At 62.6% G+C, this 57,671-nt stretch carries 51 protein-coding genes (2 of these 51 cut by a window edge); 31 read left to right on the top strand and 20 right to left on the bottom strand.

The features are described 5' to 3' along the window. Together ABZ728_RS16915 and ABZ728_RS16910 are read left to right on the top strand one after the other, a co-directional pair. Nucleotides 1-1,494, top strand: partial view of a glutamate-cysteine ligase family protein gene (locus tag ABZ728_RS16915; protein WP_366657413.1) — the 3' portion only. The gene continues 75 nt to the left of window position 1, outside the view; the window shows 1,494 of its 1,569 coding nt (coding positions 76-1,569); its start codon lies beyond the left edge, outside the window; it ends in the stop codon at nt 1,492-1,494. Then, nucleotides 1,491-2,261, top strand: coding sequence for a hypothetical protein (locus tag ABZ728_RS16910; protein ID WP_366657412.1), 771 nt, complete (start codon nt 1,491-1,493; stop codon nt 2,259-2,261). Before ABZ728_RS16915 ends, ABZ728_RS16910 begins: the two co-directional genes overlap by 4 nt. A 77-nt stretch (nt 2,262-2,338) precedes the next feature. On the opposite strand, the gene ABZ728_RS16905 is transcribed toward ABZ728_RS16910, so the two are convergent. The 5 genes from ABZ728_RS16905 to ABZ728_RS16885 all read right to left on the bottom strand — a co-directional run bounded on the left by ABZ728_RS16905 (nt 2,339) and on the right by ABZ728_RS16885 (nt 7,103). Beyond that, complete coding sequence (locus ABZ728_RS16905; RefSeq protein WP_366657411.1) at nt 2,339-3,538, bottom strand: ABC transporter substrate binding protein; 1,200 nt, start codon at nt 3,536-3,538, stop codon at nt 2,339-2,341. 35 nt (nt 3,539-3,573) lie between these two features. Beyond that, complete coding sequence (locus ABZ728_RS16900; protein ID WP_366657410.1) at nt 3,574-5,628, bottom strand: SpoIIE family protein phosphatase; 2,055 nt, start codon at nt 5,626-5,628, stop codon at nt 3,574-3,576. Between the two features lie 85 nt (nt 5,629-5,713). Then, the gene (locus tag ABZ728_RS16895; RefSeq protein ID WP_366657409.1) at nt 5,714-6,091 is read right to left on the bottom strand and encodes an STAS domain-containing protein; all 378 of its coding nucleotides are present in this window, start codon (nt 6,089-6,091) and stop codon (nt 5,714-5,716) included. Nucleotides 6,092-6,166: 75 nt separating this feature from the next. Beyond that, nucleotides 6,167-6,607, bottom strand: a complete 441-nt coding sequence (locus tag ABZ728_RS16890; RefSeq protein ID WP_366657408.1) for an ATP-binding protein — start codon at nt 6,605-6,607, stop codon at nt 6,167-6,169. Nucleotides 6,608-6,713: 106 nt separating this feature from the next. Beyond that, on the bottom strand, nt 6,714-7,103 hold the full coding sequence (locus tag ABZ728_RS16885) for a hypothetical protein (protein WP_366657407.1): 390 nt from the start codon (nt 7,101-7,103) through the stop codon (nt 6,714-6,716). A 258-nt stretch (nt 7,104-7,361) separates the two neighbouring features. On the opposite strand from ABZ728_RS16885, the gene ABZ728_RS16880 reads away from it, so the two are divergent. The 4 genes from ABZ728_RS16880 to ABZ728_RS16865 all read left to right on the top strand — a co-directional run bounded on the left by ABZ728_RS16880 (nt 7,362) and on the right by ABZ728_RS16865 (nt 14,500). Then, nucleotides 7,362-8,882 (top strand): MFS transporter, encoded by a 1,521-nt coding sequence (locus tag ABZ728_RS16880; RefSeq protein ID WP_366657406.1) that lies wholly within the window; start codon nt 7,362-7,364, stop codon nt 8,880-8,882. A 49-nt stretch (nt 8,883-8,931) separates the two neighbouring features. Then, on the top strand, nt 8,932-10,134 hold the full coding sequence (locus ABZ728_RS16875) for an MFS transporter (RefSeq protein WP_366657405.1): 1,203 nt from the start codon (nt 8,932-8,934) through the stop codon (nt 10,132-10,134). 131 nt (nt 10,135-10,265) lie between these two features. Continuing rightward, entirely contained in the window at nt 10,266-10,724 is a 459-nt protein-coding gene (locus ABZ728_RS16870; protein ID WP_366657404.1) for a response regulator, read from the top strand. After that, nucleotides 10,721-14,500, top strand: a complete 3,780-nt coding sequence (locus ABZ728_RS16865; protein ID WP_366657403.1) for a PAS domain S-box protein — start codon at nt 10,721-10,723, stop codon at nt 14,498-14,500. Before ABZ728_RS16870 ends, ABZ728_RS16865 begins: the two co-directional genes overlap by 4 nt. Before the next feature lie 22 nt (nt 14,501-14,522). Here the strand turns inward: ABZ728_RS16865 and ABZ728_RS16860 are convergent, their stop codons facing one another. Next, on the bottom strand, nt 14,523-15,413 hold the full coding sequence (locus ABZ728_RS16860) for an NAD(P)-dependent oxidoreductase (protein WP_366657402.1): 891 nt from the start codon (nt 15,411-15,413) through the stop codon (nt 14,523-14,525). A 186-nt stretch (nt 15,414-15,599) separates the two neighbouring features. Here ABZ728_RS16860 and ABZ728_RS16855 point away from each other — a divergent pair, with 186 nt between their 5' ends. The 5 genes from ABZ728_RS16855 (at nt 15,600) to ABZ728_RS16835 (ending at nt 19,950) form a co-directional block, all read left to right on the top strand. Continuing rightward, a complete protein-coding gene (locus tag ABZ728_RS16855; protein ID WP_366657401.1) occupies nt 15,600-16,631 on the top strand; it encodes an ABC transporter substrate-binding protein in 1,032 nt (343 codons plus the stop codon). Further along, nucleotides 16,628-17,437, top strand: a complete 810-nt coding sequence (locus ABZ728_RS16850) for an ABC transporter ATP-binding protein (protein WP_366657400.1) — start codon at nt 16,628-16,630, stop codon at nt 17,435-17,437. The genes ABZ728_RS16855 and ABZ728_RS16850 overlap by 4 nt, the downstream gene beginning before the upstream one ends. After that, on the top strand, nt 17,434-18,312 hold the full coding sequence (locus ABZ728_RS16845; protein WP_366657399.1) for an ABC transporter permease: 879 nt from the start codon (nt 17,434-17,436) through the stop codon (nt 18,310-18,312). Before ABZ728_RS16850 ends, ABZ728_RS16845 begins: the two co-directional genes overlap by 4 nt. 68 nt (nt 18,313-18,380) lie before the next feature. Further along, on the top strand, nt 18,381-19,049 hold the full coding sequence (locus ABZ728_RS16840) for a GntR family transcriptional regulator (RefSeq protein ID WP_366657398.1): 669 nt from the start codon (nt 18,381-18,383) through the stop codon (nt 19,047-19,049). Nucleotides 19,050-19,113: 64 nt separating this feature from the next. Beyond that, nucleotides 19,114-19,950, top strand: coding sequence for a fumarylacetoacetate hydrolase family protein (locus tag ABZ728_RS16835; RefSeq protein WP_366657397.1), 837 nt, complete (start codon nt 19,114-19,116; stop codon nt 19,948-19,950). 13 nt (nt 19,951-19,963) lie between these two features. Here ABZ728_RS16835 and treY read toward each other — a convergent pair whose 3' ends face one another. Genes treY through glgX form a run of 3 tightly spaced genes read right to left on the bottom strand, consistent with a single transcriptional unit; the run spans nt 19,964 to nt 26,758 of the window. After that, nucleotides 19,964-22,792, bottom strand: coding sequence for a malto-oligosyltrehalose synthase (treY, locus tag ABZ728_RS16830; protein WP_366657396.1), 2,829 nt, complete (start codon nt 22,790-22,792; stop codon nt 19,964-19,966). A 4-nt stretch (nt 22,793-22,796) separates the two neighbouring features. Beyond that, complete coding sequence (gene treZ, locus ABZ728_RS16825; protein WP_366657395.1) at nt 22,797-24,632, bottom strand: malto-oligosyltrehalose trehalohydrolase; 1,836 nt, start codon at nt 24,630-24,632, stop codon at nt 22,797-22,799. After that, complete coding sequence (glgX, locus tag ABZ728_RS16820; protein ID WP_366657394.1) at nt 24,629-26,758, bottom strand: glycogen debranching protein GlgX; 2,130 nt, start codon at nt 26,756-26,758, stop codon at nt 24,629-24,631. Before glgX ends, treZ begins: the two co-directional genes overlap by 4 nt. 335 nt (nt 26,759-27,093) lie before the next feature. Here glgX and ABZ728_RS16815 point away from each other — a divergent pair, with 335 nt between their 5' ends. The 4 genes from ABZ728_RS16815 to ABZ728_RS16800 all read left to right on the top strand — a co-directional run bounded on the left by ABZ728_RS16815 (nt 27,094) and on the right by ABZ728_RS16800 (nt 31,541). Then, nucleotides 27,094-27,597 carry an SgcJ/EcaC family oxidoreductase gene (locus ABZ728_RS16815; RefSeq protein WP_366657393.1) on the top strand — a complete coding sequence of 168 codons (504 nt, stop codon included), beginning with the start codon at nt 27,094-27,096 and terminating at the stop codon, nt 27,595-27,597. A 237-nt stretch (nt 27,598-27,834) separates the two neighbouring features. Further along, complete coding sequence (locus tag ABZ728_RS16810; protein WP_366657392.1) at nt 27,835-29,448, top strand: BCCT family transporter; 1,614 nt, start codon at nt 27,835-27,837, stop codon at nt 29,446-29,448. 189 nt (nt 29,449-29,637) lie between these two features. Further along, nucleotides 29,638-30,519, top strand: a complete 882-nt coding sequence (locus tag ABZ728_RS16805; RefSeq protein WP_366657391.1) for an alpha/beta hydrolase — start codon at nt 29,638-29,640, stop codon at nt 30,517-30,519. 137 nt (nt 30,520-30,656) lie between these two features. Further along, nucleotides 30,657-31,541 carry a transglutaminase family protein gene (locus ABZ728_RS16800; RefSeq protein WP_366657390.1) on the top strand — a complete coding sequence of 295 codons (885 nt, stop codon included), beginning with the start codon at nt 30,657-30,659 and terminating at the stop codon, nt 31,539-31,541. 27 nt (nt 31,542-31,568) lie between these two features. On the opposite strand, the gene ABZ728_RS16795 is transcribed toward ABZ728_RS16800, so the two are convergent. From ABZ728_RS16795 to ABZ728_RS16765, 7 genes are all read right to left on the bottom strand, one after another. Then, nucleotides 31,569-32,054: a hypothetical protein gene (locus tag ABZ728_RS16795; protein ID WP_366657389.1), complete on the bottom strand. Its 486-nt coding sequence runs from the start codon at nt 32,052-32,054 to the stop codon at nt 31,569-31,571. A gap of 232 nt (nt 32,055-32,286) precedes the next feature. Next, nucleotides 32,287-33,213 carry an ABC transporter permease gene (locus tag ABZ728_RS16790; protein ID WP_366657388.1) on the bottom strand — a complete coding sequence of 309 codons (927 nt, stop codon included), beginning with the start codon at nt 33,211-33,213 and terminating at the stop codon, nt 32,287-32,289. Further along, on the bottom strand, nt 33,210-34,856 hold the full coding sequence (locus tag ABZ728_RS16785; RefSeq protein ID WP_366657387.1) for a sugar ABC transporter ATP-binding protein: 1,647 nt from the start codon (nt 34,854-34,856) through the stop codon (nt 33,210-33,212). Before ABZ728_RS16785 ends, ABZ728_RS16790 begins: the two co-directional genes overlap by 4 nt. Nucleotides 34,857-34,874: 18 nt before the next feature. Beyond that, nucleotides 34,875-35,846, bottom strand: coding sequence for a substrate-binding domain-containing protein (locus tag ABZ728_RS16780; RefSeq protein ID WP_366657386.1), 972 nt, complete (start codon nt 35,844-35,846; stop codon nt 34,875-34,877). Between the two features lie 151 nt (nt 35,847-35,997). Further along, on the bottom strand, nt 35,998-37,473 hold the full coding sequence (locus ABZ728_RS16775; protein ID WP_366657385.1) for an FGGY family carbohydrate kinase: 1,476 nt from the start codon (nt 37,471-37,473) through the stop codon (nt 35,998-36,000). A 180-nt stretch (nt 37,474-37,653) separates the two neighbouring features. Then, nucleotides 37,654-38,142: a MucR family transcriptional regulator gene (locus ABZ728_RS16770; protein ID WP_366657384.1), complete on the bottom strand. Its 489-nt coding sequence runs from the start codon at nt 38,140-38,142 to the stop codon at nt 37,654-37,656. Nucleotides 38,143-38,746: 604 nt separating this feature from the next. Next, nucleotides 38,747-39,337, bottom strand: coding sequence for a hypothetical protein (locus tag ABZ728_RS16765; protein ID WP_366657383.1), 591 nt, complete (start codon nt 39,335-39,337; stop codon nt 38,747-38,749). A 134-nt stretch (nt 39,338-39,471) separates the two neighbouring features. Here ABZ728_RS16765 and hemH point away from each other — a divergent pair, with 134 nt between their 5' ends. The 4 genes from hemH to ABZ728_RS16745 all read left to right on the top strand — a co-directional run bounded on the left by hemH (nt 39,472) and on the right by ABZ728_RS16745 (nt 44,102). Next, nucleotides 39,472-40,608: a ferrochelatase gene (gene hemH / locus ABZ728_RS16760; protein ID WP_366657382.1), complete on the top strand. Its 1,137-nt coding sequence runs from the start codon at nt 39,472-39,474 to the stop codon at nt 40,606-40,608. 164 nt (nt 40,609-40,772) lie between these two features. Further along, nucleotides 40,773-41,873, top strand: a complete 1,101-nt coding sequence (locus ABZ728_RS16755) for a TRAP transporter substrate-binding protein (protein ID WP_366657381.1) — start codon at nt 40,773-40,775, stop codon at nt 41,871-41,873. Between the two features lie 113 nt (nt 41,874-41,986). Next, complete coding sequence (locus tag ABZ728_RS16750) at nt 41,987-42,517, top strand: TRAP transporter small permease subunit (RefSeq protein WP_366657380.1); 531 nt, start codon at nt 41,987-41,989, stop codon at nt 42,515-42,517. Nucleotides 42,518-42,527: 10 nt separating this feature from the next. Continuing rightward, nucleotides 42,528-44,102, top strand: coding sequence for a TRAP transporter large permease subunit (locus tag ABZ728_RS16745; protein WP_366657379.1), 1,575 nt, complete (start codon nt 42,528-42,530; stop codon nt 44,100-44,102). A 24-nt stretch (nt 44,103-44,126) separates the two neighbouring features. Here the strand turns inward: ABZ728_RS16745 and ABZ728_RS16740 are convergent, their stop codons facing one another. Continuing rightward, entirely contained in the window at nt 44,127-44,840 is a 714-nt protein-coding gene (locus ABZ728_RS16740; protein WP_366657378.1) for an isochorismatase family cysteine hydrolase, read from the bottom strand. Between the two features lie 143 nt (nt 44,841-44,983). Between ABZ728_RS16740 and ABZ728_RS16735 the strand changes: the two genes are divergently transcribed. From ABZ728_RS16735 to ABZ728_RS16695, 9 genes are all read left to right on the top strand, one after another. After that, nucleotides 44,984-45,874: a MurR/RpiR family transcriptional regulator gene (locus ABZ728_RS16735; RefSeq protein WP_366657377.1), complete on the top strand. Its 891-nt coding sequence runs from the start codon at nt 44,984-44,986 to the stop codon at nt 45,872-45,874. A gap of 131 nt (nt 45,875-46,005) precedes the next feature. After that, nucleotides 46,006-46,821 (top strand): ABC transporter ATP-binding protein, encoded by an 816-nt coding sequence (locus ABZ728_RS16730; protein ID WP_366657376.1) that lies wholly within the window; start codon nt 46,006-46,008, stop codon nt 46,819-46,821. Then, nucleotides 46,808-47,584, top strand: coding sequence for an ABC transporter ATP-binding protein (locus tag ABZ728_RS16725; RefSeq protein WP_366657375.1), 777 nt, complete (start codon nt 46,808-46,810; stop codon nt 47,582-47,584). Before ABZ728_RS16730 ends, ABZ728_RS16725 begins: the two co-directional genes overlap by 14 nt. Beyond that, nucleotides 47,581-48,477, top strand: a complete 897-nt coding sequence (locus tag ABZ728_RS16720; RefSeq protein WP_366657374.1) for a branched-chain amino acid ABC transporter permease — start codon at nt 47,581-47,583, stop codon at nt 48,475-48,477. The genes ABZ728_RS16725 and ABZ728_RS16720 overlap by 4 nt, the downstream gene beginning before the upstream one ends. After that, nucleotides 48,474-49,532, top strand: coding sequence for a branched-chain amino acid ABC transporter permease (locus tag ABZ728_RS16715; RefSeq protein WP_366657373.1), 1,059 nt, complete (start codon nt 48,474-48,476; stop codon nt 49,530-49,532). The genes ABZ728_RS16720 and ABZ728_RS16715 overlap by 4 nt, the downstream gene beginning before the upstream one ends. Nucleotides 49,533-49,552: 20 nt before the next feature. Beyond that, the gene (locus ABZ728_RS16710) at nt 49,553-50,716 is read left to right on the top strand and encodes an ABC transporter substrate-binding protein (protein ID WP_366657372.1); all 1,164 of its coding nucleotides are present in this window, start codon (nt 49,553-49,555) and stop codon (nt 50,714-50,716) included. A gap of 88 nt (nt 50,717-50,804) precedes the next feature. Further along, nucleotides 50,805-52,124: a glutamine synthetase family protein gene (locus tag ABZ728_RS16705; RefSeq protein ID WP_366657371.1), complete on the top strand. Its 1,320-nt coding sequence runs from the start codon at nt 50,805-50,807 to the stop codon at nt 52,122-52,124. Nucleotides 52,125-52,136: 12 nt separating this feature from the next. After that, nucleotides 52,137-52,970, top strand: coding sequence for an N-formylglutamate amidohydrolase (locus ABZ728_RS16700; protein WP_366657370.1), 834 nt, complete (start codon nt 52,137-52,139; stop codon nt 52,968-52,970). 1 nt (nt 52,971) lies between these two features. After that, entirely contained in the window at nt 52,972-53,589 is a 618-nt protein-coding gene (locus ABZ728_RS16695) for an isochorismatase family cysteine hydrolase (RefSeq protein WP_366657369.1), read from the top strand. Nucleotides 53,590-53,593: 4 nt separating this feature from the next. On the opposite strand, the gene pcm is transcribed toward ABZ728_RS16695, so the two are convergent. Continuing rightward, complete coding sequence (pcm, locus tag ABZ728_RS16690) at nt 53,594-54,382, bottom strand: protein-L-isoaspartate O-methyltransferase (RefSeq protein ID WP_366657368.1); 789 nt, start codon at nt 54,380-54,382, stop codon at nt 53,594-53,596. Between the two features lie 565 nt (nt 54,383-54,947). On the opposite strand from pcm, the gene ABZ728_RS16685 reads away from it, so the two are divergent. From ABZ728_RS16685 to ABZ728_RS16675, 3 genes are all read left to right on the top strand, one after another. Next, nucleotides 54,948-55,196: a hypothetical protein gene (locus ABZ728_RS16685; protein WP_366657367.1), complete on the top strand. Its 249-nt coding sequence runs from the start codon at nt 54,948-54,950 to the stop codon at nt 55,194-55,196. 183 nt (nt 55,197-55,379) lie between these two features. Further along, nucleotides 55,380-55,643 carry a hypothetical protein gene (locus ABZ728_RS16680; RefSeq protein ID WP_366657366.1) on the top strand — a complete coding sequence of 88 codons (264 nt, stop codon included), beginning with the start codon at nt 55,380-55,382 and terminating at the stop codon, nt 55,641-55,643. A gap of 70 nt (nt 55,644-55,713) precedes the next feature. Next, entirely contained in the window at nt 55,714-56,415 is a 702-nt protein-coding gene (locus ABZ728_RS16675; protein WP_366657365.1) for a DUF1045 domain-containing protein, read from the top strand. A 43-nt stretch (nt 56,416-56,458) separates the two neighbouring features. Here the strand turns inward: ABZ728_RS16675 and ABZ728_RS16670 are convergent, their stop codons facing one another. Together ABZ728_RS16670 and ABZ728_RS16665 are read right to left on the bottom strand one after the other, a co-directional pair. After that, nucleotides 56,459-57,091, bottom strand: coding sequence for a 2OG-Fe(II) oxygenase (locus ABZ728_RS16670; RefSeq protein WP_366657364.1), 633 nt, complete (start codon nt 57,089-57,091; stop codon nt 56,459-56,461). Between the two features lie 119 nt (nt 57,092-57,210). Beyond that, a protein-coding gene (locus tag ABZ728_RS16665) for a DMT family transporter (protein WP_366657363.1) crosses the window boundary here: on the bottom strand, nt 57,211-57,671 show its final stretch. 487 nt of this gene lie beyond the right edge of the window; the window shows 461 of its 948 coding nt (coding positions 488-948); its start codon lies off the right edge, out of view; it ends in the stop codon at nt 57,211-57,213.

Here is a 57,671-nt window from a genome sequence, read left to right as displayed (position 1 = left end):
GCGGTCATCGACCGTGCGGGCCGCTCGGCCTGTGTCGACGGCCATTACTTCGACGAATTGGCCGCTCTCAAGCGGATGGTCGGGCCGGTTTCCACGCAATATGGCGATGGCCGCGCGGTTGGCGTCACCACCGCTGACGGCGTCAATGGCATCGACAACGCTTTCAATCTCCTGGAATCCGCCCTTGCGCCGGAAACCGCCGGCCCGGAAACCCTTAGAAATCTATCAGACAGGATGAACCGCGATCTGGCCTCGGTGTTGAAGGCCTTGCAAGAGTCCGGCGACCTGACGGTGACGTCACTGGCTCAGCACCCGACAGTCGGGATTGGTGAAGAGTGGTATCGAAAGGCGCGCGCGCCGAAATCGATTTATCGCTATCTGGTCGAGCAACGTGGCTGGACCCATGCCATCGGCGTGGACGCAAAGGCCCAGAACGGGCCGACAACCGGGCTTACGGCCGATACGGCGGTGGATGCGTTGAACATGCTGCTTGCGGCCTCGCCGGCCTTTATCGCCCTTTTCGCCAACAGCCCGTTCGAAAGTGGACGGCGAGCCGCGACCAAGGAAACCCGCATGACCTTGTGGCCAAGGATGGTGGCGACCAGCCGCGTCGCGGCCGACCGCGACCGCGTCGGCCTGCCGCCGCGTCCCTTCAATTCGATCGGCGACTATGTCCAGTGGATGTTCGCCGAGGGAACGGTGATGCAGGCCATTCCGGCCCACAATGGCGGATACAAGGACAATGGAGCATTGTACGTGGCAGGGAGCGATCGGCTTACCGTCGGCCGGTTCTTCGGAGGCGGCCCCTGGCCGGCAAGCCCCGTCGGCGGCGGTGCCGAAATAATGATCACGCCGCGGCCCGGCCATTTCACATTTCTGCAATGGTCCAACTTTCTTGACTTCAGACTTCGGTTCAATTTTGAACCAGATCGGCCAACGACAGAAAGTTTGCGCCGAGCTTTCCAGACGCCTGATGCCTTTAACGAAATCTTCGCTTCGTGGGCTAATAATCTGTATGTCGAGAACCGTTGCGCGGGGGCGACTTTCGTGGATGACGATCTGTCTGAGCAGGCTCCGGGAGATGTCGCGGCGTCGGCTATGGTTTCCGTTGCCGCGTTGCAGGCGGGTCTTGTCGCTGCCGCGCCAGCGTCCTGTCGGTTGTTCCTTGAAAAGTGGCCGTGGCAGACAATTCGCGAGCTAAGGGAGGTTGCCATTCGGGACGCACTGAGCGGCGATCAGGCCGCGATCCTTCGACGTTTCGTTGCTGATGTTCTCAGGATTGCCGGCGATCATGTGCCGACACGCGATCAGTGGGCCCTGGCCTATCCGAACTGGGTCCTGGACACCGGCTTGACGGGCGCCGACAGGGCGATTGCCCAGGCCGACCGACTGAGGTTGGAGGGACCCGACGGGCTGGAGCGTCTGGCATCGCTACGCGTAGCCCGTGTGCCCCCCGATCCGCCAACGTCAACTCGCCGCCTGGACCGCCAATGACCGACGGTATACCGCTTGAATCGTTGCTGGACGGGTTTCGCGATCGATACCGAACGCTGACCGTTGCGCCGGAACCGCTCGATCTCACCGATTGCTATTGGTCGGCCGAGGCCGGGCGTCACGTCGCCCCGCGCAGCTATGGCCCGCTGCCGGAATCGCGCGTCCTGGGATATCTGGCGTTTGGCGGCGCCTTTGTCAGGAAATTCGCCAAGGATGCCGACGGGCGCGTCCTGCGGCGAGACGGGCTACCGGTAATTGGCGGGTTCTCGCTGGAGCAGCGGGTTATGGCCTGCCTGTGCCTCTATGACATCCGCAACACGTCATTGTACGAAATCAGCGATGCCATGGACGGTACCCATCGGGTTCAGGGGTATCGTCGGTGGCATCTGCGGCGCCTGATCGATGGCATCCGCGCTGTGCATCCGGATTTCTCGCCGGACGGCGATAGCTGTTTTCTTTTTGCCGGGCCGCGGGCTGAGGCAGAGCCGCGCATTGCGCTCAACGCATTGTGGCTGCGGGCAATCATCCGCGACGGGCGCGACTGCCTGAAGGCAATGTCCGGCGACGAAGCGGACCTGATGGCGGCGGTTTTTCCCGGTTCGGTCCTGGCGGGCGATACCGACGAAATCCGCCGCCGAAGCTATATGTGGGGCCGTGAGATCTGGCAGCCGCAGAGTGCGGACTTCCTGGCCCGCAAGATCGCCACCTGGCGCGACTTTACCGGCCTTTCGCGCTCCGGGTGGGCGGCGGTGTCGGCGCGTTCCTGAAGCGCGTTGCGGCATCGGGCGTGTCCTCTGCGCGATGCCGCAACTGACGACCACCGGTCGGGCGTCGGCAGACCCACTTAGTCGGAACCGGGGCCGATGATCGTCTCGTAGATCTCGTCGCTGGCAAGAAGAAGGTCCACAGGCGGATCGAAGCCAATGCGCTCGGCTGCCGCAAGGTTCAGCGCGATCTTGGGCGGCGCGCTCCAGCGCTGATCGAGCGCCCGGGGTGAGGCACCGTTCAATATGCGCGCGATCGTCTGTGCATGGAACTCACCGACATACGTGAAATCGGCCTGAGCAATGCTCATGAGGACGCCGCGCTGAACCTCGCCCGATCCCAACATGGAGAAGGTTGGCACAAGGTTCTCGGTGATCACATCCATGATCTGCGGGAGCGATGTCTCCGTCACCCCGCGATGCACGGTGATATAGATCGCGTCGACGTCGTCGGCGATTTCGGAGTAGCAGTCGATGACGCCGGCCTCGATTTCCTGCTGCGGCAGTCCGGTATAGGGGGCGTTACACGAAACGATCTCAAAGCCTCGTTCAGTCGCGACCTGCTCGACCGCATTGACACCGCCAAAGGTACGGCCTTCGGCGCTGTCGTCATAGACGATGCCGAGACGCTGGAAGCCGATGATGTCGTGGAACAGGCCCACCTGAAGCTGGTAGCGGTCCGGCTCGACCTTGGCGTGAATATGGTCCATGCCACTGTCGGTGGCGCTGTCAGTGATTCCGGCCCCGATCGGATCGCTGGTCGAGCCGACGACGACCGGCACCCCCAATCCCTCGACGCGCAGATCCTGTCCCGCCCAGGTTCCCATTGCGATCATCAGATCGATGTCGCCGGTTTCGGTGAGGCGCGAAACGACCTCGTCGCGGACTTCCTGGCGCTGATCGGAATTGAAATCGCCCGGCGCGTAATAGGCGTCCTCGACAAACTCGATATACTCGCTTTCGAGATTTTCGCCCATCCAGTACCAGAACTCACCCGGCGTTTCGCTGAGCCCGTCGGGCAGAGGCTCCGGCTCAATCCAGCCCAGATCCATAAGCGATCTTACCGTCGCTTCCGTAATGATCTCGTAGTCCTGGTACTGCCCGCCCTCAAGATAGCCCAAACGCCAGGGTTCGCCGTCTTCGCGGGTCGTAGGCGCCGTCGGATACTGACTGTCGTCGGCCCGGGCATCGGCCGGCGTCGCCACCGCCAGTATCGCGGCACTGAAGCCTGCGAGCAGCGCCGCCGCCGTGACGGTTCTGCATACCTGGAGTTCACGCATTCTAAAGTCCTCCCGTTTCCGCGCGACGGTGCGGATCAAGCCACGGCCGCCGATGCTTCGGACTGTGCCTCTTCCCACCTCAGACACAAAATGGTTATATCGTCGGATTGCATGGCATCGCCAGTATGCGTGCTGACATCGCCTACGACGGTGCTCACGATTTCTGCCGCCGACCGGTCGCCGACCGAAACACAGAGGTCGAAGAGCCGATCCGATCCGTATTCGTTGTTGGCAATATCCATCGCCTCGGTAATTCCGTCGGTATAGAGGATCAGCATGTCTCCGGGCTGCAGCTGCATCGTCTTTTTCGGATAGGTCATTTCTTCCATCGCGCCGGCAGCGGGGCCACAGATTCCGTTCTCGAAATAGGCGTTGCCGGTACGGGTCGACACGACAATCGGCGGATTATGACCCGCATTGGCGTATTCCACGACGCCGGTGCGAATATCCAGTACGGCGATCAGCAGGGTAACGAACATGGCGTTGGGGTTGTCGACGCTGAGATCGTTGTTGACCCGCTCCATCATGGCGCCCGGATCGGAGTCCTGGCTGCTGGCGGATTTTACCAGGGTCTTGGTGATGGCCATGAACAGGGCGGAGGGCACACCCTTGTCGGCAACATCCCCGACGGTGAAGCACAGATGGTGCTCGTCGATGAAGTAGAAATCGAACAGATCGCCGCCGACATGGCGTGCCGGATGCAGCGTGGCATGAAGGTCGATCTGCGGGCATTCCGGGAAGGGCGGGAATATCTTCGGCAGCAATCCACGCTGGATTTCCTGGGCGATGTTCAGTTCGCTCTCGATCCGTTCCTTTGCCTTGGTGGTGTCCAGAAGCGCGCGGATGTTTTCCCTGAGCGAGCCTTCCATGAACATGAAAGCCCGTGCCAGTCCGCCAACATCGGATTTTGACCGGCGTGCAAGCTGTTGCAAGGCAGAATCCGTTTTTCCGGCCTTGGTGAAGTCATGGTCGGGCAGTTCTCTGGCGTAGGCGGTCAGGCGTTGCAGCGGACTGGTAAGTTTGTAGGCGAACATCCAGGCGAGCATCAGCGCGACCGCCAGCACGATGCCGAATATGATCACCTGCCGCTGGACCAGCATCATCGCCGGTCGCGCGATCTCCGCCATCGGCACGGTACTGACGATATACCAGCCCAGCGGGCGGAAATAGCTGACATAGGCTTCCATTTCCCGAGACTGTCCGTCAATTTCCAGCGTATAGCGCACGGCCTGTCCGTCGTCGGCGCCCCCCGCTGCCCGCAGCCGGTCCAGCAATGGCCGTCCGTCCGCCGCCGTTTCGGCTGTCATGATCGCATCGGCCCGACCCGGCGGTGCGACGACCGATTCGAGGTCGCCGTCGAAGATGAAAACGAAGCCGGTGTCGACGACCTGCACGCGTCCGACGGTATCGGCAAGGACGTCGATGGTGGCCTCGACGCCCGCCTGGACATACTGTTCTACTTCATCGATATTGTCGGAGATGCCAAGATAGAGGCCGAAGGCATCGACCGGTGCGAAATGTGCGAAGCGGCGGCCATCGTCTTCGGGATCAAGGCCGTCTTCCTCGTATGTGACGAATGCCGTACCCCAATTCTCGATTTCACCCTGTACGGCGTCGATCAGCGTGCGTCCCTTCAGATCGTGAAAGTCGCCCAGATTGACGCCGATCATCGCGGTTTCCGGGTGAGCGACGATCGCGCCGACCGAATTGGCCGCGAATGCTGTCAGTCCGTCTTCGAGTTGCAGTTCAGACAACCATCCCAATGCCCGCGAGCGCGCCTGCTGCTCCGTCAGCGCGCCCGTTTCGTACATGGCGTGGTAGTCCTCCATCATCTCGGATATGACCTGGCCCAGCTGCTGCAGATTGTCTCGCCGTTCTTCGACGATACGCACTTTCTCCATCAGCAGTTCGCGATACCGGCTGGATACATTGATCTCGATCAGATTGAGAACATTCCGGGCAGAGCGATTTTCGGCGGCGATCAGCGCCTGTTCGACCTCCTGCTGTGTGGAGATCATGACGACACCGCCAGCGCCAACCAATATTACTAGAATGCCGAGAAAAAGCTGCAGCCGGAGTGACTGGAACATCGGATTATCCTTCGGCCATTATCGTTGGGTCCAGCCAGGTCGGTGGACCGGCAGCCGCGGGGTCGGTGGCGGGAAGCAAGGGCCGTCAGAGGCCGGCTTTCTGCTTCGCATCGTCAAGTCCGCCAACGATAACGAAAATTGCGGAAAAGCCGCTTATGTCGAAGACTTCGCGAATATGGGACGACAAGCCGCACAAGATCAATTGGTTTCCAGCGGATTTTATCTTCTTTGCGGCGACAAGAAGCACCCTCAGGCCGGCGCTGCTGACGTACTCGACATTGGACAGATCGACGATGACCGCCGTCGGCCCACGGTCGAGCGCTTGCATCAGGCGCTCCTCGAAAGATTTTGAGGTGCTGCTGTCGATCCGGCCTTGCGGCTCCAATACGACGCCGGTGCCGAGCTGATGTTCGGTGATGTCCATAATTAGCTTACCTTGCGGGCCTGGTTGGGAGGAGGGCATGGTTGGCGGGTGTATGGGAAGTAAATCGGTGCCTCGTGGGAGTTCGTCTCGCCGCGATGGAAACCGGCGTGCTGTTCATGCCGAATCCTGCTGGTTGTTCAGTGATTTGCGCATCATCAACCGATTGTATCCGTTCGTCCGATTGTAATCGACCGAGTCCATGAAGTTCCTGACGAAGTGTATGCCGAGACCGCCGATTGCCCGGTCTTCGAGATCGGCGTCAATATCGGGTGGCGGCATCGACGTGGGGTCGAAAGCACATCCATCGTCTTCCAGTGCCACCGTCAGTTCGCCATCCTTCACCCCAAGTTCGACGACGATATCCCGGTCGCCCTTTGCGCCGCCGTCATAGCCATAGGAGATGACGTTGGTGACGAGTTCGTCCAGCGCGAGTGTGACGTGCAGGCAGGTTGCCATGGGCACGTCGTTTTCCTCCGCGAAGACCTCGATCGCGTCGGCCAGCTTTGGAATCTCGTCCAGCGAGTTCTTCAGGGTCAAGGTGAGCCCGTCGGTCATTGGCGCCACTCGGCAATCAGGATCATCAGCACCCTATAAGAGTGGCCGACAAATGTTTAAGAAAATTGGTTATGGAACGGCATTTTCCGGCATCGTCGATGCTGTGTCAGGCGGGGCTCAGGCAATCACGGGTGATTTCCTGGTACAAAGGTTTCATGTTTCCGCGATAGAGGTGTCGGCGGACGGCGACGTCGACTCTGGTGCGCCATTGCCCGCCATGGATGTCGAAGACTGACATGGCAGTATTGGGCAGCGTCTCGTAAATCGTGATCCGGTCGTCATAGTGACGCTCGACCACGATCACCGACCCGAACGCTTTGACCGCCTCCAGTTGCTCCGACAGGCAGGACGCAACTTCTTCGGCGGATTCGCGGCCGAAAAAACCGACGGCGTCGTCCTGCTCGCGCAATGCATCGACTGAGGGTCCGGTGCAGGCGCTGATCAGCGCCGCGATGCCGGCCATCATGGCGATGACGAAGGATGACTGGGACCTCAACTGCTCTCGCCGCCTCCGCCGGTGGAAATGTGCCGCAACGCCAGCCGGGATGATGCGTCGAGCCTCGCCGGGCGTGCAACGAAAAAGGGCCTGGCGAAGGCTCGATCCTGTGCCCAGGCCGTCAGGCCGGGGTCTATGGACGCCCGCCAGATAAAGAGTATGCTGTCGAAACGAATCTTCCGGAATTCACGTCGCCCGAGCCGATGCGCCCGGGCCGATGCGGTTTACGCAAGAACAACCCGAAGGTCGGAACGCCTGGTGTCGAACGAAACCGAAAAGACCGAAAATCCGGTTGCTGCCGGGAGCGTCGGCAGCGCTTCGGCGATACCGGCGGTATCGTTCATGACGCTGTTTCCGTCGATCATGGTGCCGATGTTCCTCGCCATGGTCGATCAGACGATCGTAGCGACAGCATTGCCGGCCATGGCGGCGTCACTGGGCAATGTCGAGCAGATCGCCTGGGTCGTCGTCGCGTATCTGATTTCGATGGCGATCGCCGCACCGGTGTACGGCCGGCTGGGAGATGCGTTCGGCCGCCGGCGGCTGATGATCGTGGCATTGATCGTTTCCATTGCGGGCAGCCTGCTTTGCGCGGTTTCTGTCTCGCTTGAAATGCTGATTGCCGCGCGCGTCCTGCAGGGGCTGGGCGGCGGCGGGCTGATGAGCCTGTCACAGGCGCTCATCGGACAATCCGTGCAGCCGCGGGAACGGGCCCAGTATCAGGGATACGTATCGGCGGTCGCCATGGTGGCAAGCACGCTCGGCCCCGTGCTGGGCGGCGTGCTGACCGAATTCCTGGGCTGGCGCTCGATCTTTCTGGTCAACATACCGCTGGGCCTGCTGGCCATCTTCCTGGTTATGAAACTGCCCGGCCGGCGCGGCCCCCGAGAGGCGTTTCGCTTCGATTGGGGAGGGCTCATCTTTTTTACCGGCTTCGTCTGGGCGCTGCTCGTACTCGTGGAGCAATCGCGCCGGCGTGAGGATATGGACCCCTATCTGATCGCTGCGCTGGCCGTGACGGTCGTCGTTACCCTGTTGCTGCTCTATTGGCGCGAGAAACGGGCGCTGAGCCCGCTGTTTCCGATCCCGATCATGCGCAACCCGACCATATGGCGCAGCGATTTGCTGGTGATCTGTCACGGCGGCATCATCGTCTCGCTCATCACCTTTCTGCCGCTGTATTTTCGCGTCGTCCGGGGCGCCTCGGCCGCCGAAACAGGACTCTATATGCTGCCGATGGTGTGGGCCATCGGCGTTGGGGCACTGATCACCGGCCAGATCGTATCCCGGACCGGCCGGCTGACGATCTTTCCATCGGTCGGGCTCTCGGTCTTCAGCGTCATGCTGGCGTTACTGGCGCTGATCGCCGGTTCTTTGACCACGCTGCAGTTCTCGATTTACATCGGGGCGGCTGCGCTCTTTCTCGGCACGGTCATGGGCGTCGTCCATGTTACCGTCACGACGGAGGTCGGGGGTAAGCTGCTGGGCACCGTATCGGCCACGGTCCAGTTGTCCCGCTCGCTCGGTGCCGCCTTCGGGACGGCGCTGGTCAGCGCGGTCCTGTTCGCCGTGGTGGCGATGACGGGGGCTGATATGGGCGGTCCCCTGCAGGCGATTCTGCAGGGCGATGCGGCAATCGTGGATCAGCTGAACGCGGGCGACATCGCCGCGATCCGGGCGGATGTCGCGACCGGCTTTTCGGCGGTTTACATGACCATAGCCGCGATGTCGGCCGTCGCCTGCGTGCTGGCCTGGACCATCCCCCGGCGAACGATCTGATGGCAGCACGAACGGCCCACACAGGCTGGACGGGATAGGGGAGCCTTGAATGGCGAACGGCAATATCGAACGGCGGCGCATTCTGTTTCTGAATGTCGGGCATGCCTACGATCACTGGTTCATGCTGATCTACGCCACAGCCGTCATCGCCATGGAACGCGAGTTCGATCTTGGATACGGCGGCCTGATGGCACTATCGACGCCGGGTTTCATCGCGTTTGGCCTGGGAGCGATTCCGGCGGGCTGGCTGGGCGATCGATGGAGCCGCGAAGGGATGATCACGGTCTTCTTCGTCGGCCTTGGGGCGGCCAGCGTCCTTGTCGGCCTGGCGCGCACGCCAGTGGAACTGGGGGTCGCTCTGACTCTTCTCGGCTGTTTTGCTGCAATTTATCACCCCGTGGGTATCGCCATGATCGCCGAAGGCGCGTCGGGCTCGTTGGGGCGGCGCATCGGCGTGAACGGCGTATGGGGCAATATGGGCGTTGCCGGCGCCGCAGTGGTGACGGGGCTGTTTGTCGACAGCTTCGGCTGGCGTAGCGCGTTCGTCCTTCCCGGCTTGCTGGCGGCAGCGACCGGCCTTGCGTTTCTCTGGACAGTGGGCGCCGGCCGGACGTCAACACCGACCGGCCCCGGTCCGCACCGGGATGGTGCCCGCATGCGCGACGGATGGCAGCGGGTGCTGGCGGTCGTCGCCGCCATCACGGTCGTAAGCGCAATCATCTTCAATGCCGTGACGATTGCCATGCCCAAGGTGCTGGAGGAGCGGCTGGTCGGCATAACGATTACGGCCACCGGTATCGGCTTTGCTGCCTCTGCTGTCTACGCCATTGCCGCCTTCACCCAGATCGCCGTCGGCCGCGCGCTGGACCGGTACGCCGTCCGCGGACTGCTGACCTTTCTGGCATTGGGGCAGGTCGTGGCGTTCGCCGCCGCCGCCTTCGCGATGAACTGGTCGCTGCTCGCAGCCGTCCTTGTCCTGATGATCATGGTGTTTGGTCAGGTGCCGGTGGGCTCGATCCTGATTGCCCGTTATACGCCCGACGTGATCAGGGCGCGGGTCTACGGCTTTCAGTACCTGCTCGTGTTCGGGGTCGGCGCCCTGGCGGTACCGCTGATCGCAATCCAGTACCAGTGGGGCGGCTTCGCGGGTCTGTTTCTCATCATGGCAGCCATGGCAGTGGTCATCGTCCTGATCGCGCAGATGCTGCCCGAAACGCGGCCGGCGGAATCGGTCTCCACCGGGCGGGCTTAGCCATGCGGCCGGCTTGCATGAGGCTCCGGTTGTGGGGAATACTCATATAGTGCAAAAGGAAAACAAGCTTGGGCCGGCGGCTCATCCTGTCGGCAGCATCATCAGTTCGAACCGCGGAAAGGCGCTCAGCGATGGCTTCTGTGCTATTGATCGATGATGACGCGCTGGTGCGCGCGACCGTGGCCATGCAACTTGAACTGGGCGGTCACACGGTGGCTGCCGTCGCCGATGGCGGCGCCGGGCTCAAGGCCTTCGACAGCGGCACTTATGATGCGGTGGTCACCGATATCATCATGCCGGGAATCGAGGGCGTGGAAACAATTCGCCGCTTGCGTCAGATGGATCCGGCCGTCGTCATCGTCGCCATGACCGGCGGCCCCATTTCGTCATTCCGCGAACAGCCCCGCACCGGATCGGAACCATTGCGTCGACAGCGTCCGGATTATCTGCGCATGGTCGCGCAACTTGGCGCGACGGAGACGATCAGAAAGCCGTTCACCGGTCCCGCCCTGCTCGCAAAGATCAGCGAAGCCCTGCTGGCGCGGGCAGGCGTCGCCCTTTCCGGCGGTGCTGTGGATAATACTTCATGACAGATCGTCCGACCGGCGGTCCGGTCGGTGGAAACAATGCTCCTCCGGTGCGGAAAGAAGGCGAGGATGATCGGCCGTTCCGGCGCCTTTTCATGCGCTATGCCGAGCCGATGTGGATCTATGACGTCGAAACGCTACGCTTTCTCGACGTCAATCCGGCAGCAGTGTCACGCTATGGCTATAGCCGGGAAGAATTCCTGGATATGACATTGTTGGATATTCGGTTGCCCGAAGACCACGAGGCGCTGTTGCGCAGCGTTGCGGGGGCCCCGGATCAGACGGAAAAGTCGGGGCTTTGGCGCCATTGCGGGCGCGACGGGCGGATACGGGTCGTCGAGATAACCTCTCATGCGATCACGGCAGAAGGCCGGGCAGCGCGCATCGTGCTGGTCACGGACGTGACGGAGCAGTATCTCGCCGACCCCGATTACCAGGAGACGGTTGGCCGCCGCCACGCCGACGATGCCCTGCGGCAGAGTTCGGCCCTGGCGTCGATCGCGGGGCAGGTGGCGCGGATCGGCGGCTGGGCGCACGACATCGAAACCGACACCATCGCCTGGTCTGGCGAGACCTGCCGGCTGCTCGGTTTTCCGCCAGCGTTGAGGCCGACCCGGGGTGATTGTCTGACCCTCTTGTCGCCCGAACAGCAGACGGTCTTTGACGAGGACCTGCGCCGTTGCGCCGCCCGGGGCGTCGCTTTCGACCGCGAACTGGACGTTGCAACCGCCACGGGTGGGGCACTTACGGTGCGTTGCATCGGGCAGGCGCGCTATGATGCCGACGGGTCGATCACGGCTGTTGAAGGCGCCGTTCAGGATATCACCGAGATCAAGGCCGGCGAGCGTGCGGTGCGCGAAAGCCGCGACCGGCTGCGCAATATCGCCCGGGCGACCGCCGACCTGGTCTGGGAATGGGACATCGTGAACCATTCGGTGTGGTGGAGCGATGGATCGTCGTCACTGCTGGGATACCGCCAGAACGAGATGCCGGCATCTGTCGATGGCTGGCGGTCGATGATTCATCCCGAAGATCTGTTCCGGGTGCAGGACGGCTTCCGCGAAACCGTTACACAGGGCCGCGAGCACTGGGGGGATGAATACAGGCTCCGCCGTAGCGACGGCAGTTATGCCTATGTAATGGATCGCGGCTTCGTCATGAAGGACACCGCTGGCACGGTCGTTCGGATCGTCGGCGGCATGACCGACCTGACGAGGCGCAAGGAAGCCGAACTGGCGCTGGCCCGTTCGAACCGTGCGCTCAGGATGCTGACGGTATGCAGCGAGGCCCTGATCCGGGCGGAGACCGAATCTGCCTTGTTGCAACGGGTCTGCGAGACCGCCGTGGAAGCTGGCGGCTATCGTACCGTGTGCGTGGCGTTCGCACGCGAGGATGCGGCCAGTTCGGTCGTGCCGGCGGTGATCGCCGGTGCCGATGCCGGATATCTGCGGCGGTTGTCGCTCAGCCATGCAGCCGGGACGCCGTCAGGGGACGGCCCGGTCGGACGCGCCATCCGCTTCGGCGAGGTGCAGGTCGTGAGCGATGTCACGACCGATTCCACGGTGCCGACGGCGGCGCTGGCGACCGCGCTCGGATTGCGCAGCGGCATCATTCTGCCACTGAGCGACGGTCAGCGGCCAATCGGCGTCCTGATCGTTATAAACGGTCAGGCGCAGGAATTCATAGCCGACGAGATACGGCTGTTGCGCACCCTCGCAGACAATCTGTCGTTCGGTATCGTCTCGCAACGCGCCCGGCTGGAGCGGGCGCGCATTCAGTCGGCCGTCGAGACCATGGCGGCCAGCGTATCGTCCAGTGCCGATCGCACCTTCTTCCAGAGGATGGCTGGCAGCCTTGCCGAGGCCTTGGGTGCGGCGAGCGGTTTCGTCGCGCGGCTTCTGCCGGGCGACGAGGGCATGGCGGAAGTGCTTGGCGCGATGATTGACGGGGCGCCGGCCGAGGCGTTCACGTATTCTGTCGTCGGCTCGCCTTGCGACGCGGTCACGGCTGACCATGTCACCCTGATCCGCAGTGGTGTTCTGTCGCGCTTTCCGGAAGCGGACCTGCTGCCGGTGTTCGGGGCCGATGGCTATGCCGGCTATCGGCTCGACAGCGCGGCGGGCCAGCCGCTGGGCATTCTTTTCGCGGTGTTCCGCGAGCCGATCGCTCAGCCGGATCTGGTGGCTTCGACCATGCGCATCTTCGCCGCCCGCGCGGCGGCGGAACTGGAGCGCCGGGAGGCCGATGCCCGAATTCGCGAACAGGCGTCGCTTCTGGACAAGGCGCAGGACGCCATCGTCGTCCGTGACCTTGACCGGGTTGTGACCTATTGGAACAAGGGGGCCGAGCGCCTGTACGGGATTGACAGGCAGGCGGCGCTCGGTCAGCCGTTCGACGGTCTCGTCGGCGGCGTCGAAGCGATGCTGGAGCAGTCGACGGCGGCCTTGCTGGCTGATGGAGAGTGGCGGGGCACCTTTGTGCTGGACGGCGGCCCGGGTGGGCACGACCGGGTGGTCGAAGGGCATGCCAGTCTGGTGCGGGACGGCGACGGCGAGCCTGAGTCCATTCTTCTTATAAGTACCGACGTCACCGATCGACACGCGATGGAGGAGCAACTCCGCCAGTCCCAGCGACTGGAAGCCGTGGGACAACTCACGGGGGGTGTGGCGCATGACTTCAACAATCTCCTTACCGTCATCCTCGGCAATATCGAGATTCTGGCAGATCGTGCGACGGAAGATGCGCGTCTCTGGCGGGTTGTCGACGCGACGCGGTCGGCGGCGGAACGCGGCGCTGCGTTGACGCAGCGGTTGCTGGCTTTCTCGCGGCGTCAGGCATTGGAGCCGGCGATCATCGACGTGAATGCGCTGCTTTCGGGCATGGAAACGCTGCTGGGCCGAACGCTCAGTGAAGATATCGCCATCGATTTCCGGTTTGCCAGGGACATCGGCCGCGCGCTGATCGACGAGGCACGGCTTGAGGCGGCGGTCCTCAACCTGTGCCTCAATGCGCGCGACGCCATGCCCGGCGGCGGGCATCTGATCATCGAAACGCGGGATGCGGAACTCGATGAAGCCTATGCCAGCCGTCATGGCGATATCGATGCCGGGCATTACGTTGCCGTCTCGGTGTCCGATACCGGTGTGGGCATTCCCGATGCGGTCCTTGAAAAAGTCTTCGATCCGTTCTTTACGACCAAGGAAGTCGGACGCGGAAGCGGGCTTGGGCTGAGCATGGTCTATGGCTTCGTCAAGCAGTCACGCGGCCATATCCGTGTTTATTCCGAGGTCGGGCAAGGCACCACCGTGACGCTGTATCTCCCGCGCGCGGACGATTGCGTGAGCGCCGAACCGGCGTCTGGGGTGGCGGCAGAAGAGAAACCCGGTGGCAGTGAGACCGTGCTGCTGGTCGAGGACGATGACCTGGTCCGCGACCACGTCCATATTCAGCTGGAATCGCTGGGCTACCGGGTGGTTGCGGCACCGAGCGGTCCGGCGGCGCTGGATATCCTGAATGGCGATGCACCGGTCGACCTGCTGTTTACCGATGTCGTCATGCCGGGCGGCATGAACGGTCCGGAGCTTGCCAAACGGGCGGCGGTGCTGCGTCCCGAACTGAAGGTCCTCTATACCTCGGGCTACACGGATACGGCGATGTCGTTGAATGGAAGCCTGGAGCCGGGCGTAGAGCTACTGCATAAACCCTACCGGCGCGCCGAGCTGGCGCGGCGGTTGCGCACGGCTCTCAGCCGGGCGCCGAACGGTGGCGCTACCGGCTGATGCCGCCAGGCTGCCTTCGGGCTCAACCGCGTTTCGGACGTGTCCGCCAGTATGCTGCCTCGTTGGCGCCGTCGCAGGTGCCCAGACCCGCTGCTGCCGTCTCGTCGTAGCAGGCGAGGGTTTGCGCCGTGATCGGCAGGTCGACGCCCATATCGCCTGCCTCGGCGAGCATGGTGCGGAGATCCTTGCGCATTGAATCAATATCGAAGGTGCCGGGCACCCGATCGCCACCGAGCGCCGAAGCGACGGCCGCGGCCCTGTTTTTGAGCACATTGGGGCCGCCGGAACTATCGGCAAATAGGTCGGCTGTCCTGTCCGGTGCGAGGCCGACATCGCGGCACAGCGAAAGCGCCTCGCCGAAGGCCTGCCAGAAGACGATCAGCGGCAGATTGATCGCCAGTTTGACGCTGGCGCCGTTGCCCACCGGCCCAACATGCTCGATCCGCCGGCACAGGGCTTCGAGCACCGGCTTGGCGCGGGCGATATCCGCCTCGTCGCCGCCGACGAAGCCCAGCAGCTTGCCTTGCCTGGCGGGGCCGGTCGTGCCGCCGACCGGACATTCCACGAAGATGCCGCCGGACGTTCGGACGTCGTTTGCCAGTGTCCGCTGAATGTCGGGCTGCACCGTGCTCATCTCGACAAAGACCGTGCCGCCGGCGGCACCGGCCAGAAGGCCGTCGGTGCCGCGATAGACGATATCCACGGCGCCGGCATTTGTCAGGCATGAGAGGACGATGTCGGCCTTCGCGGCCAGTTGGGCGGGCGTGTCCACGGCTTCGGCGCCAGCGTCGACCAACGGGTCGAGCTTGTCGCGCGTTCGGTTCCAAACGGCGACCTCATAGCCCTGGTCCATCAATCGCTGTGCCATCGCGGTGCCCATACGGCCGGCGCCGGCTATTCCGATTTTACTCATGACGTTTCTCCCTGGCTGTCTGCTCCGGCTGGTTGACCGGGCGGCGGTTAACGGAATTTATCATATAACTGGAGGCAAAACGGAAATTTATATATTTTTTTGACCTCCGGCGTATGGTCGTACATAATAGATTTGGCCTCAAATGAGTCCAGAAATGAAGAATCACGAAACTGGAGGATGCTCAGGATGAACAATTTGTACCGGCGGGTTACGCTGGGCGTGGCGGCTGTCGCTTTGATGGCGCCGGCCAGCTTCGGCGTTGCCAACGCGCAAGAAGACATTACGGTTGCGGTTCCGAACCCCTCAGCGCTGACATGGGCGCCCTTGTGGGTCGCCATCGGCGAGGGGTATTTCGAAGAAGAAGGCCTCGAAATTTCCGTCGAAGCCGTCGACGGTTCAGCTGCCACGCTTCAGTCAATGGCGGCGGGACAAGCCCAGATCGGCGCGCCGGGACCGGGTCCGGTTCTTGCTGCCAAGTCGCGCGGCGAGCCGTTCGTCTTCATTTACAATCTGTACCCCAAGAGCCTGTTTGGTCTGGTGGTAACGGAAGAGTCCGACTATCAGCAGCCTGCGGACCTGATCGGCGAAACCATCGGCGTCGGGACGGCCGATGGCGCGGAAGTCGCCTTCGTCCGGACGATTCTGGACGATGCCGGTATGGAGGAAGGCGATGACTTCGAATTCCTGCCCGTTGGCGACGGCGGCATGGCAACGGCAGCATTTACTCGCGCTGACATCGAGGCTTATGCGGCTGCAGTGAGTGACGCGGCTATTCTCAATGCCCGCGGGATGAGCGTCCGCGAGATCACGCCGGAAGAATATCTGGCGTATTTCGGCAACGGGTTCGCCACGACCGAAGACTATCTGGACTCTAATCCGGACGTTATCGAAGGGTTCGGCCGGGCATTGGCGCGTGGCACAGAGTTCATGCTGGACGACGCCAACCGCGAGACGGTGCTCGACCACACCACGGCCGGCAATCCACAGGAAGGTGAGGATCGTGAATTCGCTGGTGCTCTGCTCGATGCCGTTAGCGAACGCATGACGCCCACCGACGCCTATGCAGATGAGGGTTGGGGTTATATGCCTCCGGAGCATTGGGAACTGTGGCAGGACAGCCAGGTCGCGGCGGGGGCACTTGATGCACCGCTGGACGATCTGCAATCCGTCTACACCAACGACTATGTCGAGGTATGGAACGAGGGCCTTGCAGAATGAGTGACGCCGTAATGGCGCCTGCGGCGGCCGACCTTACGGGTCGGCCGCTTTACACCCTCAATGGCGTCAGCAAAACATTCCATGAGCGCGACGTTCAGGCGCTCGAGACCGTCGATCTGACGCTGGTCGAGGGTAGCTTCTCGTCGGTCATCGGTCCCAGCGGTTGCGGTAAATCGACGTTGCTGAAGATCATGGCGGGTCTGATGCCACCGTCGAAGGGGCGTGTCGTGCTGGCCGGCAAGCCGGTTGTCGGACCGCGGCGGGATATCGGCATGATGTTCCAGCAGGCAACGTTGTTTCCGTGGCTGACGACGGTGGAGAACATCCTTCTGCCGATCGAGATCCGCGACGGCAAGCGGGCGGCTCGCGACAAGCAGGATGACGCCCGCGCCTTGCTGGACCTGGTCGGGCTGAGCGGTTTCGAACAGGTTTATCCGGGCGAACTGTCCGGCGGCATGGCCCAGCGCGCGGCGATCTGCCGGATGCTGATCACCGAACCGGAAGTGCTGCTGCTCGATGAACCGTTCAGTGCGCTGGATGAACTGGCCCGCGATTTTATGAATATGGAATTGCAGCGCATCTGCATGGAACGAGCCGCCACCGCGTTTCTGGTGACGCACTCGATCCAGGAGGCGGTTATACTTTCCGACGTCGTTTACGTCATGTCGCCGCGACCCGGGCGGTTCGTCGAGGCCGTCACCGTCGATTTGCCGCGTCCGCGTACGCTGGAGATGATGTCCGAACAGGTTTTCGGTGACACGGTGAAGCACATTCGCAGCCGTCTCGACAAGGGAGCCTTCATATGACACAGGCCGAGTCGACAGCCAGACAGGCCGAGGAGCCCAAGGACACGGTCTGGTCCGAACATATCTCCGTGATGGACCGTATCCCGCGCTGGGTGGCGATGCTCGGGCTGTTCGTCGTCTTCGTGGCGATCTGGCAATTCGTCATCGCCATCGGCATCGTATCGCCGATCATACTGCCATCACCGGCGGCGACTCTGGACGAACTGATTTTCGTCGGCAGGAACCTGATAACCGGCGACTACATGCTGGTGGCCTTCTGGGTCACCACCCAGGAAGTGCTGGTCGGGTTCGCGATCGCCTTCGTCATCGGATTTTCACTGGGCGTGCTGGTCGGCGAGACCAAGTTCGGTGAAAAATCCGTCATGCCTTATCTGGTGGCGATCGACACCATGCCCAAGATCGCGTTCGCGCCGCTGTTCGTTGCGTGGCTCGGTTTCGGGATTGCATCGAAGGTGGCGCTGGCGGCATTCATGGCCACATTCCCCATCGTCGTCGCCACGGCGGCCGGATTGCATGCGGCCGATCAGAATTCGAAGATGTTGTTCAAGACCATGGGGGCCAGCCGCTGGCAGACGCTCGTCAAGATGAAGCTGCCAATGGGTTTGCCCCATCTGTTCACGGGGTTGAAGATCGCGTCCGTGGCGGTTATGGCCGGTGCGATTACGGCGGAATTCCTGGGCGGCGGCAACGGCTTCGGCGAGCTGATCCGGGTCGGGGCGTCAATGCTCAACACCCCGCGGGTGTTCGCATTGATCATCTATCTCAGCCTCCTTGGTTTTGCGGTGTTCTGGTGTATCTCATGGCTGCAACGTCGGCTGGTCTTCTGGCACAAGGGAACGATTGATGAGGGGGCCCTCCAGAAGAAGGGGGCATGAAGCGCCCGACCGGGCGATATCGAGCCGCCGGGATTGACCGGTAGCCGGCTTCCACTGTATGCGGGAAAATGGATCAATCTGTAGATAAGGCTACGGCGGCGACCACCGTCTACGAGAAGCTGCGCCACGATATTCTGGCCGGCGATCTGAAGCCAGGCGAGAAACTGGGGATCGAGGCGATTTCCTCCCGTTACGCGACCGGCCTGAATCCGGTTCGGGAGGCCCTCAATCGGCTTTCGTCTGAAGGACTGGTCGATCGAAAGGAGCGGCGAGGGTTCTTTGTCCCGCCGCTCAGCATCGAAAATCTGCGCGAACTCGTGAAGACGCGGTGCTGGCTGGAAGGCAAGGCACTTCAGGAATCGATCGAGCATCGAACGTCGGTATGGGAAGAGCGGATCGTTCTGTCATTCCATCGTTTGTCCCGGACACCGTGGAGCCTGCCCGAGAAAGGGTCGATTACGACCAATCCCGAGTGGGAGCGGTATCACTACGCCTTTCATCTTGCCCTTATCTCGGGGTGCGGGTCGGAACGGCTGATCGAATTCTGCAAGGAAATGATGGATCAGGCGGTGCGATATCGAAACATCTCGGTTTCCCAGACATATCCGCACCGCAACACGATCGAAGAGCATCGCGAGATCATGGACGCAGCGCTGGACGGCGATATCGACAGCGCGACGGAAAGATTGAGAGCCCATTATCGCCGGACGCTGAAGGCGCTTGAAGACCAGATCTGATTGAGTCCGGCGATCATTCGGGCCGATTTCTGTCTTGCACACACTGTTACAATAAGGACGAACCATGAAACTTCTACGATTCGGCAACGCCGGGGCCGAAAAGCCGGGTATTCTGCATTCCGACGGCACGATTCGCGATTTGTCCAGCCGTATTGGCGATATCGATGCTTCAGTGTTGGCGAATACGGCCGCACTTGACTCGATCGACGTCTCTCAGCTGCCCGTCGTCCCCAACGAAACAAGACTGGGTCCCTGCGTCAGCGGGACACGAAAATTCATCTGTATCGGCCTGAACTATTCTGACCATGCAGCTGAAACCGGTGCATCCGTGCCTCCGGAGCCGATCATCTTCATGAAGGCCACATCGGCGATCACAGGTCCGAATGACGAGGTTCGGATTCCGCGCGGCGCCGAAAAGGTCGACTGGGAAGTCGAACTGGGCATCGTTATCGGGAAGCCGGCAAAGTATGTCGATGAAGCCAATGCCCTTGACCATGTGGCCGGATATTGCGTGGTGAATGATGTCTCCGAACGCGATTATCAGATGAATCGCCAGGGAGGTTGGACCAAGGGAAAGTCCTGCGATACCTTCGGGCCGATCGGGCCATGGCTCGTCACGCGTGACGAGGTGGAAGATCCGCAGTCACTGAATTTGTGGCTGTCGGTCAACGGCGACCGTCGTCAGGACGGTTCCACCGCGACCATGATCTATGGTGTGACTTATCTTGTTTCCTATCTCTCGCAGTTCATGACGCTGCATCCCGGCGACATTATTGCCACCGGGACGCCGCCGGGCGTGGGGCTGGGCCGCAAACCCCCGGAATTCCTGAAACCGGGCGATGCGATGACCCTCGGCATTGAGGGGCTTGGCGAGCAACACCAACGCGTCGTTTCCGACTGAGGTTGTCGACCGGCTATCGCTCCAGGCGCAAGGCGAGGATCGGCGGATGGCGCGCCAGCCGGGCAAGGGTCAGCGGTTCCTGAAGGTTGACGGCGGCGCCGGTCAGCAGGCATCGGGCGCTTCGGGCGCCGGGCAGGGCGGCGTCCGGGTCGAACCGGGCGTCGCCCCAGTCGACGCCGAGGCTGTCGGCGTTGGCGATGCGTTTCGCCGCCAGCCTGGGAACGGCGATGACCAGCGCGCGGTCGTCCATGACCCGCGCAAACGCGACTGCGGCTCCGGCCGGGATGTCGGCCAGCGTGAGCGGCTCGTAGGATCCCTCGGCGAACAGGTCGGGATCGTCGCGCCGTGCCGCCAGCAGCCGGGCGGCAAGGGCCTGCTTTATCCGCCCGTCCGGCCAGGCGCGGCACAGCGGTTCAAACGACGACAACCCGGCATCGGCCTTCAGGGCCGACGCGAGGAAGTCATAGTCGACAGGGCGTCTGTTGTCGGGATCGACGAGGCTGAAGTCCCAGATTTCCGTCCCCTGGTAGGTGTCGGGAACGCCCGGGATCGTGAATTTCAGTGCGGTTTGAGCCAGACCGTTTATCGCCGCCGCCGGCGAGATCGTAGCTGCGAACTCGGCAACCGATCGCAGGAACGCCGACGCCCGCTTCGGATCGAGGCAGGCCGCCACGAAGCGCCGGACGCCATCTTCGTAGGCTTCGTTTGTGACGGCCCAGCTGGTCCGCAGTTTGGCCTCGCGGCCGGATTTTTCCATGGCGCCGGTCAGCCGTTCAGCCAGCGACGACAATGCGCCGCCGTCGTCGGGCGATAGGCCGGGCGGCCAGATCGCCACCAACGTCTGATAGAAAAGATAGGCATCCGTCGGCGATGGTGCCGGGCCGTCATCGAGATCCGTGACCTTGCGCGCATTCAGCCGCCACCATTTCTGGACATGTCGCCGCCATTGGGTCGGCATTTCCGACAGCACGGCAAGGCGGGCGCGGACATCTTCGCCGCGTTTGTGGTCGTGCGTGGCGGTCGCGACCATGGATTGCGGCCAGGATGCGCGCCGTTCCGCCTGCGCGGCATGAAAGCCGTCGACGCCAAGCGAAAAATGATCGGGTTCATTGCCGACCTCGTTCAGGCCGATCAGCGGCACCCAGCGATAAAAGGCGGTATCCTCGACCGATTTCGCCGTGACCGGGCTGGTATATTGCTGAACCTTGCGGGCAATGGCCACGATGGCGTCGGCGGTCAGACCGGGCGTTCGGTCGGCGACGGCATCAGTCGTCAAGACGGCGCGCAGGAAGTCATAGATGGACAGGTCCGGTGTCGTCGCGACCCGCCGGGCGCGCTCGACGGCGGCGGCGATGATCGCGCGGTCGGTTTCGCTGGCGCCTTTCCGTCCGATATAGGTACGATAAACCGAGAAATGCGCAACGATGCTGGCGAGGGCCTCGCGCAGCCCCGTCAGCGAATAATCCCGGGTCAGGCGGCTGCGTTTTGCCAGCCGGTTCAGGCTGTTGGCCAGAACGTTCAGCTCGGCCGCGAGGCTGGAACCCATGGTCAGCCGTTTGGCGCGGACGACGTGATCGCGGAACGATGCGGTGTCGCCGGTCAGCGTGCCGTATAGCGCCATCAAGGGTTTCTGGCCAGCCGGGTCGATCTGGAGCCGGTGAAGCTGGGCCATGACATCGTACCCGGTGGTGCCGTCGATCGGCCAGTCCGGGCGCAGTTTTTCGTCGGGGGCGAGGATCTTTTCAACATGGATGGTCGGTGCGGTGTCGTTGCTTCGATGGGCCGCGCGCGACAGCCGTTGCAGGTAGTGAAGGGGATCCAGCAGGCCGTCGATGTGGTCCAGCCGCAGACCGTCGGCCGCGCCGTTGGCGGCAAGCTCCAGCACCAGCTCGTGTGCCGCGTTGAACAGAGCCGGTTCCTCCATGCGCAGGCCGGCCAGATCGTTGATGTCGAAGAAGCGCCGATAGTTGATCTCCTGCGCCGCCAATCGCCAGAAGGCGACGCGATAGGCTTGGCGTTCGAGCAGCCGGTGCAGACGGTCGGCCGCCCGGGCATCGCCGCGGCCTGGCGTCCAGCCGGTCAGGGCATCGTCGAGCGCCGGTCGCAGTGCCGGATCGCCGGCGGCATCGGCCAGTTGACCGGCCAGCGATTCCGCCTTGACGCGGTCGGCGCGGCGACGCTGGCGCGAAACCCGTTCCCGCCGCCGGGCGATCGACTTTGCCAATCGTGCCAGAGCCGCCAATGCGTTCGTTGCGGTCTGGGAGGCGGCATTTGCCGCCGCCGCTTCGAGGATATCGGCGGTGTCGCGCGGAAAAATCGGCAGGGTGTGCTCGTGATACCGAACGACCAGACGGCCATTGTCGAAATCCGGGACAAGATCGCCGTCCTCCAGCACCCGGCCGTAGTGATCGCCCAGGATCGGCAGCAGCACGGTATCGGCGAGTGTCGGTTCCGAAGGTGTCCAGTCGATATCGAAAAAGGCCGCGTAGGGGGAATTGCGCCCCCAGGTCAGGACATCGACCCACCACGGATTGTCGTAGCCGATGCCCATATGATTGGGCACGCAATCCAGAACCAGCCCCAGGCCCCGGTCGTGTGCCGCAGCGACCAGGCGGTCAAAGCCTTTTCGCCCGCCAAGGGCCGGGTTGATCGTGGTGTGGTCGACCACGTCATAGCCATGGGTCGACCCCTCGTGGGCGGTCCAGATCGGCGACAGGTACAAATGGCTGATGCCCAGATCCGCCAGATAGGGCACGATCGCGCGCGCGGCATCGAAACCGAAGCCGGCATTGAGCTGCAGGCGATAGGTCGCGCGCAAACGGCGGGGGGCGGGTTCGGGCATCGGTTTACGCTCCGGATCCGGGGTTGCCGTCGTCGATCCACCAGGTCGTCGTCCAGGCCGGGAGCGATGACAGCGCGTCGTCGAGCGGATTGGTGCTGTGCAGCAGGCTGCCGGACACTTCCATCGGAATGTTCAGCCGGTCCGGGCCGAGATTGGCGATGACGGTCAGGCGCGCCCCATCATCGTTGCTCCATGTGACGCGGATGCCGTGCTCGCCGACGACACCGTGCTCCCGCGCCCGCAGTCCCGCTATCAGGGGCATTATCCGGCTATGCCTCAAGGATAGCAGACCTTTGTATTCCGCCTGCCATGCCCGGTGCGCATGCGCATCGGCCTCGCTCCAGTCGAGGCAGGATGCCGCAAAAGTCTCGGCTGCATTCGGATCGGGGATCGCTTCGCGCTTGGAGGCGTCGGCGAATTCCGGGAACCGGGCGAATTCGCGCCGCCGACCCTCGCGGACGGCATCGGCCAGCTCATCGTGAAAATCGCAGAAGAACAGGAACGGCCGTCGGCTGGCCCATTCGTCGCCCATGAACAGCAGGGGCGGATTGGGCGCCAGCAGCAAAAGATCGCGCACGGCCCGGTGAGCCGCATCATCGATCAGGGTGCTCAGCCGTTCGCCAAGTGCGCGATTGCCGATCTGGTCATGGTTCTGGATGAAGTTCACGAATGCGGACGGTGGCAAATGCCCGCTCGACTCGCCGCGTTGCCGGCCGTCGCGATGGGCCGAGGGTTGACCCTGATAGACAAAGCCCTCGGCCAGCGACGCCGCCAGCAGCCGGAGCGGCGCGTCGGTATAGTCGCCGTAATAGCCGCCGCCTTCGCCGGTGGCGATGTGATGGACCACATGGTGATAGTCGTCGTTCCACTGGGCGTCGTGCCGCGCCGGACCGCCTTGAGGGCATCGCTGCAAATAGCGCGCGGCGTTGTCGTCGTTCTCCAGGATCAGATGGATGTGCCGGTCGCCGCCCAGCGTCGCCCGAACGACGCCGGCCAGTTCGGTAAGGAAATGGGGCTCGCGGCTGTCGGGAATTTCCTGGACGGCGTCCATCCGCAAGCCGTCGAACCGAAATTCGCCCAGATAATACAGCGCATTCTCGATGAAGAACCGGCGGACCTGCGGCCGATTGAAATCGATGGCCGCGCCCCATGGGGTCTCGATCGCGTCGGTGAAGAAGTCGGGCGCATATTGATGAAGGAAATTGCCTTCGGGGCCGAAGTGATTATAGACGACATCGATATAGGCCAGCATTCCGTAGCCGTGGATTTCGTCGACCAGACGCTTCAGATCCTCTGGCCGGCCATAGCGGCTTTCGATAGCGAAGGGTAGTACGCCGTCATACCCCCAGCCCCGGTCGCCGGAAAAGTCCGAAACCGGCATCAGCTCGATCGCCGTCACGCCAAGCTCGGCCAGATGGCCCAGGCGCTGGCGGACCCCATCGAAGGTCCCTTCCGGCGAGAATGCCCCGACATGAAGCTCGTAGATCACCGCTTCGTGGAATGGGCGTCCGGGTGCCCCGTTGTTGCGCCACGCGTAGCCCCTCGGATTCGGCACCTCGCTCGGCCCCATGACGTCGTCGCCCTGATATCGCGATGCCGGGTCGGGGACACGCATGTCGCCGATGTCGAACAGATAGCGCGTACCCGGACCGGCGTCTTCGATCGTGGCTTCGAACCAACCGTCCGCCAAACTGCGCATGGGATGGATCGCTTCGCCCGGCGTTTCGGGATGCAGCACGACTCCGACAGCGGCTTGCGCTGGCGCCCATATGCGGAAGCGAACGCCCTTTTCCAGCACGAGAGGACCAAAATCGTATGTTGGAAGCGGGTGCGCTGTCATTGTTTCGGTTCTCCGCGTCTGAGCAGCACGAAGGATTGCGGTGCCGTATCGTATGTGTCGACCGGACCCGGTTCTTCGTCGTCCGCCCGCGCCGTGTCGAAAACCAGCATCCAGAACGGGCCGCCATTGGTGTTGGGCATCGCAAAGCGGACCTCCTCGGCGCCCGCATTCATCAGGATGAGGAAGGTGTCGTCGGGCAATGGAATGCCACGGTCGGTCACATGCATCATTCCCGCTTCCCCCGACAGCAACAGCCCCAGCGCCTTGGCGTGGGACACGCCCCAGTCGTCGGCCGTCATGGGGTGTCCGTCGGGGCGGAGCCAGACGACGTCCTGAACGTCGGTGCCCGGAATGGTGCCGCCCAGAAAGAACCGGTCGCGGTGAAAAACGATATGGTCGTGCCGCAGCGCGATAAGCCGGCGGACGAAGGCGTGTAGCGATCGTCCGGTCTCGGTCTCCAGCGCCGACCAGTCGATCCAGCTCAGTTCGTTGTCCTGGCAATAGGCATTGTTGTTGCCGTTCTGGGTGCGGCCGAACTCGTCACCCGCCAGCAGCATCGGCACGCCTTGCGACAGCATCAGTGTCGACAGCAGGTTTTTCATCTGCCGGTGACGCAGCACCAGGATATCGGGATCGTCGGTCGGTCCCTCGGCGCCGTGGTTCCAGCTGTTGTTGTCTGACGATCCGTCGTTGTTGCCTTCGCCGTTGGCCTCGTTGTGCTTTTCGTTGTAGGTGACGAGGTCGTGCAGCGTGAAACCGTCATGGGCGGTGATGAAATTGATGCTGGCCCAGGGCCGCCGGCCGCGATGGTTGTAGATATCGGCCGAACCGGACAGGCGAGAGGCAACATCAGGCAGCTTGCCTTCGTCGCCTTTCCAGTACTGGCGCATCGTATCGCGATAGACGTCGTTCCACTCCCCCCAGCCGGGCGGAAAGCGTCCGACCTGATAGCCGTCATTTCCGGTGTCCCAGGGTTCCGCGATCAGCCGGGCGCGGGCCAGCGACGGATCCTGGGCAACGGCATCGAGAAAGCTGGCATGTTCGTCGTAGACTCCGTTGACCCGGGCCAGGGTCGTGGCCAGGTCGAACCTGAAGCCGTCGACCTTCATGTCTTCGTGCCAGTATCTTAGCGAATCCGTCACCATCCTGAGCACGGCCGGGTGACGCAGTTCGAGCGCGTTGCCGGTCCCGGTGAAGTCGTTATAGTAGCGTTCGTCGCCGTCGACCAGATAGTAGTACGAACGGTTGTCGATCCCCCGAAAGCTGAGCGTCGGCCCCAGATGGTTGCCTTCTGCGGTGTGGTTGTAGACGACATCCAGCAACACCTCGATGCCGTTGTCGTGCATGACCTGCACCAGTGTCTTGAAATCGTCGATGCCGTTGGCGCCGAGATAGTCGCTGTGCGGCGCGAAAAACCCGATTGTGTTATAGCCCCAGTAGTTCCGCAGGCCGCGGTCCATCAGCATGCGGTCGTTGACGAAAGCGTGGATCGGCAGCAACTCGATCGCCGTCACGCCCAGGTCGCGGAGATAGTCGACGATGGGCGCGCGCGACAGGGCGCCGATGGTGCCGCGCATGGAATCCGGAATGTGGGGATGGCGCATGGTGAAACCGCGCGCATGCATCTCGTAGATAATTGTTTCGTGCCAGGGGCGCGGTTCGGGTCGTTCCCGCCCCCAGGTGAACGCGTTGTCGACGACCACACTCTTGGGCATGTAGCGGGCGGAATCGCGCTTGTCGAACGACAGATCGCCGGCTGGATCGCCGATGCGGTAGCCGAAAACGGCGTCGTGCCATTTCAACTCGCCCGCCAGCGCCTTTGCATACGGGTCGATCAGCAATTTGTGCGGATTGAACCGATGGCCTTCGTGCGGCGCGTAGGGGCCGTGAACGCGATACCCGTACAGCTGACCCGGTCGGACATCGGGCAGGTAACCATGCCAGATCTCGTGGGTCATTTCAGGCAGCGTGATGCGATATTCCTCTCGCCTGCCGCTTTGATCGAAAAGACAGAGCTCGACTTTCTCGGCATGGGCCGAGAACAGCGCGAAATTGGTTCCCGATCCGTCCCATGTCGCCCCGAGGGGATAGGACGTTCCGGGCAGTGTTCTCAAATGGTCGGCCATAATACGATCCTGAATGGCTGGCCACCCCTTGTCGCTCGGTGGCCATTTAGAACCGGCGGCCAGCGCAGCCGAGCGTAGCCTCCGTGTCTATCGTGAACTCTTTTACCATGCACTACTAAAGTGGACCGGCGCGAGGGCAGTCAAGGTCCGGTCGTCGGGGCGAGGGACCCCAATGGCCGGCCCGTAAGCAAAAGGGGAAGGTCGGTGTGAATTGGTGACTGGGGCCGGAGCCCGATGTCTGATAGTGTCTGCGTGGATTTGCTTCGATGTCCCTGGCACAACGAAGTGAAAGCACCTGGCCAAACAAGAACGAGAAAACAAGGGAACGGTTCCAAATGAAGCGTAAAATGGTTTTTGTCGGCGTTATGGCGGGGACATTCTGCTTGCCGCTTTCGGCCTCGATGGCGCAGGAATCGTCGCCCTCGTCGGGTGACGGACAGCAGTCGGTGACCTGCGAGGCGGTGACGGCCGAGGAGGTCGCCGATCTGTTCGAGGACTGGAATGCCGCGCTGCAAACCCGCGATCCGGACGCCGTTGTTGCCCTCTACGGACCGGACTCGGTGCTGGTGCCGACTCTGTCGAACGAAATCAGGCTGACGCCGGCGGCAATACGGGACTACTTCGTACACTTTCTGGAAGACGGCCCCGAAGGCAGCATCGACCAGCGCGAGATCCGCATCGGATGCAATACCGCGCTGGATATCGGTCTCTACACTTTCGCCTTTGCCGATACGGGGGATGTCGCGCATGCGCGCTACAGCTATACCTATGCGTTCGAAGACGGCGGCTGGGCGATCGCCAGCCATCATTCCTCGTTGATGCCTGAAACGACGGAATAGCAGCGGATTTTACCGCTTCGGTTGTCTGACTTTCAAAATTCACGGCTTTTGGTTGTTATGTGCTGAAATCTCGGGTATCGAGACCGCAGCCAGCGCCGGTCCGGGGCGCAAATATGAACCCGGACGGCGACTGCTCACGACATTCGCATATTGCGTCATCGACCATTACGACAGCGTCCACGGGAGGAACCGCGCAGTAGCCGGCACGGCGGCGCAGAAAAGCAAAACGGAGGTAGTATGACCGACCAAACCGAAATACCCCCGGACGGGCCGGTGAACCCGATCGAAACCGACTACGAAGTTGGCCAGGACAACATCAAAGCCAGTTTGGGACCGTTCGGTCTCGACGTTCACAATCCGGTTTTCGTCATCTCCGGGCTGACGATCGTTGCCTTCACGGTTCTGACGCTCGCGCTTCAGGAGCCGGCGTCGGAATGGTTTACCTGGCTGCGCGATGTCATCACCGCGCGCTTCGACTGGTTTTTCCTGACCGCGGGCAACATTTTCGTCCTTGTTTGCCTTGGTCTCGTTGTTTCTCCATATGGCAAGGTGCGGCTCGGCGGCATGGACGCCAAGCCCGACTATTCCTATGCTGGCTGGTTCGCGATGCTGTTCGCCGCCGGCATGGGCATCGGGCTGATGTTTTATGGCGTGTCCGAGCCGCTCGGCCACTATGCGGCCTCGGTCGCCGACACCGCCGGTTCGCCGGAGAGCTGGGCGCCGATCGGCGGCGCGGCGGGGGACGCGGAAACATCGCGGCGTCTCGGCATGGCAGCAACCATCTACCACTGGGGTCTCCATCCATGGGCGATCTATGCCATCGTCGCGTTGGCTCTTGCGCTTTTCAGCTATAACAAGGGTTTGCCGCTGAGCGTGCGGTCGATCTTCTATCCGATTCTGGGTGAGCGCGTCTGGGGCTGGTGGGGCCACATCATCGATATCCTGGCCGTTTTCGCCACGCTGTTCGGTCTGGCCACGTCGCTTGGCATCGGCGCGGAACAGGCCAATGCGGGGCTTGAGTTCCTGTTCGGCCTTCCGGTCTCCGATCCGTCCAAGGTCTTCCTGATCATCGCCATCACGGCCGTTGCCCTGATTTCGGTCGTCGCCGGGCTGGACGCCGGGGTGAAGCGCCTTTCCGAGATCAATATGGTTCTGGCGGCGGCATTGCTGCTGTTCATCGTCTTCGTTGGGCCGACGCTGCAGATCATCACCGGGTTCTTCGGCAATCTGTGGGCCTATGCCGAGTACTTCATACCGCTCTCGAACCCCGTCGGCCGCACCGATGACAACTTCCGCCAGGGCTGGACGTCGTTCTACTGGGCATGGTGGATTTCCTGGTCACCGTTCGTCGGCATGTTCATCGCACGGGTCTCGCGCGGTCGGACGGTACGGGAATTCATCACCTGTGTGCTGATCATCCCCTCGGTCGTCTCCGTGTTCTGGATGACCGCGTTCGGCGGCACGGCCATCACCCAGCTCGTGGCCGATGGCTATGAGGGTGCCTCTACGGCGGCGCTGGAACTGCAGCTCTTCATGGTGCTGCAGGAACTCCCGCTGACCTCGATCGCGTCATTCATCGGTATCTTCCTGGTGATCGTGTTCTTCGTCACCTCGTCGGACTCCGGCTCGCTGGTGATCGACACGATCACAGCCGGCGGCAAGGTCAATGCGCCGCTGCCGCAGCGGATCTTCTGGTGCACCCTGGAGGGGGTGGTGGCGATCGCGCTGCTGCTGGGCGGCGGTCTGGCGGCACTGCAGGCGATGGCCGTTTCCACCGGTCTTCCGTTCACGGTCATCTTGCTCGGGGCGTGTTATTCCATCGTCAAGGGACTGGCCAGCGAACCCCGGTAGCGTCCGGGCCACCTGGCTGACTGTGCTTGCTGCGGCGGCGTTCCGGTGTCCGGGACGCCGCCGTTGTCATTTGGCCCACCCCGGTTTCGGCCTTGCTGTCATCTGGCCAGCCGTGATCCGGTGATCGCCGGCCGGCGTATTGCTGTTATGGTTTCAACATTGCGATTTCGCGGGGGATATCGCCCGCTCATGGCTTCTGCCGCACTGCTGGCGCTGGCCGTGCTTCAGGCCTGCTCACCATTGACCGTCGCCAATACCGTCTTCGTTGGCAGCGGCATGGTATCGGCTGAAGGCGTCCGGTATGGCGAGGGACCGCGACGGCAGCTCGATGTCTATGCACCGGACGATGCCCATGACGCGCCGGTGGTCGTGTTTTTCTATGGCGGCAGCTGGCGCAACGGTGAACGGGCGCACTACCGGTTCGTCGGCGACACGCTCGCCCGCCGGGGTATCGTCACCGTCATACCGGATTATCGCGTTTACCCCGAAGTGCGCTTTCCGGCGTTCGTCGAGGATGGTGCCGAAGCGGTGCGCTGGGCCGGCAGCAATATCGCACTGTATGGAGGCGATCCGGATCGTCTCGTGCTTGTCGGCCACTCGGCCGGGGCCCACATCGCCGCGCTGCTGGCTCTCGACCCAAATTACCTGTACGGCGAACACCTGAACGAGAACGGGGCGCCTGCCAGCCCGGTTCGCGGTGTCGTCGGGATGGCCGGTCCCTATGGCTTCGACCTGCTGACACTGGAGTCGACGCGGCCGATCTTCGAACCGGCGGCCGGCGAACCGGAGCTCGCGATTCCGGTCAGCCACGTCACCGAAAATGCGCCGCCGATGGTTCTGCTTCACGGCGAAGCCGACGAAACGGTTGCACCGGAGAACACGGCCGAGCTGGCCGATGCCCTGCGCAACGGCGGCGTCGGGGTCCAGACGATCACCTATCCGGGGGTGGGTCATATCCGCTTGCTGTCGGGGTTGTTCCCGATTGTCGGCGTGCCGGCACGGGTCGGAGACGACGTCATCGACGCGGTGATTCGTCTGGCGTCGCCGCAACCGATCGAGGCTGGGGATTAATATCTCCTGTGGCACAGAAGTAACCTCACTGCCAAAGCGTGAGCCCCGACCCTACACTTTGATTCTTGCAGCTTGATATTCATCGTGTCGCTGCTGACTTGTAGTCGGTATCGGTTCGACCCCAGGACAAAACCATTATGGCACGATTGAATATCCGGCATGTGACGACTTACACCTATCCGCAGGCTGTCCGGTTTGGCGACCACCGGCTGTTGTTCCGGCCCAGGGATAGCCATGACCTGAGGTTGGTATCGTCGACGCTGTTGATCGAACCCGCAGGAAATCTGCGATGGCTCCACGATGTCTTCAGCAATTCGATCGCTGTAGCCCGGTTCAGCGAAGAAAGCCGGGTTCTCAGATTTGAAAGCGATATCGTCGTCGACCACTATGGTGTAAACGATCTCAACTTTCCGCTGGCCGATTTTGCGCAGTCGCTGCCGTTCGATTATCCGAGCGACGAGATCGAGGATTTGCGGCCGACCATGGTTCAGCATTTTCCCGATCCAGACGGACATCTCGCCGAGTGGACGAGCCGGTTTCTCGGCTCCGGCGGCGCGTCTTCCACCATGGACGTTCTCGACCGCATGGTGAAATCGATCCGAGACGACTTCACCTATGCCGCCCGCGACGAGCCCGGTGTGCAGTCGCCGGTTGAGACACTGCAATCGGCACGGGGATCGTGCCGCGACTACGCCCTGCTGATGATGGAAGCTTGTCGCTATCTGGGGCTGGCGGCACGTTTCGTGACCGGGTACCTGTACGATCCCGCTCTGGAGGGCGGCCCTTCGGACGGCACCACCGGGGCCGGCGCGACCCATGCCTGGTGTCAGGTCTATTTGCCGGGAATGGGATGGACCGAATTCGACCCGACGAACGGCGCCTATACCGGCACGAACCTGATAAGAATCGGCGTTGGCCGCACCCCCGATCAGGCGATGCCCGTGCAGGGGTCATATTTTGGCGACGCCGGCGGCGACGTGACCATGACGGTCGAAGTGCAGGTGACAAAAACGAAAAGCTGACGCCGGACCGGCGCCAGGGTAAGGCGTTTATTCAAACGGCCGAACCACAATCGGGTCATCGCCGCCGTACATCAGATCACCGGAGTTGGTATGCTCGATGTCCGCAATCAGCCTCTTGCCCACCAACGCCAGCGTGGTCTCCAGATCCTGCAGACTGACCGGGGCGGTCAGATCGGTGAGATGGCGAAAAGCGTCGCGGCTCATGCCGAGTGATTCGGCAAAACCCGATACGCTCCGGTCCGTTTCGGCCGCGGTCTGATAGATGGCGACCTTGGCTGCGGCTTCGATCGGCAAGGCAACCGCCAGCATGCCGTTCTGAGTGGTCCCGGGATCCGGTATCGGATCTTCGGACCACATGAGACCATCGATTGCTGCGATCAGCGCATCCTCCGCCAGTGCAATGGCTTCCATTTCGTCAGGCGCAATAACCTCCGCCGAAGGGAAGTCCGGGAACCGCACTGCCACCTGACCGTCCGCCGTAAAATCGACCGATGCCGGATAGACCATTCTCACCACAACCCCCAAATCACAATCGGTCCCTCGGCCGCATATTATACACAATCCTCATCATTGGGAAATATTCTACTGAAAACGAAATAGCATATAGGTTGCAAATTATAGAGATACAGCAACTTTTAGGAACTATCGTTGCATTGCTGCCATACGACTTGCTCGACCGAACACGGATGGTTGCCGCGCAGATCTGCTGAAGGCCCACCCATGCGTGAGCTTTTGAGCAGTATCGTTACCGTATGGCGAACCGTCTGACGAGAACGGCCAGAATGATAATGGCACCCGTCAACATGTCCTGAACATAGCTCGGCGTCCCCAGGATCGTGAGGCCGTTGGCCAAAGTTGCGATGATCGCGGCGCCGACGATCGATCCGGCGATGTTGGCTTCTCCGTCGCGAAAGGCCGTCGTGCCGAGAAACACGGCCGCATAGGCCTGCAGCAGGAATCCGTCTCCACCCGTCGGATGCGCGCTTCCGAGACGGGAGGCCAGCAGAATCCCCGTCAAACCGGCGAGGGTGGCGGAAATCGCAAAAGCTATGGTTCGATCGCGTGCCATCGGAACACCGGCCAGGCGTGCGGCCTCGGCGTTGCCGCCAATGGCATAAAGGCGCCGACCGAAAGCCGTCTGGGTCAGGATCAGTCCTGCCGCGAGCGCCCCGGCGGCGATCCACCAGGTAAGACGCGGCAGACCGAACGCCGTACCGCGGGTCAGGGTGCGAAAGCCGTCGGGCAGGCCGCCGAACAGGGTAGCGCCGCCAGACAGCCAGAACGTGAAGCCGGCGACGACGGTGCCCAGCGCCAGCGTCGCGATGAAACTGGGTACGGCGAATCTGGCGACCAGCAAGCCCGACACAACGCCGAATGCGGTGCTGGAAAGCAGGGCGAGACCGATTGCCACCATCGGCGTCGCTCCGGCTTGCAACAGCGTCACGACGCAGATGCCGGACCACGAGGCAAGGGCGCCGACCGAAAGATCGAACTCCCACAATACCAGGACGAAGGTGGCGCCCACAGCAATCATCGCCAGCAGCGCCATCTGCTGGGTGATGTTGATGAGATTGGACGCGGTCCCGAAGGCTGACGGACTCAATGCCGTGAACAGGGCGATGATGGCGAGAAGTGCCATCGGTGTCCCGAGGCGCTGAAAGAAACGGGTCATCGGGTCGGGAATCCGGTATCGGCGGTGGGGTCTGAATCCGAATCCGGGCCTGAATCCGGGACGTTGCGGGCATAGCAGGCGGTCAGGATGGCGTCGGGCGTGGCGGCGTCGCCGCTCAGGTCCGCAGCGATGCGCCCCCGGTCCAGCACATAGACCCGGTCGGCCAGCTCCATTATTTCCTCCAGATCGCTGGATGCGAAAATGATCCCGGCCCCGTCGGCGGCAAGGCGCTGTATCTGGCCGTGAAGCTCGGCCTTGGCGCCGACATCGATGCCGCGCGTCGGTTCGTCGAGCAGAAATACTGATGTCTCGGCGGCAAACCAACGGCCCAGGAGTGCCTTCTGTTGGTTCCCGCCGCTCAGCGCGTCGATGGGTTGTTCGGGACCGGTTGTCTTGATTGACAGATCCGCGATCGTTTTTCGGGCGAACGCATTTTCCCGTCGCCGGTCGGGGCAGGGGATCGCGCGCCACCGCCGAAAACGGTCCAGAAGCGGCAAAGTCAGGTTGACCCGTACCGGATGATGCATCACCAGGCCCTGGCTGCGCCGATCTTCGGGCACGAATGCCAATCCCGCGCCAATAGCCTCGGACGTTGACCGCGGGGCGAACGGCGCTCCCCTGTACTCGACGCTGACACCGTCGGGCATTGGCGCCGCACCGAAAAGGGCGGCGAGCAGATGGCTGCGGCCCGACCCCAGCAGTCCATAGAGGCCGATGATCCGACCCGGACCAAGGTCGATCGAACCGGTCGACGCCGGACGGCCCGATGTTTCCGTCCCCGGCATCCGAATGGTCATCAGCGACGGCACGGCTGGGGGAATGTCGCCGCTATCCCGTTCAGACGCGACGGTCAATCTGGTTGCGGAGGAGCGGGTTCGCGCGGCCGGAGACATCAGCGCGACCAGTCGGTCCTTGTTCAGATCGCGGTTCGGCTGGCTTGCGGCGACGGCACCGTCGCGCATGACAGTGATCGCGTCCGCCAGGGAAAGGACTTCTTCCAGCCGGTGCGAGACATAAATCACCGAGACGCCGTCGGATCGCATGGTCCGCACGGCGTCGAACAGCCGTTCGGTATCCCCGGACCCCAGTGCCGCGGTTGGTTCGTCCATGATCACGACACGCGCGTCGGCCGACAATGCCCGCACGATCTCGGCCATCTGTTGCTGGCCCGGCGACAGCGACCCCACCGCGCTGTCGAGCGGCAGTCCAGGGGCCAGGCGGTGAGCGTGGTGGGCGACCGTCTCGCGCATCGCCCGACGGTCGATCATGCCGAACCGGCGGGGATAGCGCCGTCCCAGAAACACGTTCTCCACGACCGAAAATGACGGCACGAGGTTGAGTTCCTGATGGATGGCGCGGATGCCTATCGCCTCGGCCTCGGCCGGACCGGCGAACGTGACGGCGTGGCCGTCGATACGAATGGACCCGCTGTCGGGGCGGATCGCGCCGACGAGGCATTTGATCAGCGTTGATTTGCCAGCGCCGTTCTCGCCGACCAAAGCATGGACCGATCCGCGCCCCACCCGCAGGTTGACTTCATTCAGTGCCACGACACCGCCGAACCGCCTGGTGAGATCGGTCACAGCGATCCGGGCCTCAGCCGGGCCGATCGCCGCGGCTGAGGCTTCGCTTTTGCCTGCCATCTGGTACGTGACCGCCGGTCAGTCGCAGCTCACACCCAGGCTTTCGCGTGTAATCACATTGGCCGGCGCGTAGCGTTCAGCCGCCGACACACCGTCGCCGGCGAAAATCGACGCCAGTTCCTCCGAGGCGATATCGGCCATGGCGGCGAAATCCTGAGCGACCGTCGCGACGATGGCGGTACAGCTTTCGATCATTTCGACCGCCTGGGGATTCCCATCGATCCCGGCGATGATAAAGGAGCCTGCTTCGCCTTCGGATTCGGCGGCAAGCCAGGCACCGATGGCCGGTTCGTCCCAGGCCGCCCAGACGGCATCGATCTCGCCGCGGTTGGCGCGGATGATGTTTTCCATTGCCACGCGGCTGTCATCGATGGGGCCGGGGACCTGAACATAGTGGTCGGCGATGACCTGCACGTCGGGATTGGCGGCAAGGGCGTCGTCGAGGGCGAGTTCCCGCTGCCGGACGCCGGGATGGGCTGAATGGAAGAACTTCACCAGATTGCCCGATCCTCCGATTTCATCGATCAGATACTGGCTGAGCGCGCTGCCCAGCGCGAAGTTGTCCGATGTTACGTTCAGCATGACCCCGTCGGCCGATCCGCCGTCGATCAGGACTACCGGAATTCCCGCATCGGCCACGTCCTGGACCTGATCGCCGATTTCGGCCGGATCGATGCTGACGAGCACCACGGCATCGACACCGGTTCCGGCGGTATCCGCCAGCCGATTGGCAAGATCGGCCATGCTGCCTCTGGTATCGATGACATTGACGGCCCAGCCTCGATCTTCAGCACGCGTCTGAAACGTCTCGACCATTTCATTGGTCGCCACCGAACTGAGGAAAGGCGTGAGAACGGCCACCCGTTGCTGCGCCTGGTCATCTGCTGCGCCGCTGGAAGGAGCAATCCCGGCCGTCGCGGCGGCGATCAGGGATGCAGCCGCGATGGTGGCGGGCCGGGCGGTGGGCGGTGTCAGGCTGCGAGTGGACATGCGGGGGTGTCTCCCTGGGATGCTTTCGATGATCGGTCGATCGGGGGCACGATATCCGGTGATGCGGGCACCGGTTGCGAATACCAGGGGATGATGCCGAAAATCCACGGCGGTGCAAGCATTGCGGCACTACCGGCAGGGCCGGGCCGCCTCAGCGCAACAGGGGAGCAATGGCACGGGCGCAGCTTGTGGCCTTCAGAAAGGCCTCGTACCGCCGGTTCGCAGCTTCCCGTCGTTTGGGCGATGGCGCAAATCGGGCGGTGATGGGCGCTCTCGACCGGAACGGGTCCGCGATGCCCAATGCCGCCGCGGCCAATCGGCAGGCGCCGAATGCGGTCGCACCGACGGGCGTGTCGACGACGTCGATCGAACGATTGCAGGTATCGGCAATGATCTGGGGCCAGACAGTGCTTGCAGCCCCGCCGCCGACGAGCCGCATGACGCCGATCTCTGTCGCCTCGGGCGTTCCGTCCGGCAGCGATTCCATATTGTGCCGGATCGCAAAGGCGACGCCTTCAAGCACCGACTGGATCAGGGCCGGGGGCGTCGTATGCCGGTCCAGGCCCAGAAATGCGCCGCGGACGGCTGTATCGACGAAGGGGCTGCGTTCGCCGCCGAGATAGGGCAGAAACAGGGGGACAGCAGTCCCGTCCGGCGCCGTTCGTTCCAGTTCGGCGGCAATATCGGCGTCGGGCCATGCCGCACCATCCGATCGGCGGCGGAGAAGATCCCGGATCCAGGCGACCGCATCGCCGGCTGTCAACAAGGACGCGATGTCAATGACGCCGCTCGTGGTCGGGTGGGCGAGTGTGTAGACGCCGGAAGGGCGTCCGGGATCATAGTTGCCGCCGTTGACGGCGATCCAGCCAGACGTGCCGAGATATACGACGGCATCGCCGGGTGTGTCCGCACCGGCACCTATGCTGGTGGATCCCGCATCGCCGCATCCGTTGACGACCGGGATGCCGACCGGCAAGCCGACTTCGGCAGCGGCGGCCGGCGTGATACCGCCGATGACGGCATCGGCGTCGATAATTGGCGGGAACAGCGATTCTGCGAGATCGAAGCGTTCGAGTAGCGCCGCCGACCAGGTGCGGCGGGCCAGGTCCATGAGCCCCACCGTCGTTGCCGCCGTGGCGTCACAGGCCGGTATGCCGGTAAGCCGCAACGAGATGTAATCCTTGGCGCAGGACAGAACCAGGCCGGTTTGGTGAAAGACCTCCGGTTCGTGGCGCCGCAACCACGATATTTTCGCAATCGGCATGAACGGGTCGAGCCTGTTGCCGACGATGGCGGCCACGGCGTCGGACGGATCCTCTTCCGGAGCGGCGCGCGTATCACTGTAAAGGATCGCCGGCCGAACCGGCCTGCCGGATCGGTCGAGGGCAATCAGGTTCTGCATGCTCCCGGTCAGACCGATAGCGTCGGGCAGCGCATGGGCGCTCAGCGACCGCAACAACCTGACGGTGGCTTTCCACCAGTCGTCGGGGTTCTGTTCCATCCACGTCGGTTGGGGAGAAGAAGTTGCGTATGCTGCCGATTCGGTCGCAATGACGATACCGTTCCCGTCGATCAGCAATCCCTTGGTCGATGTCGAGCCGATATCCAATACCGCAATAATCGTCACGCCCGCCCCCGAAACGCATTATCATGGTGGCGTTTTCGGAGTTTGCGGTGCGCACGTCAACAAAAAGCCTCGTGACCGTCACGGAGCGCACGACGCTGCAGGTTTCCGTGACGATCCCGAGGTTGCTTCTCGTTTTGCACTCAGATCCCCAAGAGAATTATGATGTCTTAAGTATCATTGTTATTCTGCGCTTACTTTCTTCGGACGACGGGTCCTGGTCTCCTTCCTGGCGGGCTCGACTTCGACCGGCCGGCCGAGACCGATTGCCTTCGCGAGCTCTGAGCGCCGCTTTGAATAGTTGGGCGCTGTCATAGGATAGTCTTCCGGAAGACCCCAGCGACGTCGATACTCTTCAGGTGTCAGATTAAAGTGGGTTTTGATATACCGCTTCAGCATGCGGACCTGTTTGCCGTCCTCCAGACAGACAATATAGTCAGGTGTGACGGATTTCCGAATCGGAACCGCAGGTACTGGCTTCTCTTCAACCGGACTCGTTTGGTTGCTGGCATTCGCAAGCGCCCGGTGAACGGTTTCAATCAGTGCGGGAACGTCAGATACGGAAACAGCGGTATTGCCGAGATAGGACGTTACGATCGCTGCCGTTTGGGCAACGAGTGTGTTCGGCGATGAAGAAACACCCACATCATCCTGCTTTGAATCGTTGTTCATGCTCATTCTCCTCTTGGGGGTGCTGGTGCGTTAGACTTTTGTCATCTTTTTTTCAACTGTCAACGTAAGAAAACCGCTTTTTGTCAATCTTTTTCATATGGAAGGGGAGAAAGCCCGATATCTTGTTGCAGGAAGTCAACGCCTTCGCCTCAAAGGTGTTTAAATATGAACGCGCGAAATTTAGTCATACGATTGTTTCCAATCCTATCGGGACGTTGTCTCGTTTTGTCGTACGTTAACCTGACGGCCTCGTCAGCTTTGGCGGAACCACGTTATCGCGTCACTATCCATGACCGAAATTGGCAATTGGCCGGAATGAACGGTGCATCCGGCAATGCGGTGCGGAAATTACATTCTATTGAGTAAATTGGACCGCGGTCATTCTGCTGATGATTGCTCAGTTGGCATTCCATCGAAATTGCCGCGTCGGAATGCAAGAACGATAACCGCGCGCACTCCAATCACGTCCAGCCCGCCAACGAAATCTAAATTACATATAAAAAATAAACTAAGTTCAAACGAACTTCAAGTCGAAAAAGGGTCACCGCTATCAGCGGTAACCCCTTTCATTACTTCGATCACAAATAATTCGGGACTCGAACGCTCAATCCATCGGTGCAGACTGAACTCGTGCTGGAGAGTCCATTTCAGTGGAATCCGGTCCGGGAGCTTCCATGCCGGGGTCTCCCATGCCTGGTGTTCCCACTGCCGTGCCGGAATCGCGCATCGGCAAGGCATTGGCCGGTGCCTCACCGGCCCGGTATGTCGTCACGACGCTGCTGGGTTCGGCGTTGAGGATCAGCCACTCGCCAGTCCCCTCCTGAATTTCGATCGTCACCGTGTCACCATCGGGCGCAACGGCTCTGAATGCATTGACTGACTCTTCATACTGAGGGGCAACTTCGGTAACGTCCGAATATCCGGCGCGTTCTATGTCGGCGGCCGTTGTCGTTCCTGCGGGCGTCTGCGCCGCAACGCCAGTCGAAAGCGCCAGCAGAAATGCAGTGGACAACCCCAGGGCTCTCTGATGCATCGTGAACTTTTTCATTTTTGCGTTCTCCTTCTGCAAAACAGCGATCGATTCATAAGATTCATTAAATGGTGAAACGATGATGTTGTTGCCAGAGGCCGTTCTGTGATCATTAGGTGACGAACCCATGGCGGCGCGACGTGATGCGCCCTTGTCGTGCGGCAATTGCGGTGCACCTACTATCCGCTTAGTGAAGATGCCAGGAGATGCAATTCGATGCCTTCGGGAATCGTTGGCAATAAGGGCGACGATCTGCGGCCCGGACCGCAGGCAGTTTGGAATGCTGGGGGCAAGTGTTAATGGAACCGGATCATAATATCGACGGCAACGACGCGACAGGCAACGAAGTGGTCCCTCTCCTGCGGGGGTGTCCGGTCGATCACCCGGCAGTGACACTCGGCAGGACGGGATTGCTGTTGCTTAATCTGGGTACGCCCGATGCAACGGATTTCTGGTCCGTGCGCCGATATCTGAAACAGTTCCTTTCGGATCGTCGGGTGATCGAAGTCAATCCGGTCCTGTGGTGGGTTCTGCTGAACGGCGTCATTTTGAACACGCGCCCGCAGAAGACGGCGCGCGCCTATAAATCGATCTGGAACGAAAGCAGGAACGAGTCGCCACTGAAGACGATTACCCGGTCTCAGGCCGAAAAGGTCCAGTCACGGTTCCGGGACGCCGGCACCGATGAGGTCGTTGTCGAGTGGGGAATGCGTTACGGCAATCCCTCGACCGAAGCGGCGATTTCCCGTCTGGCCGAGCAGGGGTGCACGCGTCTGGTCGTCCTGCCGCTCTATCCGCAATACAGCGCATCCACGACGGCGACAGCCTGCGACGAAGTCTTCAGCGTCCTGTCGCGCATGCGCTGGCAACCGACGCTCCGGGTCGTTCCGCCATATTTCGAGCATACGGCCTATATTGAAACACTCGCCGCATCCGTTACGCGGCACGTTGCGGCGCTGGACTTTGTTCCGGAAGTGCTGCTGATGTCGTTTCACGGTCTGCCGCAATCGTATCTGAGGAAAGGCGATCCCTACCACTGCCATTGCGCCAAGACGGGCCGGTTGTTGTCAGAAAAGCTGGGCTGGAAAGAGACGCGCATCGTCATGTCGTTTCAGTCGCGTTTCGGCAATGAACCCTGGCTCCAACCCTATACCGACGAAACCGTTGCCGATCTGGCGCGCAAGGGCGCCCGGCGGATCGCAGTGGTCGCCCCGGGGTTCGCCTCCGACTGCGTTGAAACGCTGGAAGAACTGAACCAGGAAGTCCGCGAGGCGTTCATCGAGAACGGCGGAACCCATTTCGCGGCGCTGCCCTGTTTGAACGACGAGGCGGGGCATATCGAAATGCTGAAGGATCTGGCGATGGAGAATCTTGCCGGCTGGATCGACACGGCGACCGCACCCGCCGCTGCGTCGGTGGCGGTCGGTCGATCGTGAGCGGGATCGGTTGCATAACCAGGCGACGGCGACAATAATGCGCGCAAAGGGGCACGAGGATTTGCCAATGTTGGCACTCTCGGGCTCCGTTGCCGATAAATGCATCGGCCCGTGCGCATCAGCGGGCGGGGCGCCAAATCAGAAACCTGAATGGGAGACGCAACATGAAACGCCGTTCCTTCATCTCCGCGACCACGGGCGCAATTGGCGGCGCGGCTGCTGCCAGCAGCTTTCCGGCCCCTGCGATCGCCCAGGAGAGCCGTGAATGGACCATGGTGACCACGTGGCCGGCCGGATTCCCCGGCCTGGGGACGGGCGCCGCGCGGTTTGCCCAGCGCGTGACGGAGATGAGCGGCGGCCGGCTGACGATCAACGTCTACGGCGCCGGAGAACTGGTCCCGGCCTTCGAGGCGTTCGACGCCGTGACCGGCGGTACGGCAGATCTGTTTCACGGCACTCCCTATTACTGGCAGGGGCGCTCACCGGCATTCAACTTCTTTACCTCCGCGCCCTATGCACTGACGGTAGGCGAACACGATGCCTGGATCCGCTGGGGCGGCGGGCAGGAACTCTGGGACGAGTTCTATGACGGCTACGGCCTCAAGGGCTTCATGAGCGGCAATACCTCGATCCAGATGGGCGGCTGGTTCCCGAACGAATTGTCGAGCCTGGACGACATCCAGGGGCTGTCGTTCCGTACTGCCGGTCTGGGTGGCGAAGTGTGGCGCCGCGTTGGGATGAATGTGCAGACGCTGCCGGGCGGCGAGATCTATCAGGCGCTCGACGCCGGAACGCTCGACGCCGCCGAGTGGGTGGGGCCATGGAACGATCTGGCGCTCGGATTGCACCGCGTCAACAAGTTCTACTATGGGCCGAGCATGATCGAGCCCAGTGCCGCGACGGAAATTACCGTCGACAAGGCGAAATTCGAGGAACTGCCGAGTGACCTGCAAATGATTGTTCGCGCCGCTGCGGACGCCGAGAACAACATCGTGACGGCAGAGTTCAATCAGCAGAACATCCGGGCGCTCGATGTCCTGATCAACGAACATGACGTTCAGCTCCGCGAATGGCCCGACGACATCACCCGCGCCCTGGCCGAAGCCAGTGCCGAGGTTGTGGGAGAAGTCGCCGAAAACGACGAGATGACGGGCCGGATCGTCGACTCCCTGGCCTCGTTCCGTGAAAGTGCCGTACGCTGGGCCGCCATCGGCGAGCAGTCCTTCGCCGCAACACGGTTGCTCGATATACCGTTCCCGCGCTAGGGTCCCGCCGCTCGGTCGCGCTGCCTTTGCCGCGGGGCCGGGCTTCATCCTGCTGAGCAACGACGCTCCCTCCATTACCGCACAAGCCCGACGCGCATGCCGGACAGTTCTTCGTGATCTTTTCAATCTGTCGATTCATCGAGCGGGCGAACACATATCTGGGCCTTGCCGCCATGTGGTTGGTGCTGGCCATGGTGCTCGTCCAGTTTGCGATCGTCGTCCTGCGTTATGTCTTCGGCGTCGGATCGCTGTACATGTTCGAATCCGTGATCTACATGCACGGCATTCTGTTCATGGCTGCCGCCGCGTACACCCTGGCGGTCGACAAGCATGTTCGCGTCGATATCTTCTACGGTGAGGCCCCGCCCCGGCGAAAGGCCGCGATCGACCTTTTCGGGGCGCTGTTCCTGCTGCTGCCGACCTGCGCGCTTGTCTGGTGGTTGGGGTTTCCCTATGTCGCGCGGTCCTGGGCGGTCCTGGAAGGATCGCGGGAAACCAGCGGTCTGCCGGCCATTTTCCTGCTGAAAACGTTCATTCTGGTGTTTGCCGCTACCCTGTTCGCCCAGGGTATCGTCATGGCCGTGCGCGCGGCCGCCCATCTGACAGGCCGGCCCATGGACGACACCTATTCCGCCGGCGGATGAGTAACGTTCGATGGCCGTAAACGAGATTCTGGACCTTTTGATGTTCGCGACGCTGTGCGCCGCGATCCTGATCGGCTTTCCCGTGGCGTTCACTCTGGCCGGGGTCAGTCTGCTGTTCGCGCTGATCGGCAGCGCGTTCGGCGTATTCAATCTGTCGATCCTGGGCGCATTTCCACAACGCATCTTCGGGACGATGACCAATCAGGTCCTGATCGCCGTTCCGCTGTTCATTGCAATGGGCGTGCTGCTGGAACGCTCGAAGGTCGCCGAACAGCTCCTGGAATCAATGACACTGTTGTTCGGGCGCCTCAGGGGCGGCCTGGGAATCTCGGTGTGTATCGTGGGTGCGTTGATGGCGGCATCGACGGGCATCGTTGGCGCGACGGTCGTCACCATGGGGCTGATGGCGCTGCCCACGATGCTGCGCCATCGCTATGATCCGGCCCTTGCCGCCGGCACCATCTCGGCGGCGGGCACGCTGGGGCAGATCATACCGCCGTCGATCGTGCTTATCCTGCTTGGCGACGTTTTGGCCTCGTCCTATCAGCAGGCTCAACTGGATCAGGGCATTTTTTCGCCGGAAACAATCGCCGTGGGCGACCTGTTCGCGGGCGCCCTGATACCCGGCCTCTGTCTCGTCGGGCTCTACCTGGTTTATCAGATCCTGACCGCGTGGCTGCGCCCGGCGGCGATGCCCGCGCTTTCCCCGGACGATATTCCGGCTGCCTCCGTCGGACGCATCTGGCGGTATCTATTCTCGGCTCTGGTGCCGCCGATCGCCCTTATCTTTGCCGTTCTGGGGTCGATCCTCGGCGGCATCGCCACCCCGACAGAGGCCGCGAGCGTCGGTGCGGTCGGTGCGCTCCTTCTCGCGGGGCTGCAGTCTGACGGTGCCAGACGGGGGCTGTTGAGGCTCGGCGTGACCAGTCTTGTCGGCCTCGTTGCGCTGACAGTGCTGTTCGACCTGAGGGTTACCCGGTCGGAATTTTCGGTGGGAGAGGGTATCGCGATCGGCGCGGCGGTTCTGCTGACCGTTCTGGCGGCGGCCGCCATCGCCGAAGCGATCCGGGCGACCATCCGTTCCGACGTGCTCCAGCCGGTGATGCGCAACACGGCGGAGCTGACCGCCATGGTGTTCGCGATCCTCATCGGTGCCGCCCTTTTTGCCGTGGTTTTTCGCGGACTGGGCGGGGACGAAACCATTCGCGCTCTGCTCGAAGGCCTGCCCGGCGGCGTGACCGGTGCCATGATCGTCGTCATGGCCACGATCTTCGTTCTCGGGTTTTTCCTGGATTTCATCGAGATAACGCTGGTCGTGGTGCCGCTCGTAGCGCCGGCTCTGATGATCATGGGAGTCGACCCGATCTGGCTCGGCATCATGATCGCCCTCAATCTGCAGACATCGTTCCTGACGCCGCCGTTCGGATTCGCGCTGTTCTATTTGCGGGGCGTGGCGCCAGCGTCGGTCAGGACCAGCGACATCTATCGCGGCGTCATGCCGTTCATTGCCATTCAGATCGTGGCGCTGATCGGCGTGGCGGCGTTCCCGGCGCTGGCCACATGGCTGCCGTCGGTCCTTTTCTGATGGGCCTGTGCTGACCGGCTGCCATCAAAGACGTCGCCTTTCCACTGCCGGCAGCGCCTCGATTTCGGCGATCATTTCGGACGTGGTCCTGGTGCGGCAGAAATGGCCCTTCATCGCCCTGATAGACTGGTCGTGGCCGGTCGAGGTCTCCGCAGCGCAGGCATCGTCGATCTGTGTGACGAGAAAGCCGCGATCGGCCGCGTCGCGTATGGCCGATTCCACGCATTGGTCGGTCATCACGCCATAGACGATCAGGAAGTCGATGCCCAGATTGCGCAGCACATACTCGATATTCGTGGAATTGAAAATTCCCGAAGACGTTTTCGGAATGACGATGTCGTCGCCGGTGGGGCCGACTGCGTCGATCACCTGCGCTTCCCACGAGCCCTTGGGGTGGTGCAGTCTGGAGATCTTGTGGTCGAGACTGCGGTCGCGGCCATCCTGGGTCAGGCTTTCGATGACCGTATAGATGACTTCGATGCCCCTGGCCCGCGCGGCTGTCTGCAGGCGGCGCTGGTTGGGCAGCACGACCCGATCGACTCGGTCCAGGAACTCCGCATATGGCGCTTCGGCAGCGTCTCCGGCCTCTGCGCGCTTCAGCCTTTCGGCACTGTATTCGGCGTTCTGCATGTCGATCGACAGCAGCGCTGTTCGTGCCGGGTCGATGGGTCGTTCCCGGTACGCACCTCTGGGCGCGTCAATTGCGGGAAGGTCGGCAGGGGTGTCCAATGCTGACATGGTTTCGGCTCCAGGCTTTCAGGATCGGGATTCGACCCTCGTAATGAGCATTACAGAATGCAAGAATCAGGGCAATATCGTAACGATCGACGATCGGCCCGATCTGGGGTCGGGGCCGGGGCCGGAACCGGGGGAGGACGGGCGTGGCGAGCACGGAAAGCCAACACCAACCCACACTGATGGATCGTATCAAGGCGAGCATGCCCTCGCTGACCAACGCAGAGCGGCGGGCAGCGCGGGCGCTGCTGGCCCGCTATCCGACAACCGGCCTGGATACGGTCGGTTTGTTCGCCGAACGCGCCGGCGTCAGCGGGCCGACGGTGCTGCGCTTCATCGGCAAACTCGGTTTTGACGGCTATGCCGATTTTCGCCGGGCCCTGCGCGACGAGGTTGAAGCGCAGGCGGAATACCCCCTGACCCGGCCGCCGGAAGCCGATAGCCACGCTTCGGGTTTCACGGCTCTGGGCGACCGGCTCGTCGCGACCGTCACCGATACGGTTTCCATGTGCCAGCGTTCGGAAATCGACCGATTACTCGAACTGCTGTGCGACGAACGCCGGGATATCTATGTTCTCGGCGGCGATTTTACCGAAATGGCGGCCCGTCACCTGGAGTTCCATCTCAGAAAGATGCGCCCGCGCGTGCGCCTGGTCGGCCACGATCTGGTCCGGCGGGCCGATATCCTGACCGACCTGCGGCGGCGCGACGTGCTGATCGCCTTCGATATACGCCGGTATCAGCGCGAGACCGTGACCACGGTCGCGCTGGCAAAGGCAAGAGGGGCGAAAACCGTCCTGTTTACCGATCAATGGATGTCGGATGCGGCGGAATCCGCTGACATGGCGTTCCGCGCCCGGGTCGACGGCCCGTCCCGTTGGGACAGTCTGGTCGGCATGATCACGCTGGTCGAGGTCATCGCCCAGGCCTTCGACGAACGGATCTGGTCGAACGCCAGAGGCCGGATCGAGGTCATCGAATCCTACCGCGACACGCTGCTTCCGGGTGCGGACAGCGACGATTCCGGCGATCTCTGAGCGGCCATCCGGGTTGTTCGAATTATTCCGGATTGATCTTCTGGAACGCATTCTGTAACGTTTAGATCATGAAGGATAGGGGCGCCAGTTCCCGCCTTTGCGCAATCGGTTGCCATTTCCCGGAGACCGGAATGTCGACAGACGGGCTCATTGTCCTGGAAGTTGAGGATCTGTCGAAGCATTTCGGCGGCCTGGCGGCGTTAAGCGACTATCGCCTCGATCTGGCGCGCAACGATGTCCTGGGTCTGATCGGACCCAACGGCGCGGGAAAAACCACCGCATTCAACTTGCTGACCGGTGTTCTTGCGCCGACTGGCGGCCGAATCCGGCTCGCCGGAGCCGATCTGGCCGGTGTCGGTCCCGAGGCGTTTGCCAGCGCCGGTATCGCCCGGACGTTCCAGAATATCCGGCTGTTTCGGGATCTGACAGTCTGGGAGAATGTCGCGGTCGGGTTGCACATGCGCCAGGGCCCCGGATGGCTCGCGACGATACTGGGATTGCCCGGCGCCGTCGCCCGCGAAGGCGAGATCCGCGACCGCTCGGCGGCGCTGCTGGCGGATCTCGGACTGGCCGACGCCGTCGATCGGCGCGCCGGCGATCTGCCCTATGGCTTGCAGCGCAAGGTCGAGATTGCCCGGGCTCTGGCCACGGCGCCCACTGTCCTGTTGCTGGACGAGCCGGCGGCCGGGATGAACCCGTCGGAGACTGCGGCCCTGACCGAGACGCTGCGCGGCATCGCCTCTGCCGCTGACGCGCCGACGCTGATCGTGGTCGAGCATGACATGAAGCTCGTCATGTCGCTTTGCAGCCGGGTTCAGGTTCTCAACCGCGGTTTGTTGATCGCCGACGGCAAACCCGCGGACATCCAGCGCCACGAAGACGTAATCGCCGCCTATCTGGGCAGCGGGCGGCGAAGCCGGAAAGGGCGTCGACATGCTCACGCTTGAGGGCCTTGATGTCTGGCGCGGCGCCTCGCAGGTTCTGCGACAGGTCAGCCTGCATGTCGATCAGGGTGAAATCGTCGCCTTGCTGGGCGCGAACGGCGCCGGCAAGACATCGACGCTGCTGGCTATTTCAGGTGTATTGCGTCCTCGAAGCGGGACGATCGGCCTGACAGTCGACAACCGCAGATCGGATCTGGCCCGGCTTCAGCCCAGCGATATCGTCGCGGCGGGGATCGCCCACTGCCCGGAAGGCCGTCAGGTTTTTGGCGGCATGACGGTATTGGAGAATCTGAAACTGGGCGCGTATTTGCGCAGCGACAGCCGAATCGCGGCGGATATCGACGCCATGATGGTGCTGTTTCCAGTGCTGAGCGAACGCGCAGGCGGCCTGGCTGGCCAGCTTTCCGGCGGCGAGCAGATGATGCTGGCCATGGCGCGGGCCATGATGTCGCGGCCGAAGCTGTTGCTGCTGGACGAGCCGTCGCTGGGCCTGGCGCCGCAGATGGTCGATACGATCTTCGATGTTATCGACGATATCCGCGACGAGGGAACCACCGTATTGCTGGTCGAACAGAACGCCAGTATGGCGCTGGACGTTGCCGATCGGGCCTATGTGCTGGAAACCGGCGAAATTCAGCTATCCGGACCGGCCGGCGACCTCGCCGACGATCCGCGTGTGCGCGAGGCTTATCTGGGGCTGACGACCGCTCCTACTCAATCCGAAGCCCGAACCGATCCGGAAACCGACGGGGCGAAACTGTCATGACGGCGGGATATGTCCTCCAGCAGCTTATCAACGGCATGGTGCTGGGGTCGCTCTACGCCCTGATCGCGGTCGGATTCTCGATGATCTACGGCATTGTTCGGCTGATCAACTTCGCCCATGGCGACGTGATGATGGTCGGCGCGTTCAGCGCCTTCGCCATTCTGACGGTGTTCGGCCTGCCTCTCTGGACGGCACTGCTCGCGGTGCTGATCATCGGCGCCCTGATTGCGATGTTGATCGATATGGCGGCTTTTCGCCCGCAGCGCGATGCACCGCAAGTCAACGGGTTCATCACCTCGCTCGGCGTTTCGATCCTGATGCAGAATCTCGGCATATTGTTGCTGTCGGGCCAACCGCGACCGTTCAACTTGCCAGACTGGATGCGGACCAATATCGACGTCTTCGGCGCGCGGCTGACGGTTCTGGAACTGACCATCGTCATCCTGACCGCTGTCATTCTGGGTGGGTTGTCGCTGTTCGTGCAGCGCTCGCGGCTGGGTATGGCCATGCGCGCGACGGCGGAGAATCCGCTGGCGGCCAGCCTGATGGGCATCCGGATCAACCGGGCGATCGCGACGGCCTTTGGCGTCGGCGGCGCCCTTGCGGGGGTTGCGGGCATCATGTGGGCCGGACGCGCCGGACAGATCGATCCACTCATGGGCTTCCTTCCGGGACTGAAAGCCTTCGTTGCGGCCGTCATTGGCGGTGTCGGCAGTCTGACCGGTGCCGTGCTGGGCGGCTTCATCCTCGGCTTTGCCGAAGTGCTGTTCGTCGGCATGTTGCCGCCGATCTACGGATCCTATCGGGACGCGTTCGTGTTCGGTTTGCTGATCGTCATCCTGCTGTTCCTGCCCAACGGAATCATGGGCCGGGTTTCGGAGGAACGGGCATGAAGCCGCAGCGTCACCAGATCGCCTGGGCCGTGCTGGCCGCCGCTGCCGTGCTGCTGGTCGCGTTCGCGGAAACCTTCCTCAGTGGGTACGAGCGCACAGTGATCGGCTTTGCCGGGATCTATGCCATTCTGGTCGTCAGTCTCAGTTTTTCCAATGGCCTGACGGGGCTTTTCTCACTTGGCCATCCGGCGTTCATGATGCTGGGGGGCTATGTCGCAGCGGTCCTGACATTCCCCGCCAACCGCAAGGGCTTCATGTTACCCGCGCTGCCGGAATGGCTTGCCACAGCGGAACTGTCGCTGTTTCCCGCCACGGTAATCGGCGGTGCTGCGGCGGCGTTTGCCGCGGTGATCGTCGGCTTTCCGGTGCTGCGTCTGCGCGGCCATTATCTGGCAGTGGCCACGCTCGGCCTGATCATCATTCTGCGCGTGCTGATCAATAATGCTGACGGCCTGACGCGCGGCGCCCTTGGACTGAACGGCATCCCCCGGATGACGTCGCTCTGGTGGATCCTCGGCTGGCTGGCGGTGACGCTACTGGTTTGCTGGCGTCTGAAGCATTCGTCGGTCGGACGCAGTTTGCTGGCGATCCGCGAGAACGAGATGGCGGCCGCCTGTATGGGGGTCAACCGGGCCGGAGCCAAGCTGACCGCGTTTTCCGTCGGCGCCTTCTTCGCCGGCATCAGCGGCGCATTGTGGGCGCATCTCCTGACCAATCTGACGCCTGGATCGTTCAATCTCACCATGGCCTTCATGCTGGTCGTCATGGTGGTGATCGGCGGCAGCGGCAGTCTCGTCGGCGCGATTCTCGCTGCGGTATCGATCACGGTTCTGAGAGAAGTGCTGCGGCCGGTCGAACAGGCCGTCGGCGCCTATGGACTTGTGCAGGTGATCATTGCGCTATTGCTGATCGCAACGCTGCTGCTGCGGCCGCAGGGATTCTTCGGCAGTTCCGAGCCACGAATATTGAGACCCGGACCTGTCGCGTCCCGGACCGAAAGGTCCGAACTCCCCGACCAGGGCGCCCCGTCGGCGGCCAGGCCGGCTGAAAAATAAAACGGAAAAGGAGGCTTTTCATGATCAAGCATACCCTGACAACCGCCACGGCGCTCGCGCTCGTGGCCGGTCTCGCATCGACCGGATCGCAGGCCCAGGCCCAGGACGGTGAGCCGATCCGCGTCGCCGCCCTCTATTCGCTGACCGGTGGTCTGTCGTCGCTGGACGGCCCGTCGCTGCAGGGCGCCGAACTGCATGTCGAGCAGATCAACGAAGAAGGTGGCGTACTCGGGCGGCCGCTGGAACTGGTCGTCTTCGACACGCGCACCGATCAGCAGGTGACGGCGACCGCCGCGCAGGAAGCGGTCTCGTCGGATGTCGTTGCCGGTTTCGGCCAGTCGGACACGACCTTCGTGATGGCCGCCGCACCCACCTTCCAGGAAGCGGGCATCCCGTTCGTCACATCGGGTGCCACGCATCCGATGCTGCCGACCTGGGTGGGCGACCACATGTTCATGGCGGCCTTCGGCGATGACGATCAGTCCTACGCCATCGCCGACTATGCCTATGACACGATGGGGCTTCGCCGGGTCTATGTCTGGACCGATAACTCGATGGACTTTACCCGCGCCCTGACCCAGTTCTTCGTCGAACGGTTCCAGGAGCGTGGCGGCGAGATCATCGACGAAGATTTCTTCATGATGGGCGACACCGATTTCTCGGCCCAGATCGCCCGCCTGGAAGATGTCGACCCTGCACCGGATGCCGTGTTCATTTCGGCCATCCCCAGCGAAGCCGGCCTGACCGTACGCCAGATCCGCGAAGCCGGCATCGAGTTCCCGATCATCTCCGGTGACGGATTCGATACGGAACTGGTGGCGACGGTACCGGGGCCGGAACTGGCCAATGACGTCTTCTTCTCGTCCCACACCTATCTGGCCGACGACCGGCCCGAGGTGCAGGCGTTCATTGATGACTACACCGAGCATTTCGGTCATCCGCCGGAGAATTCGTTCGCGCCGCTCGGCTATGACGCGATCGGTCTGATCGCCGCCGCAATCGAAGAGGCGGGGAGCGACGACCCGGCTGCAGTCCGCGACGCGCTGGAGGCGACGCGGGACTATCCGGCCGTAACGGGCACCGTTTCCTATACACGCGAAACCATGGTGCCGCCGAAGCCGGTCTCCATCATTTCCGTTCAGGGCGCCGAGTTCAACGTCGAGGAAATCTGGCGTCCGGAATAACGCCGGATGGCGGGGCGGCACGGGAAAGCCCGTGCCGCCCCGGCTTTCCTCCTGCCTCACGCCCCAGCTCATTCCAGGAGCCAGTACCGTGGAAACCACGCCCGAAGAAGTGATTCTGGTCTGCTGCAGCGATATTGCCGGTCAGGTTCGTGGAAAAGGCTTTCCCGCCCGCGATCTCGAAAAGCGCCGGCGTCTCGGCGTCGGGTGGACGCCGACCAATATCATGATCAATTGCCTGGGCGGCATACCGGCGACGCCGTTCGGCCCACGCGGCGACCTGTTCCTGGTCCCGGCCAGGGAAGGCCGCGTCCTGCTCGATTTCGCCGACGGCACCCCGCGCGAGCAATGGTATCTGGGCGATATTCTGGAACTGGACGAGACCCCGTGGGACTGCTGTCCGCGATCGTTTCTGAAGCGGGCTCTGGCCGCATTGGAAACGGAGACCGGGCTGTCCTTGCTGGCCAGTTTCGAGCACGAATTCCATCTCGACAAGGCTCACGCCCGAAGCGGGGATTCCTATGGGCTCGGCTCCATGCGATCGATCGCCGGATTCACCCGCGACTTCATCGGCGCGCTCAGGGCGAACGGGCTGGAGCCGGATACCTTCCTGCCGGAATATGGCACCCGGCAATACGAGATCACGATTGACCCGACGACCGGACTGGAAGCGGCCGACAGGGCGGTCAAACTGCGCGAGCTGTGCCGCGCCGTCGCCGAGCGTCACGAAATGACCGCCAGTTTCTCGCCGCTGGTCGCGCGGGGCGGTGTCGGCAACGGCGTGCATATTCATTGCAGCCTGGTGGACAGCGACGGACAGTCGGTAACCTACGATCCACAGGGTGTGGGCGGGCTTTCGCCGAAGGCGGGCGCCTTTGCCGCCGGGATCCTGCGCCATGTGCGGGCCCTCTGTGCGATCACGGCCCCCAGTCTGGTGTCGTATGATCGCCTGCGGCCCCATTCATGGTCGGCCTTCTGGGGCAATCTCGGCCTGCGTGACCGTGAGGCCGGCTTGCGCATCTGCCCCGTGCCGGCAGCCGGCGACATCGACCCGGCGCCGCGCTACAACATGGAATTCCGCGCCGCCGATGCTGCCGCCAGCCCCTATCTGCAACTGGGCATGCTGATTTTTGCCGGGCTTCAGGGACTGCGAGAAGGGCTTCCGACCCCCGCAATACACGACGGAGATCCCGGTGATCTTTCAGATGCCGAGCGTGAGACGATGGGCATCCAGGCATTGCCCCGAACTCTGGCCGAGGCTCTGGAAGCCCTGGAGACGGACGACGTCGCCAGTGGCTGGCTCGGCCCAGGCTTGCGCCAGGCTTATCTGATGCACAAACGCGGCGAGATATCGATGCTTGAAGATCGCAGCCCTGACGAACTGTGCCGGGTCTACGCCGAGGCCTACTGAGGAACCTGTAGAATGTCTTTTCAATCCGAGATCGCCGGGGGCGCCGGCCCCGGCCTGCTGGGCCCCGGCGATCCGCAGCCGGTCGGCGAAATGAACGCCGACTCCCGCTCGCGCATCTTTCTGATCTGCGATCATGCCGGCAACGCCGTGCCGACGGCGCTGAATGATCTGGGCTTGCCGGCGTCCGAACTCAGCCGCCATATCGGCATCGATATCGGCGCCCTGCCGGTGGCAGAGGGCCTCGCGGCAAGGCTCGACGCGCCGCTTGTCTTTCAGCGCTATTCGCGTCTCGTGATCGACTGCAACCGGCGGACCGACGCCAGTGCATCGATGCCCGTCGTGGCCGACGGTACGCCGGTGCCGGGCAACGAGAATCTCGACGCCGCTGCCCGGGCGGCACGGGTCGATGCCATCCTGACCCCTTATCACGATACCATCCGGCGCCGTCTCGATGCCCGTGCCGCTGCCGGCATCCCGACCTTGCTGGTGGCCGTTCACAGCTTCACGCCTTCGCTGAAGGCTCGTCCTGCCGATCGCCCGTGGCATGTCGGCCTGTGCTGGGCCGAACATGGGGTGTTTTCGCACCATGTCCTGCGGGCCCTGGCCCGGGAGGGCGATTTCGTGCTGGGTGAGAACGAGCCCTATACCGTCGATATGACGAACGACTATTCGATCCCGGAACATGGCGAGAAGCGCGGACTGCCCTATGCCGAGTTGGAGATTCGCCAGGATCTCATCGGGGATCCCGGCGGTCAGACCCGCTGGGCCGATCGGCTCGCACGCGTGCTGACGGCTGCAGCCGAAACCTTCGATCGCGACGAGAACGGCCGGAACGGGAGCGCGTGACATGGCCCGACGAACCATTCCCGCCCGCACGGCGCCGATCGACCCCGAAGGCACGGCGCTTCTGTTGATCGATGTGCAGAAGGGGATCTTCTTTCCCGCAGCGGCAGAGGATCGCCCCTGGTTTCACCGCTCGGCGGCGGAACGCGCCGTGCCCAACATGGCTCGACTGTTGTCGGCGGCGCGGGCGGCGCGGGCGGAGGTCGTCCATACGGTGATCCAGAGTCTGACCCGGGACGGCCGGGACCGGAGCATCGACTACAAGCAGACCGGCTTCCACTTTGCCCCCGGCAGTGTGGAGGCCGAAGCGTGCGACGAGGTGGCGCCTGCGGCCGACGAGATGGTGCTCGCGAAGTCATCCTCCAGCCTGTTCAACTCGACGGTTTTCGAGTACCTGCTGCGCAACATGGGCCTGGACACGGTCGTCGTCGCCGGCTTCCTGACCGATCAGTGCGTTGACCACACAATACGCGACGGCGCCGACCGCGGCTTTCGGATGATCTGCGCCGCCGATGCCTGCACAACGGATTCAAGGGAACGCCACGACAATGCGCTCGCCGCCTTCAAGGGCTATTGCAGGGTTGCCAACACGGCCGAAATCGTTGACGAACTGGGGCGTTGACGCGCTATAGCCGCGTGCCGCCCGGTAGGGGCTGAAACCGGACGGCAAGACCGCGCTGGCGCCGGATCCTGCCATCCTCTTCCTTGGTGATCAGCATCATGTCCTGGGGGCCTTCCTCGGGACCGATCGGGGCGACCAGGCGCCCTCCGGGCTTGAGTTGATCGATCAGCGGGCTGGGCACATAGGGCATGGCCATGCGGACCAGTATGGCGTCGAAGCGGCGGTTTTCCGGCCAGCCATAGTATATGTCGCCCTGACGGATGTCGGCTGAATACCCCAGCGCCGCCAGCGTTTCGGCCGCCGTCTCGGCGACGGGCGCATGGAATTCCATCCCCGATACCGAGCGCGCGAGTTGCAAGAGGATCGCGGTTTCATAACCGCCGCCGACGGCGGCCTGAAGAACGTCATCGTCAGGGCCGACATCGAGCAGTTCGAGCATATAGGCCGTAATGAACGGCTGCGACACCGTCGCGCCCTCGGCCACTGGAAGCGGCGCGTCGAAGTAGGAATATATGCGGATGTCCTCGGGCACGAATTCGTGCCTCGGCACGACCTGAAATGCTTCCAGTACGCTATCGGACAGACGAATGCCGCCGAGGTCGGGGGCAAGCGCCAGCGTCTGATAGCGCATGCTTTCCACCATCTCGGATCGCAACAGCGCGTAATCGTCTTCAGACAGGAGGGGGCCGTTCTCTGCCGACGCGGACGCGGTAACAAGCAGGGCCGCGGCAGCGATCAGGGCGCGCGTCGTCGCCTTGCGGGAGGCACTGCAGAGGGGCTGGAACATCGACATTCAGACCTCCCGCGCCGGCTGCTTCGGCGCATTTTAGACCGCTGCACTGCCGGTCAAATGGTTACCGGCGCAAACTGTTCCATCGTTGCCTGCGGGACTGCGCTAAAGGGCAATCAGCTGAAAGAGTCCCTGCATGAACAGATAGGTCAGGATGATCGCCACCGCCAGATAAGCCGATTGTTTTGCGCCAGACATCTCCATCCTCCGTTGTTTCAGCGTCGAGCCCGCTATGGAAGTAGGGCCTGTGCCGCATGTCGTTATCGCTTCGCATCTGCCGGCTCAAGCGTTTCCGGCAGGTCGGCTGGAAATCTGTCACTGTCCACAGGGGGCCGCAACGCCGCAATACGCGAAAGATTAATTCAAATACCTCAGGATACCGCAAGACTTTGCCACAGATCGTGGACAGGCGTCCATGGAATTGCCGGGCCCCTGCCGGTCGGGCGACAGAACCGGTTAGCAGAACCGGGGGCAGGTTTTCTCTGGACGGTCAGCCTGTGCGCTCTTATCTGTGGAAGCACGACGGGATCTGATCCCGCGGACCCGAACGAGCAGCCGGAGACCAGCGATGGTAGACACCCAATCCGATCGTCCTGCACGCGCCGCGGATATCGTCGATATCATCGGTCCGCAAGAGGACTTCGTTATCGCCAGGATCGTGGCGACCGGTGCGTCGGTATCGGATGTCGCCGCGGCCCATACATGGATGAATGCCGACGACGTCATGGGCGAGTCGGGCATCCGTCCGAATACTGGCCGAGTAGCGCAGGTGTGTCAGATTCTGCAGGAACAACTTTCCGCTCAAGACGATCTGTGACGGGCCGCCGCTGGCGAACCGTGCCGGGGTCTCGCGGCGGACCGTCCCGCAATTTCCGCATGACCCTCGCGTCCGTGCCGTAAAAATAGCATGTCGGATTGGCAGCGCGCGGCAGCATCTTATTGATCTGCGGCACGTGCGCGGGATGGTCCCGACGCGGGCGGTCCGCCGGTTCCAACGACAATGCAGTCTTCATATTCCGGGCATCTGCTCGCGTCTTTCACGGCCCTGTGCGCGACGCTCTACGTCGTGTCCGTCGTCGGCGTCTGCCTGTTCAGCGCGGATTGGGCTTTCATCGGACTGTTGGATTTGCCGGCGGCATTTGCGGTCGTCCTCTATGGTGCGACCGGCGTCGCGATCCTCGCATTCGCGGCGTGGTTTGCACTTCTGGCCTGGCGGGCGGAGTTGGCGTTGACCGATCAATCGGGTCAATCACCACTAATCTGACCCCTTGCCTGGCGCTCCTCACTCGCGCAATGATCGCCGCCGTTCCTCTTACCGATCAACGGCGGCACTCATGTCAAGCGATGCCCGATACGCGATATATTTCGGTCCGGCGGCCGAGACGGCCCTGTTCGATCTGGGGCGGGTCTGGCTTGGCCGAGATGTCGTGACCGGCCGGACCCGGCCTCAGCCGACTGTCCCCGGCATTACCGAGGACCGGATGGCGGCGTTGACGCGCAGTCCGCGGTTCTACGGCTTTCACGGCACCCTGAAGGCGCCGTTTTCGCTGGCGCCCGGCCGGACGGCGGAACAGTTGCACGGGGAAGTTTTGGCTTTTGCCGCCGACAGCGCCGCTTTCATGTCGCCACCGCTCGTCCTGGAGTCGCTGGACGGGTTTCTGGCTCTGGTCTTCAGTCGACCTTGCGCGGAAATGCGGGCCCTGTGCGACGATTGTGTCGAGATGTTCGAGCCGTTCCGGGCGCCGCTATCGCCAGAGGATCAAGAGCGGCGGCTGCGGTCGCCGCTGACCGAGCGTCAGCGCGACTATCTCGACCGTTGGGGGTACCCCGGCGTCTTCGATGAATTCACGTTCCACATGACCCTGACCTCACGGCTTCAGGAGCCGGAGCATTCCCTGATCCGCGATACGCTCGAAGACCTGGCCGCCCCGGTTCTATGGGAGCCGGCGTGGATCGATGCGATCGCCATTTACGAGCAGCCGGATCGCGAGACCCCGTTCACCATGACGGCCCGCTATCCGCTTGGCCGCCGGTAAAAGGCGAGGCACCGTTGCTGGCGCCTCAGCAGGCCCCGTTCTCTCAGACACGGGCGCCGAAAGTGAACAGTTTCTTGATTCTGGAGGAGAATCCGTGCCGGCCCTGTTCGCGGTCGACGACGGATTGGTCGGTGACCCAGTTCAGCTGAACGGCCCGGCGCGGCCCTTCGTATGAGTGGTGGCCATGCCATGAATTGTCGGCGCGCTTGAAGATCAGCAGCGTTCCGCCGGCGGGCTCGACCTCGTCTGCATAGTCTTCAAGGTCGGTCCCGTTGCGCAGCAGCCGCAGCCGACCCGACGCATTGGGCCAGCCGTCGTCGTTCATGTAAAGCAGGACGGTGATCAGCTTGGTTTTCGAGTCGGTATGGATCTTGCCGTCGCGCGACCGGCAATAGCCGCGCACGGTATACATCGTCGGCCGATCCGTCAGGTCGATGTCGAATTTGCGTTCCACGGCGCTTCGAAAGGCACTGCCCTGCAACTCGTCGATCAGGGACTGGAAGGCGCCGTCGATGGCCAGACCGTCGGGCGGGTGAGAGCCGGGCCCCGGTACTTCCGGATAGGCCTTGCGCGCCGCGTCCAGTCCCTCCGGCGTCAGGAAATCCTTGACAACCACATAGTTGAACGGGTCGGTCGCCAGGGGCGTTTCGTCCAGTCGGTCGAGCCTGATCATCATGTCTCAAAGTCCACTGACATCGTCCGGCATGGTGCCGTCATTTTGCCGACGGTACTGCACGTCCGGCCGCTGCGAAAGGGAAATGACGCCTGCCCCGGTATCGCCCGGAATCAGCGCCGTCAGGCCCGCGGCCGCGCCTCGGCCCGCGACTCGGCCCGCGACTGGGCCCGCGAGTGGGCCAGGCGAGCGCCGGCCCGAACGATGGTGATGCCGAAAAGGATGAACGCCAACGCGATCCAGGCCCGCAGCGAGGGCACGTCGGACAGCACGACCCACACCCATAATATGCCGAAAACCGGGATCAGATAGTTGACCTGGGAAAGGAAGGTCGACCCAACGTCCCGGACCAGCTGCACGCGCAGGAAATGCGCCAGCGCCGTGGGCCCCACCCCCAGTGCCACCAGCGCCAGAACCGGTCCGATGCCGGGCGACAGGGTCCATGGCCGGTCGGTGACGAGCGCGATCGGCAGCATATAGAGCGCCGTGGCGGCCAGCATCAGTCCGGCCGCCAGAGGTGCCGGGACGCCGACGATGCGCCGGATGACCACACCCCCCACGGCATAGGAGAACGTGGCCGCGA

Origin of the sequence: Fodinicurvata sp. EGI_FJ10296 (genome assembly GCF_040712075.1) — a bacterium.
Taxonomy (GTDB): domain Bacteria; phylum Pseudomonadota; class Alphaproteobacteria; order DSM-16000; family Inquilinaceae; genus JBFCVL01.
Note: the sequence above shows the minus strand (reverse complement) of the source record. Positions and strands in the feature narration are given on the sequence as shown.

Excerpts from the sequence above, each read along its gene's own strand:
- ABZ728_RS16725 (WP_366657375.1), top strand. The coding sequence starts at position 46,808 with ATGCTCACGCTTGAGGGCCTTGATGTCTGGCGCGGCGCCTCGCAGGTT.
- ABZ728_RS16905 (WP_366657411.1), bottom strand. The coding sequence starts at position 3,538 with ATGCGTGAACTCCAGGTATGCAGAACCGTCACGGCGGCGGCGCTGCTC.
- ABZ728_RS16755 (WP_366657381.1), top strand. The coding sequence starts at position 40,773 with ATGAAACGCCGTTCCTTCATCTCCGCGACCACGGGCGCAATTGGCGGC.
- ABZ728_RS16730 (WP_366657376.1), top strand. The coding sequence starts at position 46,006 with ATGTCGACAGACGGGCTCATTGTCCTGGAAGTTGAGGATCTGTCGAAG.
- ABZ728_RS16670 (WP_366657364.1), bottom strand. The coding sequence starts at position 57,091 with ATGATGATCAGGCTCGACCGACTGGACGAAACGCCCCTGGCGACCGAC.
- ABZ728_RS16890 (WP_366657408.1), bottom strand. The coding sequence starts at position 6,607 with ATGACCGACGGGCTCACCTTGACCCTGAAGAACTCGCTGGACGAGATT.
- ABZ728_RS16715 (WP_366657373.1), top strand. The coding sequence starts at position 48,474 with ATGAAGCCGCAGCGTCACCAGATCGCCTGGGCCGTGCTGGCCGCCGCT.
- ABZ728_RS16855 (WP_366657401.1), top strand. The coding sequence starts at position 15,600 with ATGAACAATTTGTACCGGCGGGTTACGCTGGGCGTGGCGGCTGTCGCT.
- ABZ728_RS16845 (WP_366657399.1), top strand. The coding sequence starts at position 17,434 with ATGACACAGGCCGAGTCGACAGCCAGACAGGCCGAGGAGCCCAAGGAC.
- ABZ728_RS16810 (WP_366657392.1), top strand. The coding sequence starts at position 27,835 with ATGACCGACCAAACCGAAATACCCCCGGACGGGCCGGTGAACCCGATC.
- treZ (WP_366657395.1), bottom strand. The coding sequence starts at position 24,632 with ATGACAGCGCACCCGCTTCCAACATACGATTTTGGTCCTCTCGTGCTG.
- ABZ728_RS16745 (WP_366657379.1), top strand. The coding sequence starts at position 42,528 with ATGGCCGTAAACGAGATTCTGGACCTTTTGATGTTCGCGACGCTGTGC.
- ABZ728_RS16870 (WP_366657404.1), top strand. The coding sequence starts at position 10,266 with ATGGCTTCTGTGCTATTGATCGATGATGACGCGCTGGTGCGCGCGACC.
- ABZ728_RS16900 (WP_366657410.1), bottom strand. The coding sequence starts at position 5,628 with ATGTTCCAGTCACTCCGGCTGCAGCTTTTTCTCGGCATTCTAGTAATA.
- ABZ728_RS16840 (WP_366657398.1), top strand. The coding sequence starts at position 18,381 with ATGGATCAATCTGTAGATAAGGCTACGGCGGCGACCACCGTCTACGAG.
- ABZ728_RS16785 (WP_366657387.1), bottom strand. The coding sequence starts at position 34,856 with ATGGCAGGCAAAAGCGAAGCCTCAGCCGCGGCGATCGGCCCGGCTGAG.
- ABZ728_RS16910 (WP_366657412.1), top strand. The coding sequence starts at position 1,491 with ATGACCGACGGTATACCGCTTGAATCGTTGCTGGACGGGTTTCGCGAT.
- ABZ728_RS16860 (WP_366657402.1), bottom strand. The coding sequence starts at position 15,413 with ATGAGTAAAATCGGAATAGCCGGCGCCGGCCGTATGGGCACCGCGATG.
- ABZ728_RS16815 (WP_366657393.1), top strand. The coding sequence starts at position 27,094 with ATGAAGCGTAAAATGGTTTTTGTCGGCGTTATGGCGGGGACATTCTGC.
- ABZ728_RS16865 (WP_366657403.1), top strand. The coding sequence starts at position 10,721 with ATGACAGATCGTCCGACCGGCGGTCCGGTCGGTGGAAACAATGCTCCT.
- ABZ728_RS16685 (WP_366657367.1), top strand. The coding sequence starts at position 54,948 with ATGGTAGACACCCAATCCGATCGTCCTGCACGCGCCGCGGATATCGTC.
- ABZ728_RS16770 (WP_366657384.1), bottom strand. The coding sequence starts at position 38,142 with ATGAACAACGATTCAAAGCAGGATGATGTGGGTGTTTCTTCATCGCCG.
- ABZ728_RS16835 (WP_366657397.1), top strand. The coding sequence starts at position 19,114 with ATGAAACTTCTACGATTCGGCAACGCCGGGGCCGAAAAGCCGGGTATT.
- ABZ728_RS16720 (WP_366657374.1), top strand. The coding sequence starts at position 47,581 with ATGACGGCGGGATATGTCCTCCAGCAGCTTATCAACGGCATGGTGCTG.
- treY (WP_366657396.1), bottom strand. The coding sequence starts at position 22,792 with ATGCCCGAACCCGCCCCCCGCCGTTTGCGCGCGACCTATCGCCTGCAG.
- ABZ728_RS16800 (WP_366657390.1), top strand. The coding sequence starts at position 30,657 with ATGGCACGATTGAATATCCGGCATGTGACGACTTACACCTATCCGCAG.
- ABZ728_RS16680 (WP_366657366.1), top strand. The coding sequence starts at position 55,380 with ATGCAGTCTTCATATTCCGGGCATCTGCTCGCGTCTTTCACGGCCCTG.
- pcm (WP_366657368.1), bottom strand. The coding sequence starts at position 54,382 with ATGTCGATGTTCCAGCCCCTCTGCAGTGCCTCCCGCAAGGCGACGACG.
- ABZ728_RS16695 (WP_366657369.1), top strand. The coding sequence starts at position 52,972 with ATGGCCCGACGAACCATTCCCGCCCGCACGGCGCCGATCGACCCCGAA.
- hemH (WP_366657382.1), top strand. The coding sequence starts at position 39,472 with ATGGAACCGGATCATAATATCGACGGCAACGACGCGACAGGCAACGAA.
- ABZ728_RS16740 (WP_366657378.1), bottom strand. The coding sequence starts at position 44,840 with ATGTCAGCATTGGACACCCCTGCCGACCTTCCCGCAATTGACGCGCCC.
- ABZ728_RS16710 (WP_366657372.1), top strand. The coding sequence starts at position 49,553 with ATGATCAAGCATACCCTGACAACCGCCACGGCGCTCGCGCTCGTGGCC.
- ABZ728_RS16895 (WP_366657409.1), bottom strand. The coding sequence starts at position 6,091 with ATGCCCTCCTCCCAACCAGGCCCGCAAGGTAAGCTAATTATGGACATC.
- ABZ728_RS16875 (WP_366657405.1), top strand. The coding sequence starts at position 8,932 with ATGGCGAACGGCAATATCGAACGGCGGCGCATTCTGTTTCTGAATGTC.
- ABZ728_RS16805 (WP_366657391.1), top strand. The coding sequence starts at position 29,638 with ATGGCTTCTGCCGCACTGCTGGCGCTGGCCGTGCTTCAGGCCTGCTCA.
- ABZ728_RS16675 (WP_366657365.1), top strand. The coding sequence starts at position 55,714 with ATGTCAAGCGATGCCCGATACGCGATATATTTCGGTCCGGCGGCCGAG.
- ABZ728_RS16700 (WP_366657370.1), top strand. The coding sequence starts at position 52,137 with ATGTCTTTTCAATCCGAGATCGCCGGGGGCGCCGGCCCCGGCCTGCTG.
- ABZ728_RS16780 (WP_366657386.1), bottom strand. The coding sequence starts at position 35,846 with ATGTCCACTCGCAGCCTGACACCGCCCACCGCCCGGCCCGCCACCATC.
- ABZ728_RS16790 (WP_366657388.1), bottom strand. The coding sequence starts at position 33,213 with ATGACCCGTTTCTTTCAGCGCCTCGGGACACCGATGGCACTTCTCGCC.
- glgX (WP_366657394.1), bottom strand. The coding sequence starts at position 26,758 with ATGGCCGACCATTTGAGAACACTGCCCGGAACGTCCTATCCCCTCGGG.
- ABZ728_RS16850 (WP_366657400.1), top strand. The coding sequence starts at position 16,628 with ATGAGTGACGCCGTAATGGCGCCTGCGGCGGCCGACCTTACGGGTCGG.